We start from the raw sequence: 56,977 nt of genomic DNA, 5'->3' as shown, positions 1-56,977 counted from the left end.
GCAAGCACTTTCGAAGATCTGCGTCAAGCACTTTCCTACTATTTTCTAGTTTCTCCTTAATTTCTAAAGATAAACCATGACTAGTGTTTAAGTGTCTGATTTTTTTCTTCTTAGGATTGCCTATCTTTCGAAGATCTCCATCTGCTAGTAGTACATATTCACTATCGATTATCCCTACTATGATGAAAAATCTATCCTTATCTCTACCTGCCTTTGAGTTAACAATTTGTCCTAGGGTTATTTCACCCATCATTCATTCACCTCTATTTTAGTAGTGTGAGTATTTCAGGACCATTTTCTAATATTGCAACTGTATTTTCGTAGTGTGCAGATAGTTTGCCGTCGGTTGTGACTACTGTCCAACCATCAGAAAGTTGGTCCGCCGTATATACTCCTAGGTTAACCATTGGCTCAATGGCTAAGACCATCCCCTTAGCAAGTTTCGGCCCTCTACCTGCCTTACCATAGTTCGGAACTGAAGGTTCCTCGTGAAGTGATTTCCCTATTCCATGTCCTACATAATCTCTCACTACAGAGTATCCGAAGGACTCAGCGTAGGTTTGCACTGCACTTGAAATATCCCCAATTCTGTTCCCTACAGCTGCATGTTTAATGCCTTGAAAGAAACTTTCAGTAGTAACATCAATTAGACTCTGAGCTTCCTTTGATACTTTACCTACTGGAAATGTTCTAGCTGCATCGCCATGAAAACCTTTAAAGTATGCGCCACAGTCAACACTGATTATGTCACCTTCCTGCAATACTCTTTTTGATGATGGTATTCCATGAACAATCTCTTCATTTACCGATGCACATATTGATCCAGGGAAGCCGCCATATCCCTTAAAGGATGGACGTGCACCTGATCTTAGGATATATTCTTCTGCAATCTTATCTAGCTCTAAAGTTGTAATTCCTGGTTTAACCGCTTCTTCGAGTTTTAGTAAAGTTTCTGCTACAATTGTTCCTGCCTTACGCATTATATCAATTTCATTACTTGACTTTAGATAAATCATTAGTTACCGCTCCCTAGGGCCTTGTTGATGTCTTCAAATACCTTATCGATATTTTGTTCACCTGCAATGCTTCTAAGTAGTCCTTTGTTTTCATAGTATTCAATTAAAGGTTTAGTTTGAGTACCATAAACCTCTAATCTGCTTGAAACTGTTTCTATGTTATCATCTGCTCTTTGAATTACTTCAGCTGAGCAGTAATTACATATACCATCCTTTGCAGGTGGGTTAAATACTGTGTGGAAACTAGCTCCACATGATGGACAAACTCTTCTTCCTGTTAGTCTATCTACAAGCGCCTTATCAGCAACTTCTATATTAATAACATGATCAAGTGAAGTGTTCATTTCACCAAGTACCTTAGTTAAAGCTTCCGCTTGCCCTACAGTTCTTGGGAAACCATCTAGCATGAATCCCTTAGTACAGTCATCAGCTTTTAATCTATCTTCTACTATTTCAACAGTTAGTTCATCGGGAACTAGCTGACCTTTATCTATATAAGACTTAGCCTTAACACCAAGTGGTGTTTCTTCTTTAATGTTCTTTCTGAATATATCACCTGTTGAAATGTGTGGAATTCCATACTTTTCAACTATGAACTTTGCTTGCGTTCCTTTTCCTGATCCTGGAGGTCCAAGCAATACTATTCTCATTTAACCATCTCCATTAAATCTATTTTAAGAATCCGCCATAGTTCTTCATTACTAGCTGAGCTTTTACTTGCTTTCTAAGCTCCAGTGCAACATTTACAACAATTAGCATTGTTGTTCCACCTAACTGAAAGTTCTGCAGATTTGATGACATCTGTGCTAGTACTATCGGGATAATCGCAACAATAGATGCAAATACACCACCGATTAAAGTCATCCTATTTAATACATTCGTTAAAAAGTTTTCAGTTGGAAGTCCTGGTCTAATACCTGGAATAAATCCACCGCTCTTTTGTAGGTTTTCAGCCATCTCGTCAGGCTTAAACGTGATTGACGTATAGAACCATGTAAAGAATATAATAAATAGAACGTATACAATTGGGTAAATTGGCTTGCTAATACTTAGCCAACCTGATTCAAATAACACACGCCATTGATTAGTTGGTTCTAAGAATAACTGTGTTACAAGTAGTGGCGCTTGCATAAGTGACATTGCAAATATTATTGCAATAACCCCTGTTGAGTTAACGTTTATTGGAATGTGTGTGTTTTGACCTCCGAAAGTCTTCGCACCAACTTTCCTCTGAGCGTATTGAACCGGGATTCTTCTCTCACCAAGATCCATTATAACTATTCCTACTATAATAAGTACAGCGAAAATAATTAACAGTGCTACTTGTATTATGTTCATTGATCCACCTTTTACAAGTACAATTAACTGATACCCAAGATTAGGAATCTGTGCTATTATACCCGTAAATATTATTAATGATGTACCATTACCAAGTCCATACTCAGTGATCTTCTCACCTAGCCACATTACAAATAATGTACCTGTTGTAAGCGTAATCATGATAGTTGCAAGATTTAAGACAGAACCGTCTACTAAAACTCCATTAACATTTAAGTATACTGCCATACTAAATGATTGTAGTAAAGCAAATACAATTGTTAAGTATCTTGTCATAGTAGCAATTTTCTTTCTTCCTTCTTGCCCCTCTTTTTGAATTTGCTCAAGTCTTGGAATCGCAACTGTAAGCAAGCTCATTATAATGGATGAGGTAATGTATGGACTTATACCCATAGCAAAAATACTAAAGTTTTTAAATCCACCACCTGAAATAATATCTAGAAAGCCGAACAATAAACCGCCACTTACCATTTGATCTAAGGCTTCTCTGTTGATATCAGGAACAGGAATAAATATACCTGCCCTGAATACCATTAAAAGTGCCAAAGTAACAAAGAGTTTCTTCCTTAAATCAGGAATACTCATTGCATTGCGTAAGGTTTTAAACAATTTATATCACCTCTACTTTGCCTCCGGCTGCTTCGATCTTCTTAACTGCTGATTCTGTAAACTTAGCTGCCTTAACAGTAAGCTTCTTAGTTAGCTCTCCGTTTCCAAGAACTTTAACACCGTCAAGTTGGCTCTTAAGGATTTTAGCTTCCTTTAGAAGTTCTGGTGTAACTTCTGTTCCGTCTTCAAATCTGTTTAGAGTTTCAACATTGATTTCTGCGTACTTAGTAGCAAATATGTTAGTAAAACCTCTCTTTGGAAGTCTTCTATGAAGTGGCATTTGCCCTCCTTCGAATCCTGGTCTTACTCCACCACCTGAACGTGAACCTTGACCTTTTTGTCCTCTTCCTGATGTCTTACCTTGACCTGTTGCAGTACCTCTACCTTTTCTCTTTGGCTCCTTTACTGAACCGGGAGCTGGTCTTAATTCATGAAGTCTCATTTATCGCACCTCCCTCTATATTAAACTTCTTCTACTTTTACCATGAAATTGATTTTATCAAGCATCCCTCTGATTTGAGGTGTTACTTCGTGCTCAACAGTTGATCCTAGTTTGTTAAGTCCTAGTGCCTTTACTGTTGCTCTTTGGTCAGGTTTCTTTCCGATTAAGCTTTTAGTTAGCGTTACTCTTACTTTAGCCACATTAATCCCTCCTAACCTAGTATTTCTTCTACAGACTTTCCTCTAAGCTTAGCAATTTGTTCAACTGTTTTAAGGCTTGAAAGTCCGTGTATTGTTGCGTTAACCATGTTTCTTGGATTGTTTGAACCAAGTGACTTAGCTCTTACATCCTTAATACCTGCTAATTCAAGTACGGCACGCACTGGTCCTCCAGCGATAACCCCTGTACCTTCTACGGCTGGCATTATAAGAACTTTACCTGCACCATATTCACCAGTAATTTGGTGTGGTACAGTTGTTCCAACTGTTTCTACTTGTACTATGTTTTTCTTAGCGTCTTCGATTGCTTTTCTAATAGCTTCTGGAACTTCAGTAGCTTTACCTAAACCAGTTCCAACGTGTCCGTTTTCGTCACCAACTACTACTAGGGCAGTGAATCTAAAGTTTCTTCCACCCTTAACAACCTTAGCAACTCTGTTTATAAATACAACCTTTTCTTTAAGGTTTAACTTGCTAGGATCGACTCTCATCTGTTTCCCTCCTTCTTTAATTAGAAGTTAAGACCTGCTTCTCTCGCTGCTTCCGCAAGTTCCTTAACTCTTCCGTGATAAATGTATCCACCTCTATCAAAAACTACTTCAGTGATACCTTTTTCGATTGCTCTCTTAGCTACAAGCTCACCAACAACCTTAGCTGCTTCTTTGTTGCTTCCAACTGTTAATGTGCTCTTTAGTTCCTTATCAACTGTTGAAGCTGCAACTATTGTAGTACCTTCAACATCATTTATAATTTGAGCATAGATATGCTTTTCACTTCTAAATACGTTTAGTCTTGGTCTTTGAGCAGTTCCGCTTACCTTGTTACGAACTCTAAGATGTCTCTTAACTCTTTGTCCGTTCTTGGATGGCTTATTAATCATGCAAAGCTCACTCCTTTCTTATTACTTCTTACCAGTCTTACCTTCTTTACGTCTAACAACTTCGTCAGAATACTTGATTCCCTTACCCTTGTATGGCTCAGGTTCTCTTACGCTTCTGATGTTAGCTGCAACGTGACCAACAAGTTCCTTGTCGATTCCGCTAACAATGATTTGTGTTGCAGCTGGAACATCTAGTGTTATTCCATCTACTTCTTCTATTTCAACTGGATGTGAATATCCAACATTAAGAACTATCTTCTTGCCTTGCTTAGTTACCTTGTAACCAACTCCAACAAGATCAAGTGTCTTCTTGTATCCTTCTGATACTCCAATTACCATATTGTTTATTAAAGCTCTAGTTAATCCGTGTAGTGATCTTACTTCTTTTTCATCGTTAGGTCTAGTTACAACTACTTCGTTGCTTTCAACCGCGATGCTTATTAGTTTGCTCATTTCCTTAGTTAAAGTTCCTTTAGAACCTTTTACTGTTACAACGTTGTTTGAATCAACAGTAACAGTTACTCCTGATGGAAGAGCAACTGGAAGTCTACCTACTCTTGACATAATCGCACCTCCTATTGATTCATATTACCAAATGTAACAAATAACTTCTCCACCAATACCTTCTGTTCTAGCCTTCTTATCAGTCATAATACCTTGAGAAGTTGAAAGTACTGCTGTTCCAAGCCCACCAAGAACCTTTGGTATATTGTCCTTTTGAGCGTATATTCTTAGTCCTGGCTTAGAAATTCTTCTAATTCCAGAAATAACTCTTTCTTTGCTTGTTCCGTACTTAAGTGTTAATTTAAGCATTGGTACTGCTCCGTCTACATAATCTTCAACCTTAACTAAGTACCCTTCTTCTACTAGGATCTCAGCTACGGCCTTCTTTATTTTTGAAGCAGGAAGTTCCACGCTTTCATGTTTTACTATATTTGCATTTCTGATACGAGTTAACATATCAGCTATTGGATCAGTCATAACCATAGTTACTGCCTCCTTTCACTTATAATGTAAATTACCAGCTTGCTTTCTTACATCCTGGGATTTCTCCCTTGTATGCAAGTTCTCTAAAGCAAATTCTGCAGATTCCGAATTTCTTTAATACAGAATGTGGTCTTCCACAAATTCTGCATCTTGTATATGCTCTGGATGAGAACTTAGGTTCTCTCTTCCACTTTTCTATCATCGCCTTACGTGCCACAATATTCCCTCCTTAATTACTGTGCAAAAGGCATTCCAAGAAGCTTAAGTAATTCTTTTGCTTCCTCGTCTGTCTTTGCAGTAGTAACGAATATTATATCCATTCCTCTAAGCTTTTCCACCTTATCGTACTCAACTTCAGGGAATATTAGTTGCTCTTTAAGTCCTAAAGAGTAATTTCCTCTACCGTCAAAAGCCTTACCTGAAACTCCTTTGAAGTCTCTAACTCTTGGTAGTGCAACACTAACTAGCTTATCCATGAATTGATACATTTTTACGCCTCTTAGTGTTGTCTTACATCCTAAAGGCATACCTTCTCTTATCTTGAAGTTAGCTACTGATTTTCTTGCTCTAGTAACTATTGCCTTTTGGCCTGTAATAAGTGTCATGTCGCTAACAGCTGAGTCAAGTAGCTTTGAGTTATCCTTAGCATCTCCACATCCCATGTTAACAACAATCTTTTCTATTTTAGGTACTTGCATAATGCTCTTGTATCCGAACTTTTCACGCATTGCAGGTACTACTTCATTATCGTACTTTTCTCTAAGTCTTGTTATCATCTAGAAATCCTCCCTTCTGCTATTATAATGTTTCATTACATTTTTTGCAGTATCTTACCTTAGAACCATCTTCTAAGAATTTCTTTGCAATTCTAGTTGCTTTGTCACACTTTTTGCAGTATAGCATAACGTTTGACGCATGAATAGGAGCTTCCTTCTTAACAATTCCGCCTTCTCTATTAGCAGCGTTTGGCTTAACATGCTTTGTTATCATGTTTACATCCTTAACGATTACTCTATTTGACTTTGGAATAACCTTTAGAACTTCACCAATCTTCTTAGCATCTTTACCTGCTATAACACATACAGTGTCTCCTCTTTTAACGTGAACCTTTGCCACTTAAGCCACCTCCTACTCTTTATAGTACTTCTGGTGCAAGTGAAAGAATCTTTGTGAATTCTTTTTCTCTAAGTTCTCTTGCAACAGGTCCGAAAATTCTTGTTCCCTTAGGGTTCTTATCATCCTTGATAATTACCGCAGCGTTCTCATCGAACTTAATATATTGACCGTCTGCTCTTCTTACACCTTGTACTGATCTTACAATAACAGCTTTTACTACGTCACCTTTTTTTACAACTCCGCCTGGTGTTGCACTCTTAACACTAGCAACTATTACGTCACCTATGTTTCCCCATTTTCTCTTTGAGCCACCTAGGACACGAATGCACATAATTTCTTTAGCACCAGAGTTGTCTGCCACTTTTAGCCTTGTTTGTTGCTGAATCATGAAAGTAACCTCCTCTCTGCTTTAATTACTTCGCTCTTTCAAGAATTTCAACAAGTCTCCATCTTTTATCTTTACTTAATGGTCTTGTTTCCATTATTTTAACTGTATCACCAAGTTTTGCTGAATTATTCTCATCATGAGACTTGAACTTTGTAGTTCTGTTCATAGTTTTGTTGTAAAGCGGATGACTTACCTTTGTTGCAACAGCTACCACGATAGTTTTATCCATCTTATCTGAAACAACCTTGCCTATCCTAACTTTTCTTAGTGCTCTTTCCACTGGCAGTACCTCCCTTCATTTATATCCTAAGCGTTAAGCTCTTTTTCTCTAAGGATGGTCTTTAGCTGAGCTATTGACTTTTTAACTTCTTTGATTCTTAATGGGTTTTCTAACTGGCCTGTAGCAAGTTGGAATCTAAGGTTAAAAAGTTCAGCTTTAAGCTCCATAACTTTTCCTTGTATCTCTAATACGCTGTTTTCACGAACTGCGCTTAACTCTTTAGCCTTCATTTACTTCACCACCCATTTCTTCGAAGTCTCTTCTTGTAACGAACTTAGTCTTTACTGGAAGCTTATGTGAAGCAAGTCTCATAGCTTCTCTAGCTGTATCTTCTGGAACTCCTGTAAGTTCGAAAAGAATTCTGCCAGGCTTAACTACTGCTACCCAATATTCTGGTGAACCTTTACCTGAACCCATACGAGTTTCAGCTGGTTTTTGAGTTACTGGCTTATCTGGGAATACCTTTATCCAAAGTTTTCCCCCTCTTCTGATGTATCTATTAATAGCAATTCTAGCAGATTCAATTTGGTTGCTTGTTATCCAACCGCATTCTAAAGCTTGGATTGCGTAATCTCCGTAAGCGATAAAGTTACCTCTAGTAGCCTTACCTGTCATTCTACCACGTTGAACCTTACGATGTTTAACTCTCTTAGGCATTAACATTTCGTTATTCCTCCTTCCTGTACGAATATCTTATTACTTTCTTGAAGATTCTTTCTTCTCTACTGGAGTAGCAAGTGTTCTTACTTTACCAAGAACTTCTCCCTTGTAGATCCAAACCTTAACACCGATCTTACCGTATGTTGTGTTAGCTTCTGCGAATCCGTAATCAATATCAGCTCTTAGAGTTTGTAGTGGAATAGTTCCCTCGTTGTATCCTTCAGTTCTAGCCATTTCAGCTCCACCAAGTCTACCTGCACAAGCAGTCTTAATTCCCTTTATACCAAACTTCATTGATCTAGCTATTGATTGCTTCATAGCCTTTCTAAATGAAACTCTCTTCTCAAGTTGAAGTGCTATGTTCTCAGCAACTAGTTGAGCATCTGTTTCAGGATTCTTAACTTCAACGATGTTGATTAGAACGTTCTTTGAAGTTAGCTTTTGGATATCCTTCTTAAGCTCTTCTACTCCTGATCCACCTCTACCGATAACGATACCTGGCTTAGCAGTAAATATGTTAACCTTCACTCTGTTAGCTGTTCTTTCAATTGTTGTTCTTGAAATACCTGCAGTGTAAAGCTTTTTCTTTATAAATTTTCTTATTTGGTTATCTTCAATTAGTTGATCTGCAAAATTTCTCTTATCAGCGTACCACTTTGCATCCCACTCTTTGATTATACCTACTCTTAGTCCGTGTGGATTAACTTTTTGTCCCATGCTTGACCCTCCTTCCGCAGATTATGCTCTTTCTTTAACTGCCATTGTAATGTGGCTAGTCTTCTTTAATATTCTAAATGCTCTACCTTGAGCATGTGGTCTGTATCTCTTAAGCGTTGGTCCTTGACCTACAAATGTTTCTGAAACATATAGCTTTGATACGTCCATTTTGTTGTTGTTTTCAGCGTTAGCTATAGCTGACTTAAGAAGCTTCTCTACAACAGGAGCAGCTGCTCTAGGTGTGTGCTTAAGTATAGCTAGTGCTTCTCCAACATTCTTTCCTCTGATTAGGTTAAGTACAACTCTAACCTTTAGAGGAGACATTCTGATATATTTAGCGTATGCTCTTGCTTCCATTTTAGCGCCCTCCTTCCACTATCTTCTCTTTGATGACTTTTCGTCGTAATCGTGTCCTCTGTATGTTCTAGTAGGTGCAAATTCACCTAGCTTGTGTCCAATCATGTCTTCTGTTACATATACAGGAACGTGCTTTCTTCCATCATAAACAGCAATTGTATGACCTGCCATTTGTGGGAATATTGTTGAACTTCTTGACCAAGTCTTTAATACCTTCTTTTCTCCTGACTTGTTCATTTCAACTATTCTGTTTAAAAGTACTTCTTGTACAAAAGGTCCTTTTTTAAGTGATCTACTCAATGTTCGTGCCTCCCTTCACAGGTTATTAAGATTAAAAGGTGATGATCGCATAAGAGCACTCCTATGCGGTCATGCTATTTCCTTATTACTTCTTCTTTCTAGCCTTAACAATAAACTTATCTGAGTATTTGCTGTTCTTTCTAGTCTTGTATCCAAGAGCTGGTTTACCCCATGGAGTAACTGGAGATGGTCTACCGATAGGTGATCTACCTTCCCCTCCACCGTGTGGGTGATCGCAAGGGTTCATTACAGATCCTCTTACTGTAGGTCTGATACCCATGTGTCTCTTCTTACCAGCCTTACCAATCTTAACAAGCTCATGTGATAAGTTACCGATTGTTCCGATTGTAGCTTTACAATCAGTTCTTACAAGTCTAACTTCACCACTTGGTAGTCTAACTTGTGAGTATGCATCTTCCTTAGCCATTAGCTGAGCAGCAGCACCTGCTGATCTTACTAGCTGACCACCCTTACCAGGGAAAAGTTCGATGTTGTGGATTGTAGTACCAACTGGGATGTTCTTGATTGGAAGTGCATTACCAACCTTGATATCAGCCTCTGGTCCTGATACGATTGTATCTCCTACATTTAATCCGTTTGGAGCAAGAATATATCTCTTCTCTCCATCAGCATAACAAACAAGAGCTATAAAAGCTGATCTGTTTGGATCGTACTCAATTTGAGTAACCTTTGCTGGAATTCCATCCTTATTTCTCTTAAAGTCAATAAGTCTGTACTTTATTTTAGCACCGCCACCTCTGTGACGAACTGTAATTCTACCGTGAGCATTTCTACCTGAATGCTTTTTTAGGGCAACTAGAAGTGACTTCTCAGGAGTCGCGTTCTTAGTTAGTTCTTCGAAAGTTAAAACAGTCATGTTTCTTCTTCCGGCAGACGTTGGTTTATAAACCTTTATACCCATTCGTATTCCCTCCTATCATTCGCTTATCTGACATATGTCAATAAAGGCGCTTTTCTTATTAATGAAGATTAAGCGTTAAATCCTTCGAAAAATTCGATTGCTTTGCTATCTGCTGTTAGCTTAACAATAGCCTTCTTGAAAGAAGCTCTTCTTCCTATGCTACGTCCTACTCTTTTAAGCTTTCCATCGTAGTTAAGTGTCTTAACGTCTTCTACTTTAACTCCGAATACTTCTTCAATTGCTCTTTTAATCATTGACTTGTTTGAGTCAACGTGAACCATAAAAGTGTACTGTCTGTCAGCCATTTGAGCCATAGACTTTTCTGTTATAACTGGCTTTATTATTACATCGTAATTAGTAAGCTTCATTATGCGTACACCTCCTCAACCTTTTCAACTGCATCCTTAGTAATGATCATGTTATCATACTTTAGAATGTCATATACGTTAATGTTGTTTACTGGAATAACGTGAGCTCCTACAATATTTCTTACTGACTTGTAGATGTTCTCATCTGATTCCTTAACGATAATTAGTGTCTTCTTAACATCGAACTTGCTAAGCATTTCAACCATAGTCTTAGTCTTAGGAGCTTCCATGCTTAGGCTGTCTAGTACGATTACTTCGCTGCTAGCTACCTTTGATGATAAAGCTGACTTAAGAGCTAGTCTCTTAACCTTCTTAGGCATTGAGAAACTGTAGTCTCTTGGCTTTGGTGCAAATACGATTCCTCCATGAGTCCATTGTGGTGCTCTGATTGAACCTTGTCTAGCTCTACCAGTTCCCTTCTGTCTCCATGGCTTAATGCCACCTCCACGAACTTCAGCTCTTGTTAGTGCTGATTGAGTTCCTTGTCTCTTGTTTGCAAGTTGCATCTTAACTACTTGATGCATAACTTCTGCATTTATTTCTACTCCGAACACTGCATCTGAAAGTTCGATTTCTCCAACTTTTTCTGCGTTTACGTTAAATAAAGTTACCTTTGACATGTGTGTTTCCTCCTTTCCCCTCAAGATTAAGCCTTAACTGTATTCTTGATCATTACTAGACCCTTCTTAGGTCCTGGAACCGCACCCTTGATTAGGATTAGGTTTTTGTCTGCATCAACTCTTACTACCTCAAGGTTTTGAGTAGTTGTCTTAACAGCTCCCATGTGTCCTGGCATCTTCTTACCCTTGAATGTTCTTCCTGGGAATGACGCAGCACCCATTGATCCTACTCCTCTGTGGTACTTAGAACCGTGAGTCATTGGTCCTCTGCTGAAGTTCCATCTCTTGATAGTTCCAGCGAACCCCTTACCCTTTGAAGTTCCTGTTACATCGATCTTGTCTCCTGCAACAAATACGTCAGCCTTAATTTCGCTTCCTACTTCAAATGAGCTTATATCTTCTAATCTAAATTCCTTTAGATATCTCTTTAATGAAACGTTTGCCTTAGCAAATTGTCCCTTAGTTGGTTGGTTTACTAGTTTCTCTCTGATCTCAGCGAATCCAACCTTGATTGCATTGTAACCATCTGTTTCTTCAGTTTTCTTTTGAACAACTACACATGGTCCTGCTTCTATAACAGTTACTGGAATTACTCTTCCGATCTCGTCGAATATTTGAGTCATCCCGATTTTTCTACCTAATATAGCTTTTTTCATGTTCGCACCTCCTCAGTTAATTAGCGGAATGCCTTGGCATTCATAACAACTTATAATTAAAGCTTTATTTCGATTTCAACTCCAGCTGGTAGATCAAGTCTCATAAGTGAATCTACAGTCTTTTGAGTTGGGTTAAGAATGTCTACAAGTCTTTTATGAGTTCTAATTTCGAATTGCTCTCTAGAATCCTTGTACTTGTGAACAGCTCTTAGTATTGTTACTACGTCCTTTTCAGTTGGTAGTGGTACTGGACCTGATACCTTAGCTCCAGTCTTCTTTGCTGTTTCAACTATTCTTTGCGCTGATGCATCTAATAGATTGTGATCAAACGCCTTTAGCTTGATTCTTATTTTTTGCTTTGCCATAAAATGTTTCCCTCCTTTTCATCGCACGTCTTATTTTTACTACGCACAACAAAAGTCATTCTGTACACTCTTCCAGGTGTGTCTATACCCTACAAGGTGATAATCACAGAACTCTTGTCGCCCGATTCATGATCAGGACATTCTCCACAAGAATTCCCCATACGGTGGCAACCTCTTGCTTCATCGCAGCCCACATAATTCACAACTCTTATATTTTACTACAAAAATGTAGATGTTTCAAGTGTTACGTGAATTTCTTTTTTTGTTTTTAGACAAAACATTTTTGTTCCGTTTTTTATTGTAGCACTATTTTTTTATTAACACAACCTAATCTTTAAAAACATTATTTTCTATTTTTATACTTTTTACAATCTACAAATAATTTATAAGTAAAAAATAATAGATGTATATTAACTTAGTTTAATAATACATCTATTATTTATAGTAGTTATTTTAAATTTTTTAATTAATGAATAGCTTTCTTACTGTACTTTTTACCAATCACTTCAACACTATCTATAGTAACTAGTGCATTATCATCTATACTATTTACTATCTCCTTAAGTTTTGCAATTTCAAGACGTGTTATTACTACATATATAACCTGAGTTGGCATTCCTTTATATCCACCACGTCCATCTATAAGGGTGACCCCTCTACCAAGCCTTGCCATTAATGCATCAGCTATATCTTCATACTTATTAGAGATTATCATCGCAGCCTTTGATTCATTTAATCCTTCTACTGTTACATCAATTACCTTGTATGCTATAAAATAAGCAATTAGAGAATACATTGCTCTATCCCATCCAAATAGTATTCCAGAACTTCCCAATATGAAAATATTAAAAAACATTACAATTTCACCAACCGAGAAACCTGTTCGCTTGTCCATAATAATTCCTATTATTTCAGTTCCGTCAAGTGATCCACCATTTCTGATTATCATACCAACTCCTACACCTAGAATTATTCCTCCAAATATAGCAGCTAAAAGTACATCATCAGTTACAGCAGATTCTACTTTTATTACTGCAAGTACTATTGAAAATGTAGCAATTGAAAATAAACTTGATATGGCAAATGTTTTACCGATGTGTTTATACCCTATTACTAGAAAAGGTATGTTTAGAATAAATGTAAATAGGCCAAGTGGAATACTTGTTATATAGCTTGCCATAATGGAAACCCCTACTACACCTCCATCAATTATATTATTAGGTATTAAAAACATTTTTAATCCTACTGATGCTAGTATAGATCCTACTATCATAAAAATTACCCTTGAAGTGATTTTTACAGCCTTGGTTCTTTTTTTATCCATTTAACCCCTCCTAAAAAACTCTTCCTATATATATTATAAACTAAAATTATAAAAAATTATAAAAAAAAGAGAAAAGATTTCTCTTTTCTCTTTCTATAAAGAAATAGAATTACTTAGGCGATTGATGATACAACACCAGCTCCTACTGTTCTTCCACCTTCTCTGATTGCGAATCTTAGACCTTCTTCCATCGCTATGTTGTTGATTAGCTCAACGTTCATATTGATGTGGTCTCCAGGCATACACATTTCTACTCCGTCTGGAAGTGCGATTGATCCTGTTACGTCTGTTGTTCTGAAGAAGAACTGTGGTCTGTATCCGTTGAAGAATGCAGTATGTCTTCCTCCTTCTTCCTTCTTAAGAACGTATACTTGACCTTCGAACTTGCTATGTGCTACTACTGATCCAGTCTTAGCTAGTACTTGACCTCTTTCGATGTCATCTCTAGTTACTCCTCTTAGTAGTGCTCCTATGTTGTCTCCAGCTTGAGCTTGGTCTAGTAACTTTCTGAACATTTCTACTCCAGTTACTACTACCTTTCTTGTTTCTTCTGATAGTCCTACGATTTCAACTTCGTCTCCTACCTTTAGAATTCCTCTTTCTACTCTTCCAGTTGCAACTGTTCCTCTACCAGTGATTGTGAATACGTCTTCTACTGGCATTAGGAATGGCATATCTGTTGCTCTTTCTGGTGTTGGGATGTACTCGTCAACCTTAGCCATTAGCTCATGGATACATGCTGCTGCATCTGCATCTGTTGGGTTTTCAAGTGCCTTTAGTGCTGATCCGATTACGATTGGAGTATCATCTCCTGGGAACTCGTATTCGTTTAGTAGCTCTCTGATTTCCATGTCAACTAGTTCGATTAGTTCTGGATCGTCTACCATGTCTGCTTTGTTTAGGAATACTACGATGTATGGTACCCCTACCTGTCTAGCTAGTAGGATATGCTCTCTTGTTTGAGGCATTGGTCCATCTGCTGCTGAACATACTAGGATAGCTCCGTCCATCTGTGCAGCTCCTGTGATCATGTTCTTTACGTAGTCAGCGTGTCCTGGGCAGTCAACGTGCGCGTAGTGTCTTGTTTCTGTTTCGTACTCTACGTGTGCAGTGTTGATTGTGATTCCTCTTTCTCTTTCTTCCGGTGCCTTATCAATTGCGCCGTAATCTTGAGCTTGAGCTCCTCCAGTTTGTGCTAGTACTGTTGTAATAGCCGCTGTAAGAGTTGTCTTACCGTGGTCAACGTGACCTATTGTTCCAATGTTTACGTGTGGCTTATTTCTTTCGAATGTTGATTTTGCCATTTTAAATTCCTCCTTAATATATAAGATATATATCTTAATAAGTTAAATATTTAAATTAATTACTTCTTGTTCCCTATAATTTCAGCTCTTACGCTTGCAGGAACTTCTTCGTAGTGATCGAACTCCATTGAGTAAGTACCTCTACCTTGTGATCTTGAACGAAGAGTTGTTGAGTAACCGAACATTTCTGAAAGTGGTACGAATGCTCTAATAACTTGAGCTCCTCCTCTTGCTTCCATTCCTTCGATTCTTCCTCTTCTTGAGTTAAGGTCTCCAATAACATCTCCCATGTATTCTTCTGGAACTGTTACTTCAACCTTCATGTATGGCTCAAGTAGAATTGGCTTAGCTTTTTCCATAGCATTCTTAAATGCCATTGATCCAGCGATCTTAAACGCCATTTCTGATGAGTCAACATCATGGTATGATCCGTCAACTACTGTTACCTTACAGTCAACAACTGGGAATCCAGCGATGATACCGTTAAGCATAGCTTCTTGGATACCTTGGTCGATTGGTCCGATGTATTCCTTAGGAATTGATCCTCCAACAACCTTATTATGGAATTCGTATCCTGTACCTGCTTCAAGTGGCTCTAGTTCAATCCAGCAATGTCCGAATTGTCCCTTACCTCCAGACTGTCTTACAAACTTTCCTTCAGCCTTAACAGCGTTCTTGATAGTTTCTTTGTAAGCAACCTGTGGAGCACCAACGTTACATTCAACTTTGAATTCTCTTTGAAGTCTATCAACGATGATTTCAAGGTGAAGCTCACCCATACCAGCGATGATAGTTTGTGCTGTTTCTTGGTTAGTCCAAGTCTTGAAAGTTGGATCTTCTTCAGCAAGCTTAGCAAGTGAAAGACCCATCTTTTCTTGAGCAGCCTTAGTCTTTGGTTCGATAGCTACTGAGATAACTGGCTCTGGGAATTCCATGCTCTCAAGTACTATTGGAGCGTTTGGATCACAAAGAGTATCTCCTGTAGTTGAATCCTTAAGACCAACAACTGCACAGATGTCTCCAGCTCTAACTTCTTCGATCTCTTCTCTGTGGTTAGCGTGCATCTTTACAAGTCTTCCGATTCTTTCTCTCTTACCCTTATTTGAGTTAAGAACATATGAACCTGAAGTAAGTACACCTGAGTATACTCTTGTGAAAGCAAGCTTTCCTACGAATGGATCTGTCATTATCTTGAATGCAAGAGCTGCAAGTGGTGTGTCATCGCTAGCCGGTCTTGAATCCTCTTCGTTAGTGTCAGGGTTGACACCTTGGATAGCAGGAATATCAAGTGGTGATGGCATGTAAGCTACAGCTGCATCAAGCATTGGCTGAACACCCTTGTTTTTGTATGATGAACCACATACAACTGGAACCATATCATTAGCTATAGTAGCTTTTCTGATTGCAGCGTGGATCTCTTGTTCAGTTAATTCTTCACCTTCTAGGTACTTCTCCATTAGAACTTCGTCAGTTTCTGCAACTGCCTCAAGAAGTGCTGTTCTGTATTCTTCTGCAAGTTCCTTCATATCTTCAGGAATTTCAGTAGTTTCGATTTCTTTACCAAGGTCATCCTTGTAAATTTCAGCATTGTTCTTGATAAGGTCAATGATACCTATGAAAGTTTCTTCCTTCCCTATTGGAAGTTGTATTGGAACTGCATTCGCTTTAAGTCTTGATTTCATCATGCCAACAACGTTGTAGAAGTCTGCACCCATGATATCCATCTTATTTACGTATGCCATTCTTGGAACACCGTACTTTTCAGCCTGTCTCCATACTGTTTCAGATTGAGGTTCAACCCCACCCTTTGCACAGAATACAGCAACAGTTCCGTCAAGTACACGTAGTGATCTTTCAACTTCAACTGTGAAGTCTACGTGTCCTGGTGTATCTATGATATTAATTACATGGCCATTCCATTGAGCTGTAGTCGCAGCTGAAGTAATTGTTATACCTCTTTCCTGCTCCTGTGCCATCCAGTCCATTGTAGCTCCTCCATCGTGTGTTTCACCGATTTTATGAGTTCTACCTGTGTAGAATAGTACACGCTCTGTAGTTGTAGTTTTACCTGCATCTATATGGGCCATAATACCTATGTTTCTTACTTTATCTAAAGGACATTGTCTTGCCACAATATTTCCTCCTCTCGGTTTATGGTTTTGTGTAGGTAGTCCCAAACCCTAAACATAATATGTTTAGGGTTAGAACTTTTATCTGGTATTTATTACCACTTATAGTGAGCAAACGCCTTATTAGCTTCTGCCATTCTATGTGTATCTTCCTTCTTCTTATATGCTGATCCTGAGTTGTTAGCTGCATCTAGGATTTCTCCTGCAACTCTCTCGCTCATTCTCTTTTCGCCTCTTTTTCTAGCAGCGTCGATCATCCATCTAAGTCCAAGTGTTTGTCTTCTCTCAGCTCTAACTTCTATCGGAACTTGGTAAGTTGCCCCACCAATTCTTCTTGCCTTAACTTCTAAAAGTGGCATTACGTTATTCATAGCCTCGTCGAAAACTTCAACTGGGTCCTTCCCAGTCTTTTCTCTGATTATTTCAAAAGCATCGTAGCAAACTTGTTGTGCTACTCCTCTTTTTCCATCCAGCATAACTTTGTTTATAAGCTTAGTAACAACTTTGCTTCCGTATATTGGATCTGCAAGTACGTCTCTTTTTGGAACATGTCCTTTTCTTGGCACTTTTCTTCCCTCCTTAACATCAATTATTTTCATCGGTACTCGGCTTTTAGCCGTAAAGCGCTCTGTAAATGCAATCTATATTAACCCTGAAGGAATTATTTCAATTTGCATTGCACATAGCACATAATTAATACTCAATCAAATTACTTTTGCTTTGGTCTCTTAGCTCCGTATTTTGATCTTTGTTGCTTTCTATCAGCAACTCCAGCGCAGTCTAGAGCACCTCTTACGATGTGGTATCTAACCCCTGGAAGGTCTTTAACTCTTCCACCTCTTATAAGAACAACGCTGTGCTCTTGTAGGTTATGTCCTTCTCCTGGAATGTAAGCTGAAACTTCAATTCCATTTGTAAGTCTTACTCTAGCAACCTTTCTTAGGGCTGAGTTAGGCTTCTTAGGAGTAGAAGTCTTAACTACTGTACAAACTCCTCTTTTTTGTGGACACTCCTTAAGAGCAGGTGAGTTTGACTTCTTTTCAAGCTTTGCTCTACCTTTTCTTACTAGCTGATTAATAGTTGGCATACGTGCACCTCCTTCCAAATTTAAGCACAAATATATAGTAAGCTACTATAAATAATAGCTACATAGCAATTACTCAATAATTGTACAAGCTGCTGCAGCACTCACATCTATATTACATAGCTGACCAAGTTTCTGCATCGTAGGTATCATTATAACCTCTACCCCCTGTTGTTTACAACAGTCAAGAATTGGGTTTAATACCTTTTCTTCTGCATTTTCAGCAAGATATACTATCTTCACCTTAGCAGATTTAACAGCTTTAATAGTTTGTTTTGCTCCAACAATTCTAGTGTTAGGCAATTTCTCCATTACTCTTATCCCCCTCTCCATAATAACAAAGACAATCTCTGTCAATTTTCGAGGTAATTAAGTTAAGTGTTGGCGGTAGTCGTTAAAACTCCACCGCCGTTTTCACACAATCTTAATTCTATCACCTAAAGTACCCAGTGTCAATAATTATAGAATTTCTTCTGCTTCCACAATTTCTTCTTCTGGCTTATCGCTTTTCACTTTAATACTTCTATATCTTGTCATACCAGAACCTGCTGGTATAAGCTTACCAATAATAACATTTTCCTTAAGACCAACAAGTGGGTCAACTTTCCCCTTAATTGCTGCATCTGTAAGTACTCTTGTAGTTTCCTGGAATGATGCTGCTGATAGGAATGAATCTGTTGCAAGTGCAGCTTTAGTAATACCAAGAAGGGCTGTTTTTCCAACTGCTGGTCTTAGTCCCTGAGCTTCAACTTTTTTGTTTTCTTCATCAAATTCAAACATATCTACTAAGCTACCGTGTAGAAGATCAGTATCACCTGGATCTTCAATCTTAATCTTTCTAAGCATTTGCTTAACGATTACTTCAAGGTGCTTATCGTTGATATCAACCCCTTGTAGACGGTAAACTTTTTGTACTTCTGAAAGAAGGTAGTTCTTAACTCCCTCAACTCCCTTAATCATAAGGATGTCGTGTGGGTTAACTGAACCTTCAGTTAATACATCTCCAGCTTCGATCATCTGACCATCAAATACCTTAATTCTTGAACCATATGGTATTAGGTATGACTTTTCTTCGCCATCTGCTGCTATAACATTAACAGTTCTCTTTCTTCTCTCTTCAATAACTTTAACAGTACCAGGAATTTCACTAATAATTGCAAGTCCCTTAGGTTTTCTAGCTTCAAATAGCTCCTCAACTCTAGGAAGACCCTGCGTGATATCAGCCCCAGCAACTCCTCCTGTATGGAAGGTTCTCATTGTAAGCTGTGTACCTGGCTCACCGATAGATTGGGCAGCAACAATACCTACTGCTTCACCTATATTAACCTTTTCAGCTGTACCCATGTTCATACCATAACACTTAGAACATACTCCGTATCTAGTATTACATGTAAATACACTTCTTATACCAACTTCTTCAATACCAGCTGCAACAATCTTGTCTGCATCCTTATCAGTAATGAATTCGCTAGCCTTTATAATTAATTCCCCAGTTTCTGGGTGTTTCATATCTTCTAATGTGTATCTTCCTACAAGTCTATCCTTTAGGCACTCAATAACTTCGTTACCTTCTTTGATTTCCTTAACGTAAATACCATTATTAGTTCCACAGTCTTCTTCTCTAACAATAACGTCCTGTGATACGTCAACAAGTCTTCTTGTTAAGTATCCTGAGTCCGCTGTTCTAAGAGCCGTATCTGCAAGACCCTTTCTAGCACCGTGTGTTGAAATAAAGTACTCAAGTACATTTAGTCCTTCACGGAAACTTGCTCTGATTGGAAGCTCGATGATCTTACCTGATGGGTTAGCCATAAGTCCTCTCATACCGCAAAGCTGTCTAATCTGGTTCTTTGAACCTCTGGCTCCAGAGTGAGCCATCATGAATATTGGATTATATTTATCAAGTCCGCCCATTAGAGCATCTGTTACTTGTTCAGTTGTCTTAGTCCAAGTATTGATTACCTTTTCATATCTTTCTTCTTCTGATATGAAACCTCTTCTGAACATCTTTGTAATGTTATCAACTGTTGAATCTGCTTCCTCTAGAAGTTTTTTCTTCTCACCTGGGATAATCATGTCAGATACAGAAACTGTAATAGCCCCTATAGTTGAATAATGGTATCCAAGTGACTTTATGTTATCTAGAGTTATAGCTGTAGCTGTAGGTCCATGTTTCTTATAAACCTTCTCTACAATATTACTTAACTGCTTCTTATCAACTAGGAAATCAATCTCAAAATCAAATTCCTTGCCTTCCTCATCTCTATTAACGAATCCAATATCCTGTGGAATTGCTTCGTTAAATAGAACCTTACCAACAGTAGTATCAACAAGCTTGCTCTTAACTTCACCATTAATTTCCTTAGTAACTCTTACCTTAATAGGTGCGTGTAATCCAAGTTCCTTAAGCTGATATGCAAGTATAGCCTCTCCTGGTGTTGCAAAGTATTTACCTTCACCAATTTCACCTGGTTTTTCAAGTGTTAGGTAGTAAGCTCCAAGTATCATATCCTGTGAAGGAACAGCAACTGGCTTACCATCTGATGGCTTAAGTATATTATGAGCTGCAAGCATTAAGAATCTAGCCTCAGCTTGAGCTTCTACAGATAGTGGTACGTGTACCGCCATCTGGTCACCGTCGAAGTCAGCGTTGTAAGCTCCACAAACAAGTGGGTGTAGCTTAATTGCACGACCTTCAACAAGTATTGGTTGGAACGCCTGAATACCTAGTCTGTGTAGAGTAGGAGCACGGTTAAGTAATACTGGATGATCCTTGATTACTTCTTCAAGAATATCCCAAACTTGACCATTAACTCTTTCTACCATTCTCTTAGCATTCTTAATGTTATGAGCAACTCCCTTTTCAGTAAGTCTCTTCATAACAAATGGCTTAAACAGCTCAAGTGCCATTTCCTTAGGAAGACCACATTGGTATATCTTAAGTTCTGGCCCAACAACGATAACTGAACGTCCTGAGTAGTCAACACGCTTACCAAGAAGGTTTTGACGGAATCTTCCCTGCTTACCCTTAAGCATGTCTGATAGAGACTTAAGTGCTCTATTTCCAGGCCCAGTTACAGGTCTTCCACGACGACCGTTATCAGTTAATGCGTCTACTGACTCTTGTAGCATTCTCTTTTCATTTCTAACGATAATGTCAGGTGCCCCAAGGTCTAGTAGTCTCTTAAGTCTGTTGTTTCTATTGATAACTCTTCTATATAGATCATTAAGGTCTGATGTAGCAAATCTTCCACCATCTAATTGAACCATAGGTCTAAGATCTGGTGGGATTACCGGTATAACATCTAGAATCATGTTAGCAGGATCATTTCCTGACTTTCTAAATGCTTCAACAACCTCAAGTCTTCTTATAGTTCTAACTCTTTTTTGACCTGTACTCTTCTCAAGCTCAACTTTTAGTTCAACTGATAATGATTCAAGTTCAATATCTTGTAGAAGCTGTTTAACAGCTTCTGCTCCCATGCCAGCTTTAAAGCTACCATAGCCGTACTTTTCAACTGCTTCTCTGTATTCCTTATCATTAAGAAGTTGGTTCTTAACAAGGCCTGATTCCATAGGATCAATTACTACATAGGCAGCAAAGTAAAGTATCTTTTCAAGAGATCTTGGTGACATATTAAGGATAAGTCCCATTCTTGATGGGATACCCTTAAAGTACCAAATGTGAGATACAGGGGCAGCAAGCTCTATGTGCCCCATTCTTTCACGTCTTACCTTTGATTTTGTGACTTCAACGCCACATCTATCACAAACGATACCTTTGTATCTTACTCTTTTATATTTACCACAGTGACATTCCCAATCCTTCATTGGTCCAAAGATTCTTTCACAGAATAGACCGTCTTTCTCTGGCTTTAATGTTCTATAGTTAATTGTTTCAGGTTTCTTAACTTCTCCCTTAGACCATTCCCTTATCTTCTCTGAGGAAGCTAAACCAATCTGGATGGAGTCAAAATTATTTAGTTCGAACAAGGGGACATCCTCCCTTCAATTTATAAATTTATACGATTTTACATATCCATATTATCTAAATCTTCTGGGTCTATTTCCATCATACCTTCTATTGATATAGCCTCGTCATCTATATCATCTTCAGCGTACGTTGGAATGCTTTCTTCTATAACTTCTACTTTTTCAGTAGGTATGTTTTCACCATTGTCTTCCATTGTTGATTGGATTTCTTCTAGATCGTCCTCAATGTCTTCTCTAATTGAGATTTCTTGATTATCGTCTGAAAGAACCTTAACATCAAGACAAAGTGATTGTAGTTCCTTAATAAGAACCTTAAATGATTCTGGAACACCTGGTTCTGGGATGTTTTCTCCCTTAACAATTGCTTCATATGTTTTAACACGTCCTACAACGTCATCTGACTTAACTGTTAGAATTTCTTGTAGTGTATGTGCTGCACCGTATGCTTCAATTGCCCAAACTTCCATCTCTCCAAATCTCTGTCCACCGAACTGAGCCTTACCACCAAGTGGCTGCTGAGTTACTAGTGAGTAAGGACCTGTTGAACGAGCATGTATCTTATCGTCAACAAGATGGGCAAGTTTTAGGATATACATGTAACCAACTGTTACTCTATTATCAAATGGTTCTCCTGTTCTACCATCAAACAGAACAAGCTTTCCATCTCTATCAAGTCCAGCCATTTCAAGACAATCTTGAATGTCAATCTCTGAAGCCCCGTCGAATACTGGAGTAGCAACATGCCATCCCATTCTACTAGCTGCAAGACCTAAGTGAACCTCAAGTACCTGACCGATGTTCATACGTGATGGAACCCCTAGTGGGTTAAGAACTATTTCAAGCGGTCTACCGTCTGGCATAAATGGCATATCTTCTGCAGGTAATACCCTTGAGATAACCCCCTTATTACCGTGACGACCAGCCATCTTATCTCCAACTGAAATCTTTCTCTTTTGAGCAATGTATACTCTTACAAGTTCATTAACTCCTGGTGGAAGTTCATCGCCCTTTTCTCTATTAAATACCTTAACATCAACTATAATTCCAGCCTCACCATGAGGTGCTCTTAGTGATGTATCTCTAACTTCTCTAGCCTTCTCACCGAAAATAGCACGTAATAGTCTTTCTTCAGCAGTAAGCTCAGTTTCTCCCTTAGGAGTAACCTTACCAACTAGAATATCTCCTGATCTAACTTCAGCACCAATTCTAATGATACCTCTATCAGTAAGATCCTTAAGAGCATCTTCTCCAATGTTTGGAATATCTCTTGTTATTTCTTCAGGCCCTAGCTTAGTATCTCTAGCCTCACACTCATATTCTTCAATATGGATTGAAGTAAATACATCATTCATAACTAGGTTTTCTGAAATTAGAATAGCGTCCTCGTAGTTATAACCTTCCCATGTCATGAATCCCATAAGAATGTTCTTACCAAGAGCTATTTCACCAAGGTCAATTGATGGACCATCCGCAATTATATCACCCTTCTTAACCTGATCGCCTTCAGTAACGATTGGTCTTTGGTTGATACAAGTACCTTGGTTAGATCTCTTAAACTTGATTAGTCTATATGAATCTATCTTACCATCCTCATCTCTTCTGATTTGGATGTTATCTCCTGTAACCTTTATTACTGTACCGTCTGCCTTAGCTAGAGGAATAACCCCTGAGTCCTTAGCTGCACGATGCTCAATACCAGTACCAACTATAGGTGCTGCTGGCTTGATTAGTGGAACTGCCTGACGCTGCATGTTAGAACCCATTAGTGCACGGTTCGCGTCGTCATTTTCAAGGAACGGTATCATTGCCGTTGCAACTGAAACTAGCTGTCTTGGTGATACGTCCATAAGGTCAACTTCATTAGGAGATACAACTAGTATATCCTTCTTAGCTCTTACAGTAACTCTCTTGTCAACGAATGTACCATCTTCATTAAGTGGCTCATTAACCTGAGCTACTACAAAGTGATCTTCTTCGTCTGCAGTAAAGTACTCAACCTTCTCTGTAACAATTCCTCTCTTCTTATCAACTACTCTATAAGGAGCTTCAATAAATCCATATTGATTAACCTTAGCGTAAGTTGCAAGTGAGTTAATAAGACCGATATTCGGCCCTTCTGGCGTCTCTATAGGACACATTCTACCATAGTGTGAGTGGTGAACGTCTCTAACTTCGAATCCAGCTCTCTCTCTTGAAAGTCCTCCAGGCCCTAGGGCTGAAAGTCTTCTCTTATGAGTTAGTTCTGAAAGCGGGTTAGTTTGGTCCATGAACTGTGATAGCTGTGAGCTACCAAAGAACTCTTTAATTGACGCAACAACTGGTCTAATATTTATTAATGCCTGTGGAGTTACAACATCAAGATCGTGAATAGTCATTCTTTCCTTAACTACTCTCTCCATTCTTGAAAGACCAATTCTAAATTGGTTTTGTAGAAGCTCTCCAACAGATCTTAGTCTTCTATTTCCAAGATGGTCAATATCATCTACATAACCAATTCCATATGATAATGTGAATTCGTAACTAATAGTAGCTAATATATCATCCTTAACAATATACTTTGGTATAAGTTCGCTTAGCTTTTCTTTGATAGCAGTCTTAACTTCTGCTTCTTCGCTAACCTCACTTAGTATTGCCTTAAGAGTTGGATAATGTACCATTTCCTTAATATTAAGGTCAGTTAAATCATAAGGTAGTCCAATCTTATGTATATCTACAAAATTGTTACCTACTGCTTTTACTCTTGTGTCTTCAACAATTAGATCAACAGCATTAATACCTGCGTTTTGAATTGCTAGCGCAGTTTCTCTGTCAATCTTTTGACCAGCTTCTATAAATATCTCACCTGTTTCTGGATGAGTTACTGTATCTGCTGATACATGATTCATAATTCTTGTTGAAAGCGCAAGTTTCTTATTAAACTTGTATCTACCAACCTTTGATAAATCATATCTCTTAGGGTCAAAGAATAAACTCTCTATTAGAGCTGTTGCACTTTCGACTGTTGGAGGCTCGCCTGGTCTTAATCTCTTGTAGATTTCAACTAGTCCTTCCTCGTGTGTCTTTGTGTTATCCTTTTCCATAGTTGCAGTAAGACTTTCAGTTTCACCAAGGAATTGAACAATCTCACTATCGCTACCTAGACCTAGTGCTCTAACAAATACTGATAGAGGAAGCTTTCTTGTTTTGTCTATTCTTACATAAACAATATCGTTTGAGTCAGTTTCGTACTCAATCCACGCACCTCTATTAGGTATAACAGTTGCTGAATGTAGTCTTTTTCCAGACTTATCAATAGACTGTGAATAGTAAACACCAGGAGATCTAACTAGCTGGCTTACTATAACTCTCTCAGCTCCGTTAATAATGAAAGTTCCTTGTTCAGTCATTAATGGGAAATCACCCATAAAGACTTCTTGATCCTTAACCTCACCTGTTTCTTTGTTGTAAAGTCTAACCTTAACCTTAAGTGGAGCTGCGTAATTAGCATCTCTTTCCTTAGACTCTTCAACTGTGTACTTAACGTTATCATAATCAAGCTTGTAATCGATAAACTCAAGAACTAGATTACCTGTATAATCTGTAATTGGGCTAACGTCATCGAATACCTCTCTTAGACCCTCATCTAGGAACCACTTGTAAGAGTCAATTTGTAGCTCGATTAGGTTTGGCATATCTATTACTTCTTTAATTTTTGAGAAACTCATTCTGGTTCTCTTGCCAACCTTAACAGGATGTACCATTAAAATCTCACCCCTTATGCAAAGTTAAATGACTAAATTCATTTAAAAACTTAATTTTTAATAAATTAGCCATCTTTTATTTTTGACAAAATTATTTTGATATATAAGTCGTATGGGGAAAATAAACACAAATTCCCCCATTATCAGCATTTTAATATACTAACATACCTAGTTTTTTATGTCAAGTAATAATCTATACTTCTTAACTAGGTAATACAAGCATAGATAACGATTTTGAATGTTATGTTTTATACTATATCACATTTTGTTTTTTTCGTATAATATAACATCCGTTTGTAAAATTGTTATCTATGCTTGTATGTTTTAGTATAGTGTATTCAATAAAATAGGTGCTGAAAATTCAGCACCTAATTATTAACTGTCAATTAATTACTTAACTTCTGCAGTTGCTCCAACTTCAGTTAGCTTAGCCTTAAGTGCTTCAGCTTCATCCTTGCTGATGCCTTCCTTAAGTGTCTTAGGAGCTCCGTCAACTATTTCCTTAGCTTCCTTTAGTCCAAGACCAGTTAGCTCTCTAACTACCTTGATAACCTTAACTTTTTCTGATCCAGCTGCTGTTAGAACTACGTCAAACTCAGTCTTCTCTTCAGCTGCTGCACCTGCTACAGCACCTCCAACTACTACTGGAGCTGATGCGCTAACACCAAACTTCTCTTCACATTCCTTAACTAGTTCATTTAGTTCTAGAACTGACATTTCTTCGATTGCTTTGATTATATCTTCTCTTGTCATAATAATTACACCTCCATAAAATTTAAACCGCAATTTGTATTACGCGTTTGTTTCTTCTTTCTTTTCTTTGATTGCATTGATTAAGTATACAAAGTTTGATACTGGAGCCTTCATGCTGCCAAGTAGCTTTGCAATAAGAACTTCCTTTGGTGGAACCTTTGAAAGTTCAACAACCTTAGCTGTGTCGAACATTTTCCCTTGAACTATACCAGCCTTAAGCTCGATAGCCTTGTTCTTCTCAGCGAATTCAGCAAGAATTCTTGCTGGAGCTGTTGGATCCTCGTTGCTGAATGCTACAGCTACTGGTCCTTCTAGGTATTCATCTAAATCAAAACCTAACTCTTTTACCGCTCTTGATGTTAGTGTGTTCTTTATAACCTTGTATTCAACACCTGCTTCTCTCATTTTCTTACGAAGCTGAGTGTCTTGCTCAACAGTTATACCACTGTATGAAGTAAGTATAGCTGCTTCTGCCTTTTCGAACTTCTCAACAAGTTCTTTAACTTTAGCTTGCTTGATAACTAAGTTTTTGTTGCTACCCATTATACACACCTCCTTGTATTTTGTTAGCCTTTCAAAATATGAAAGACCTCTCCGTAGACGTAGAGAGGTCGAAAATTTCTTATCTGAAACCTCGGCAGGTTGGTTACCCGTTACGCCTTTCGGCACCCACTGTCTACGGTAAATATTCAATTTCATTACTAGAGTATAATATCAAACCTCTTGGTATTTGTCAACATAATTCTACTAAAAAATGTAGATTAAGCTTCAAGTACCTTAGTTGGGTTGATCTTAACTCCAGGTCCCATAGTGCTTGAGATTACTACGCTCTTAACGTATTGTCCCTTAGCAGCTGATGGCTTAGCCTTGATAACAGCTTCCATAAGAGTCTTAAAGTTGTCAGTTATCTTCTCAGCACCAAATGATTTCTTACCTAATGGTACGTGAACGATAGCTGTCTTGTCAACTCTGTATTCAACCTTACCAGCTTTGATTTCTGAAATAGCCTTAGCTACATCAAATGTAACTGTTCCTGACTTAGGGTTTGGCATAAGTCCCTTAGGTCCTAGCACCTTACCAAGTCTTCCAACAACACCCATCATATCTGGAGTTGCTACAACTATATCGAATCCAAACCAGTTTTCTTTTTGGATCTTATCTAGTAGGTCCTCTGCTCCTACGAATTCAGCTCCAGCAGCTTCCGCTTCCTTAGCTTTTTCGCCCTTAGCAAATACAAGAACCTTAACTTCTTTACCAGTTCCGTGTGGTAGTACTACCGCACCTCTTACTTGTTGGTCAGCGTGTCTTGGATCTACTCCAAGTCTTACTGAAAGTTCAATAGTCTCATCAAATTTAGCCTTTGATGTTTGAAGAGCTAGTTCAACAGCTTCAGTTGTTGAATAAAGATTATGTTTGTCAATAAGCTTAGCGCTTTCTTGATAATTCTTTCCTCTTTTCATGTTCTTTCCTCCTTCGTGGTATTAACGGCAATGCCTCCCACTTAATTAAAAACGTAGTAAAACTACATCTCGCAATTATTCTGCGATTTCGATACCCATACTTCTAGCTGTTCCCTTGATCATGCTCATAGCTGTCTCAACTGAACCTGCGTTTAGGTCTGGCATCTTTAGTTCAGCAATTTCTCTAACCTTATCTATTGAAACAGTTGCAACCTTGTTTCTAAGTGAGTTGTCTGAACCACTTTCGATTCCTGCTGCCTTCTTAAGTAGTACTGCAGCTGGTGGAGTCTTAAGTATAAAGCTGAATGATCTATCTTGGTATACAGTTATAACAACTGGTATGATCATTCCTGCTTGGTTAGCTGTTCTAGCGTTGAATTCCTTACAGAATCCCATAATGTTAACACCGTGTTGTCCAAGTGCTGGTCCAACTGGTGGTGCTGGAGTAGCTTTCCCTGCTGATAGTTGTAGTTTAATCATTCCTATTACTTTTTTTGCCATGTCTTTTGCACCTCCTTAAAGTGAGCTATATTTTTTCTATCTGGTTAAAGTTTACGTCTGCTGGTGTTTCTCTTCCAAACATATTAACCAGTACTTTGACTTTTCTCTTATCAGGGTAGATTTCATCAATTTGGGCTACAACGCCTGTGAAACTTCCTGATATTATTCTTATGTTTTCACCAACTTCGTAGTCCACATTGTCGTATTGTTCAACAATACCCATTGACTCAGCTTCCGCATCAGTTAATGGAATTGGTTTTGAACCAGGACCTACGAACCCAGTTGCGCCTCTGGTATTTCTAACTACATACCATGAGTCATCTGTCATTACCATTTTAATCATAACATAACCTGGAAATTTTTTACGTTTAACAACTTTCACCTTAGTGCCGTTATCTTCAGTTACTTCCTCTTCAGGTACTTGTATGTCATAAATAAGATGTTGTAAATCTCTGTTTTCAATTGTTTTTTCCAGATCGGTCTTTACCTTATTCTCATAACCAGAATAAGTATGAACCACATACCATCTTGCTCTTTCCGCCATAACTTAAGGGACCTTACTTTATTGAGGGTCCCCCCCTCCTTTAACCAAAGTAATTTAGAATCGTATTCAGTATTGTACCAAATACAGCATCCATAAGCCATACCACTAACGTGAACAGTACTATTATGAATAATACAACTCCTGTTGACTTAAGTACGTCCTTCTTAGATGCCCAGGTAATTTTCTTAAATTCTGACTTTACTTCTTTAAGAAAAGTAAATGGGGAACTTTTTTTTGTTTTCCCGTTAACTTTCGCTTCCGCAGCCATCTTCTTCACACCCTTAATAAATCATTAAAAAAACAAATTACTTTGTTTCTTTATGAGAAGTATGTGTCTTGCAGAACTTGCAGTATTTCTTAAGTTCTATTCTATCAGGGTCATTCTTCTTGTTCTTCATTGTGTTGTAATTTCTTTGCTTACACTCTGTGCATGCAAGTGTTACCTTTACTCTCACCCTCTACACCTCCTAGCTTATGCCAACTAGAAACACCTTATCTTTACATAGTTCTAGTTCAATTTATCACAATTTATATATACTGTCAATACTATACTATTTTATACTAAAGTACTGCAGATTTCAACATGTTTTATTAGGTTTCTGTGTATAATTTTTACTTTAAAGCTTTAAAAAGGACTGGGCTAGCCAGTCCTAAATAATCTTTTATAAGAAAAATTTACAAATTTTATGTTAAAAAGTTATTTGGAATTACTTAAGCGATTGATGATACAACACCAGCTCCTACTGTTCTTCCACCTTCTCTGATTGCGAATCTTAGACCTTCTTCCATCGCTATGTTGTTGATTAGCTCAACGTTCATATTGATGTGGTCTCCAGGCATACACATTTCTACTCCGTCTGGAAGTGCGATTGATCCTGTTACGTCTGTTGTTCTGAAGAAGAACTGTGGTCTGTATCCGTTGAAGAATGCAGTATGTCTTCCTCCTTCTTCCTTCTTAAGAACGTATACTTGACCTTCGAACTTGCTATGTGCTACTACTGATCCAGTCTTAGCTAGTACTTGACCTCTTTCGATGTCATCTCTAGTTACTCCTCTTAGTAGTGCTCCTATGTTGTCTCCAGCTTGAGCTTGGTCTAGTAACTTTCTGAACATTTCTACTCCAGTTACTACTACCTTTCTTGTTTCTTCTGATAGTCCTACGATTTCAACTTCGTCTCCTACCTTTAGAATTCCTCTTTCTACTCTTCCAGTTGCAACTGTTCCTCTACCAGTGATTGTGAATACGTCTTCTACTGGCATTAGGAATGGCATATCTGTTGCTCTTTCTGGTGTTGGGATGTACTCGTCAACCTTAGCCATTAGCTCATGGATACATGCTGCTGCATCTGCATCTGTTGGGTTTTCAAGTGCCTTTAGTGCTGATCCGATTACGATTGGAGTATCATCTCCTGGGAACTCGTATTCGTTTAGTAGCTCTCTGATTTCCATGTCAACTAGTTCGATTAGTTCTGGATCGTCTACCATGTCTGCTTTGTTTAGGAATACTACGATGTATGGTACCCCTACCTGTCTAGCTAGTAGGATATGCTCTCTTGTTTGAGGCATTGGTCCATCTGCTGCTGAACATACTAGGATAGCTCCGTCCATCTGTGCAGCTCCTGTGATCATGTTCTTTACGTAGTCAGCGTGTCCTGGGCAGTCAACGTGCGCGTAGTGTCTTGTTTCTGTTTCGTACTCTACGTGTGCAGTGTTGATTGTGATTCCTCTTTCTCTTTCTTCCGGTGCCTTATCAATTGCGCCGTAATCTTGAGCTTGAGCTCCTCCAGTTTGTGCTAGTACTGTTGTAATAGCCGCTGTAAGAGTTGTCTTACCGTGGTCAACGTGACCTATTGTTCCAATGTTTACGTGTGGCTTATTTCTTTCGAATGTTGATTTTGCCATTTTAAATTCCTCCTATACTTTAAGAAGTAAAAGTTTTTACTTACTAAATATAAACTTTAAAGACTTCTCCAAATATTATCCAGTGTATGTATATTTGGAGCCCATAACCGGGATTGAACCGGTGACCTCCACCTTACCAAGGTGACGCTCTACCGACTGAGCTATATGGGCAAGTGAGGCACTAGCCCCTGCATAAAGTTTTATCTTATCGATTATTAATTTTACATGGTTTAAAATTCTCTGTCAATATGTATACCCTTTATTTTACACTAGTGGAGCTAGAAACTTTTCAAGCTTTCTTTTTACTCTTTGAAGAGCGTTGTCTATAGACTTTGAATGTCTATTAAGCTCCTGTGCAATTTCTTGATAACTCTTACCATCAAGATAGGACTTTATAACTTTTATTTCAAGAGGACTTAGAACTTCATTCATCTTATCCTCTATTTTTAACTTTTCTTCTTTACTAATAATAAGCTCCTCTGGATCTGATATATGCATTGTAGATAATACGTCCATTAATGTTCTATCTGATTCCTCATCATAAATAGGCTTATTAAGTGATACATAACTATTAAGTGGTATATGCTTTTGTCTTGTAGCCGTCTTAATAGCAGTTATAATTTGGCGCGTTATACAAAGCTCTGCAAATGCTCTAAAAGAAGCTAGCTTGTCCGCTCTAAAATCCCTAATAGCTTTATATAGTCCGATCATACCTTCTTGGTATATATCATCCTTGTCTGCGCCAATTAAAAAATATGATTTAGTTTTGGCCTTAACATGTCCCTTGTACTTGTTAATAATGTACTCCTCAGCAAATACCTCCCCATCGGCAGCTAAGGCTACTATTTCCTCATCTAACATATTTTCGTAGTCGCATACTGTATATTTATAAGTTTGCTCCACTTTAATCCCCCCTAAGTAACTGAACTATTTTTAAATCCTAAAACTTTTAAATATGAATAAAAAATAAAATAAGAATGTAATTTTTGTTAATATTTTAAGTTATTTGTAATTATATATTTAGTAAACCAGTAAAGTCAAGCACTGTCAAAGGTTTCGACGCATCTTCTCAAGTTTTTCCAATATATCTTTATCTACGCAATTTTCGAGGGAATTTTTATTTTCTACATAGCTTAATTGGGTTTTTGTAGCTATCTTTTTACTTGTTAAGCGAATTTGTTCAAGTAATTCCTTAGGAGTTATTCTAATTGCCCCAAGTGATAGGGATACACTTTGTTCTAAATTGTCGGATGTTACTACTCCTACATTATTTTTTTTAGCAAGAAGATAAACAGTTCTCTCAATATAACAATCTGCTATCTCCCCCTCCTTAGTGTATACAACTTCTACCCCTTTGTAATTGTCCACCTTCTCAATTCCACCATTTTGTTTATGTGCATCAAAAACAACAATTAATTTAATTCCACTATAGCTTGCAAGGTCGCATAGCATATCTACTAGCTTATCCCTTGCAAACTCTAAGTTATCCTTTAGCTTCTGTGTTTCTTCCCATGCATTAAGTACATTGTATCCGTCAACTAATATATAATCTAATTTAGCCATTATCCTCTTTGTCTAACTATCTCATACATTATTATTCCACCAGCTACTGATGCATTAAGTGAGTTTATTGTTCCCTTCATTGGAATCTGAACTATAATGTCACAGCTTTCTTTAATAAGCCTTCCCATTCCATGTCCTTCACTTCCAATTACAAGTCCAACAGGACCTGATAGGTTAGACTTATAGCAAACTTCGCCATCCATGTCTGTACCCATAATCCATAACCCTCTTGCCTTAAGATCTTTGATGGTTTGGTTTAGATTAGTAACCTTAGCAACTTTTATTCCCTCAGCAGCACCTGCGGATACTTTAAGTACTGTTTGAGTAACTAATGCACTTCTTCTTTTAGGTATTATAATACCGTGGGCTCCACATGCATTAGCAGTTCTAATAATTGATCCAAAGTTATGTGGGTCTTCAATCTCATCTAATATAATTACAAATGGATCTTCTCCCTTTAAGCTTGCAACTTCAAAAATATCATCTACTTCTGAATACTCAAATGGGCTAACCTTAGCTATTACTCCCTGGTGACTCTTTGTAACTGATAGGGTGTCTAGTACTTTCTTATCTACTTCCTGTACAATAATACCCTTATCCCTAGCTTTAGATATAATTACCTTGATTGAACCTTCAACATCGCCCTTTGAAATAACTATCTTATCTATATTTCTACCAGACTTAAGTGCCTCAAGTACTGGATTTCTTCCTTCTATTAATGATTCACTTTCCTCTTTAACATCACTTACTTGGCCTTCTTTTCTATTTTGTCTATTATCTCTTCTATCTGGCCTAAATTCTTTTTTTGAATCTGCTTTACTTTCTTTTCTTTGATTAGATTCATTATTTTTATTGTCCTTTGACTCTCTATTACCCTTTGAGTTTTTATATACCATATACTCCTCCTAATTAACCTTTCTTAGAATCCTTAAGTTTTTTCGGTCAATTTTCTCTTTTTTTCATCGGCAATATATTAATTAGTTAAAAAGTAAAATAGATGTCGAAGATCACATGTATTAAATTGTCGCACATTTTAACAAAAATCTTAATACACGTAATATCTCCTGCAAAAACATATATATATTACTCTATTTATCTCTTAGACTATTTTTAAATAACTATTGCTTTTCGTAGGTTGTAAAATAAAATTCTAAACCATTATGGTTTTTCATATCTGATTCATACTTTAATTTAAATTGGTTTTCACTATCTACATTAGGAAAATACTTATCTGCATCATATTCCTTTTGAATTTTTGTAATGAATAATTCACTACAGTATGGTAGGAACTGCTTATAAATCTTCTCTCCACCTATAACAAAAACCTTATCACTATCAACACCCTTTACTTCCTCAAGTGCCTCTTCTATAGATCTACATATTGTAAATCTATCATCAATAAAGTTTGGATCACGACTTAGTACAATGTTCTTTCTATTAACTAGTGGGTTCTTACCTGGAAGTGATTCAAATGTTTCTCTTCCCATTATTACAACATTCCCTAGTGTTTTTTCTTTAAAGAACTTCATATCTTCTGGAATAAATTGAAGTAATTCTCTACCTTTACCAATTCCCCAATTTAAATCAACAGCAACTATTGCTTTCATACATATTCCTCCCCTAAACTGCTACAGGTATTTTTTTAATTTGCTCACCTGCAACATAATTCTCTAACTTAAAGTCTTCCACAGTAAAATCATAAAAATTCTTAATATCCTTATTAATTATAAGCTTTGGCGCATCAAATGATGGTCTGCTTATAAGATCTCTTACAAGTGGAACATGTCTATCATATATATGGGCATCTGCTATAACATGGACAAGTTCACCAACCTCAAGACTGCTTACCTGTGCTAACATATGTACAAGTATTGCATACTGTGCTACGTTCCAGTTATTAGCAACCAGTACATCCTGTGATCTTTGGTTAAGTACAGCATTTAGCTTATTTCCTGTAACATTAAAAGTCATGCTATATGCACATGGATAAAGATTCATTTCATGTAAGTCCTCATGGTTATACATGTTAACCATAATTCTTCTACTATAAGGATTGTTCTTAAGGTCATATATAACCCTATCTATTTGGTCAAACTCTCCTTCTTTGTACTTATGTTTTTTAGCTATTTGGTAGCCATATGCTTTACCAATAGAGCCTTCACTATCTGCCCAGCTATCCCAAATTGAACTATTAAGGTCATTAACATTGTTAGATTTCTTTTGCCATATCCAAAGAATCTCATCAATTGCAGCCTTAAGATTAGTCGGTCTAAGTGTTAGTATAGGAAACTCCTTAGATAAATCATATCTATTAACTACACAAAACTTCTTAATTGTATGTGCATATGTTCCGTCTTCCCACTTAGCTCTTACACATTCACCCTCAGAGCTTGTGCCATTTTCAAGGATGTCTAAACACATTTCCTTAAATATCATATCCGTATAACTCACTTTAAAGTCCTCCTTAGATAAATAATTAATTAAAATCTATATTAGCCCCTTTTAGTATAATACCCATAATCTCCTGTAGCCTCTCACGTCTACCAAGTAAATATAGATAACCTAGTAATGCTTCTAGAGCTGTTGCTCTTTTGTAGTCTATTACACTGGCGCTTTTAGGTACATGACCTGTTCTAGTATTACGTCCACGCTTAACAATATACTGCTCATCCTCAGTTAGAATCTCCATAATATCCTCTAAAAACTGTGACTGTGCCTTAGCATTTGCTAGCTTAATAGATGTTTTATGTAGATTATTACCTCTTTTGTCCTTGCTTAAAGATATAATATATCTTCTTATATACATTTCATAAATAGAGTCGCCCATATAGGCTAAGGTAATTGGGTTCATTTGCCTAACATCTGATTCTCTAATTATTAAATTATCTTCTTTAAAAATATCTAAATCCATACTTCCCCCTTAAGGTTATACTAATACAATAATACTACAAATAGTCACTTTTACAAATGTGCAAATTTATTCTTTTTAATAGTATACCCTATTTGAAACTTCTAAAAACAAAAGCTGCAACCTAAGGTGCAGCTTTCATATTATATTCTTGATATTTTAACTCCCTGGGCAGTATCTTCTACTACTACCCCAAGTTCCTTAAGCTCATCACGAATCTCGTCTGCTCTCTTAAAGTCCTTGTTTTTACGAGCAAGTTGCCTTTCTTCAACAAGTGAAGTTATCTCCTTAGGGAACTTCTCCTCAGATACTTTTTGAAGTATTCCAAGTATTCCTCCAAGTTCTCTAATAACCTCAAGTGCAAATACTGCAATGCCCCTTGAAGATGATTCACTAACCTTAGTGTTAACATCACGAACTAGATCGTATATATGACTAATCCCATCTGCTGTATTAAAATCATCATCCATAGACTCAATAAACTTATTCTTGTATGAAGCAATATCATCCTTAAGTGATACTTCCTCCTCTGATAAATCCCTATCTTCTCCGTTTCTTGAAACGTGTTCTAGGTTTCTAACTGAGTTGTAAAGCCTCTCTAGACCTGACTTAGACGCTTCTAAAAGATCTACACTAAAGTTAATTGGACTTCTGTAATGTCCTGATAACATAAATAGTCTTAACACCTCTGCATCATATCTTTCAAGTATCTCTCTAGCAGTAAAGAAGTTATTAAGTGATTTTGACATCTTTTGGTTATTGATGTTAAGGTATGCTGAATGCATCCAGTACTTAGCAAAATCCTTACCGTGTCTTGCTTCACTTTGAGCTATTTCATTTTCATGGTGAGGGAATGAAAGATCCGCTCCTCCCCCATGAATGTCTATAGTCTCACCTAGAAGTTCACATGCCATTACTGAACATTCAATATGCCATCCTGGTCTTCCACATCCCCATGGACTATTCCATCCTGGTTCTCCTGGTTTTTGTGCCTTCCATAAAACAAAGTCCATAGAATCTTCCTTACGTGAGTCTACTTCTATTCTAGCTCCTGCTTCTAAATCTTCTAGGCTTTGCTTAGATAGCTTACCGTATGAATCAAACTTCTTGCTTCTAAAGTAAACATCTCCATCCTTAGCATAAGCATATCCCTTAGATTCAAGATCCTTAATAAACTTAATTATCTTGCCTACGTATTCTGTAGCCTTAGGATTGTGAGTTGCTCTTTTGATTCCTAGCGCATCTGCATCTGTATAGTATTCATCAATATATCTCTTTGCAACTTCATCAACAGTTATGCCTTCTTCATTAGCCTTGTTAATTAACTTATCATCTATATCTGTAAAGTTTTGAACAAAATCTACCTGAAATCCTCTGTACTCGAAGTATTTTCTAATAGTATCGAAAACTATAAATGTTCTTCCGTTACCTATATGAAAAAAATTATAAACAGTAGGTCCGCAGACATACATCTTAACACGACCCTCTGTAACTGGTACAAAATCTTCTTTTCGTCTTGTCATCGTGTTGTAAAGCTTTATTCCCATATCTAACTCCTCCTAAGCATTACTAATGACCTGTATATCATTATATTCAACTAAATTATAGTAAGTTCATTATATTATAGTTCTACTTTTTTGTATAATGTCTTACCCTTAGCTTTAAATGAAGCAACAACTTCTCCCATAAGGTCTTCTACCTTAATATCACGTGCTTCAGCATCTTCTCTTAGCTTAAACTCAACAATACCGTCATTAATTTTCTTACCTACTGTTATCCTAAATGGAATTCCAACTAGGTCTGCATCGTTAAATTTAACACCTGCTCTTTCGTTTCTATCATCAATAGCAGCGTCAATTCCCATGCTAAGTAGTTCATTATATATCTTATTAGCCTCTTCAACCTGCTTCTCATCCTTCATTACAGCTGGTATAACAACAGCTTCAAATGGAGCAAGTTCTAGTGGCCATATAATTCCATTTTCATCACTATGCTGCTCAATTACTGCGGCCATAGTTCTGTTAACTCCTATACCATAGCATCCCATGATAATAGGCTCTTCTTTCCCATTTTCGTTAATAAAATTAGCATTAAGTGCCTCTGAGTACTTAGTACCAAGCTTAAATATATGTCCAACCTCAATACCACGCTTAATAGTAACAGGAGCCCCACACTTAGGACACTTATCACCTTCTGCAATATTTCTAAAGTCTCCAACTATACCGTCAAAGTCTCTCTTAAACATAGTGTTAACTATATGGTAATCAGTTTCATTAGCTCCTATTGCAAATACTTCACCATCAGCTATTTCATAGTCAATAAGTACTGCATCTGCCTTAATCCCCATAGGTCCTGCAAATCCTGGTGCTGCCCCTGTTGCCTCTCTAACACCCTGTTCATCAAGCATAGCAACTTCGCTAACTGAGAAGTGATTAGCAAGCTTAACCTCGTTAAGTTCTCTATCTCCTCTAATAACAACTGCTACTACCTTATCTTCTACCTTGTATAGTAGAGTCTTAGCAAGCTCTGATGGCTTCTTGTATAGGTATTTAGCAAGCTCATCAATTGTCTTAATTCCTGGAGTATAAACCTTCTCAACTTCTCTAACGCTTACATCAGCAATTTCTCCTGTTGGAAGTGTTTGAGCCTTCTCCATGTTAGCTCCATATGAACATTCTGTACAGAATACTATTTCATCTTCACCTATTTCTGACTTAACCATAAACTCAACTGAACCATTTCCACCCATAGCTCCTGAGTCTGCTTCAACTGGCGCGTAGTCTAGGTTACATCTTGAGAATACGCTACAGTATGCCTTATGCATCTTGTCAAATGATTTATCAAGTCCTTCCCATGATGAATCAAAGCTATATGCATCCTTCATTACAAACTCACGTGATCTCATAACACCGAATCTTGGTCTTCTCTCATCTCTATACTTTGTTTGGATTTGGTATAGGTTAAGAGGTAGAGCCTTATATGATCTTATTGAACTTCTAACTATGTCAGTAAATACTTCCTCATGTGTAGGTCCAAGACAGAATTCTCTTTCTCCCCTATCATAAAGCTTAAACATTTCTGGTCCAAATACTCCCCATCTTCCAGACTCTTTAAGTAGTTCTGATGGAATAATAGCTGAACAGTGTATTTCCTGTGCGCCTTCCTTATTCATTTCTTCTCTTATAATAGTTTCAAGCTTACCAAGAGCTTTAAGTCCTAATGGTAGGTAGTTATATACTCCTGATGCTTGTTTTCTCATAAGTCCTGCTCTTAGCATTAACTTATGGCTTAGTATCTCTGCTTCTGCTGGCACTTCCCTAAGTGTTGGCATGAAAAAATTTGAAAATCTCATTGTTATTCTCCTTCCACAATCATATATAAACAGTTAATAAAATCTATAAAAAAAGCCTTCCCCCTATAGTTAGGGCGAAGGCTGTGTTCGCGGTACCACCTAAAAATTGTACTTTATTCTAATAACGGATGTTCCGAAAAGGCTTCTTCACCTTCAGCTCAGAAGTAGGTTCAAAATCATTGGTATCTTTCAGCCTTGAATACCTCTCTGTAGGGCGATTTCTACTAGTCTTCGTCATAGCACTTATAATATTAAATTCAATGGTTATTATATAATTTTAAAAAATATATGTCAATAATAAGCCTAGTTATCCTTAGTTAAAATACATACACAATGTGCACTTATTCCCTCTTCACTACCTGTAAATCCAAGCTTCTCCTCAGTAGTTGCCTTAACATTTATATTATTAACAGATGTATTTAAAACCCTTGCTATATTTTCTCTCATTACTTCTATAAATGGAGAGAGTTTTGGTTTTTGAGCAATTATAGTTGCATCTATATTTCCTATAGTATACCCCCTTTGTTTTAATAGTTCACTTACTCTCTCAAGTAGTAATAAGCTATCAATATCCTTAAATGAATCCTCATTGTCTGGAAAATGGTATCCTATATCTCTAAGTGCAAGTGCCCCAATAATAGCATCCATTACTGCATGGGTTAAAACATCCGCATCTGAATGTCCAAGTAGCCCTAAATGATGGTCTATTTTAACTCCTCCGATAATAAGATCTCTTCCTTCAACTAATCTATGTACATCATATCCATGTCCAATTCTAATCATATATCCTCCCTAGTGCCTTAATAATTCCTTCACCTATAAATATATCTTCTCTAGTAGTGATTTTTATATTAAAGTAGTCTCCTTCAACTATAGAAACAGAGTATCCATACTTCTCTACTATCATACTATCATCTGTCGCTTCAAACCCTTCTTCCCTTGCTTTTTCGTGACATTTTAAAATAATATCTCTTTTAAAGCTTTGGGGGGTTTGTATACTATATAAACAGGTCCTATCTACAGTTTCAGTGAATATATTATTCTCTCCCTTTTTAATAGTATCCTTAACCTTAACCCCAGTTGTTGAAGCTCCAAACTGGTACGCCTTATTAATAGACTCCTTAATTATATCTTTATTTATAAATGGCCTTGCACCGTCATGAATTACAACAATTGATGGATCTCCTATTTTCTTAAGCCCATTATAAACAGATTCCTGGCGGGTATCTCCTCCTACTGTAATGCTTTTAACCTTATCTATATTATACTTAGTAACAACATTTTCTTTAATATACTCTACCTCATTTTTTGAGGCAACTATAACTATATTATCTATATCTTCACATTTATTAAAAGCCTCAAGTGTATAAGCTAAGATTTCCTTATTGTTAATCTTTATAAATTGTTTATTATATCCATAATTCATTCTACTTCCCATACCAGCTGCAAGTATTACTGCATTAACCATATATCCTCCATACTTAAAAAGCTATGCAGTTATGCATAGCTTATAAAGTCTATTTTATTTTACCAAATATCATTCTTCCAGCTGCTGTTTGAAGTACACTGGTTACTGCAACGTCAACATCTTCGCCAACGTGCTTCTTACCACCTTCAACAACAATCATTGTTCCATCATCAAGGTAAGCAACTCCTTGTCCATTCTCTTTACCATCCTTAACGATACTTAAGTGCATGCTTTCGCCAGGAATTACCACTGGCTTTATAGCATTAGATAGTTCGTTTATATTAAGTACTGGAACACCTTGAAACTCTGCTACCTTATTAAGGTTAAAGTCGTTGGTAATAACCTTACCTGCTTCAACCTCTGCAAGCTTAAGAAGCTTCATATCAACCTCAGGAACTCCTGGAAAATCCTTCTCTGAAATTTCAATGTTAATAGGTAGTTCCTTTTGCATTTGGTTAAGAAGGTCAAGTCCCCTTCTTCCCCTTGTTCTCTTTAGAGAATCTGAAGAATCTGCTATATGACGAAGTTCTTCTAAAACAAATGTTGGAACTATAATAGTTCCCTCTACAAATCCTGTTTTAAGAATATCAAATATTCTACCGTCTATAATAACACTTGTATCAAGTACCTTAGGTGTTGCACCAATAGGATGCTGCTTTGTATCCTTTGGCTTTTTTTCCTTCTGAAACTTCTTAAATATATTAGCTGATTTAGCTATTTCACCTTTTTTCTTAATTGCAATCTTAATTCCTAAGATTCCACAAACTATATTCACCATAACTGAAACTATGGTTCCTATAATAGAAAGAATAGGATTTGATTTAAAGAAGTCAGTGAAAGCTGACACTATAAGGTTTGCAAGAACAAGCCCAATTATAAGTCCTATTAATCCAAGTATTATATCCCCTGTTGGAAGCTTTTGTATCGCTCCTTCAAGTGATGTTATTAGTTTTACAAATAAATTAATAATACTTGTTGATAGTAAATAAAATATGATTCCGAAAAACACTGATATTACTGTAATAAATATAATAGAATTAGTTGTATTCCCTTTAATACTAATAAGATTGTTTATTAAGTCTAAATCCTTAAGCCCATATGCTGCAAGTATACCAATTAGTATACCTCCTAATGTAATTAAGGTCCTAAAAAATCTATTTAGCATTTATACACCTCCTTTTAAGACCCGCTTTAGTATAATCTTGTACTAAATTTAACTTTAATATACATCACTAAAGTTAAAATTGCAATTTCATTTATATGAAATTATATTACAAATTGATAAATATTATTAGTTTATTATTAATTTTCCTCCTGATGCTAAGATTTCACGTACATTTTCTATCTCAAGTCCTAGTACAAGAGAAACCTCCTCTGAAACCATATCTAGAATATCATTAAAAAACTTTTCTTCAGACTTTGATATATTCTTTTTATTTTTAAGCCCTATCATATCATTTAAAACTATACAAAGATCTATAAAATCTCCTTGCTTAATAGTCTTAGTATATAATTTATACCTATCTAGCCATTTTCCCTTTATTTCTCTTGGTCTTGAGCTAAATATTTTTATAGCATCTCGACATTCTTCATACCCAACACATTTTCTTATTCCCTTAGCTTCCTTATTATTAATTGGTACCATTGTTACAATGTCATTTAAAAGTTTAATAACATAGTATCTATTTACATTTCCATATACTTCTTTCTCTTCTATATTAACAACAACCCCTGCCCCAAAGTTTGGATAAAATACCTTATCTCCTATATATAACATAGTATCACTCCCTAATAACATAAAAATAGACATAATTCTACTAAAGCAATTCTATTATGCTATTATTATATAAATTTCAACCAAAATTGTTTACATAATAATATAATTTTGGCGAGTGATTTTGTTTGACATTTACTTCGAACAAATTCTATAATATTAATTAATTGGAAGTTTTGGAATTAATTTTCCTTAGATATATAACTAATAAAAGGGGTGGAATAATTAATGGATATGTCTTTACTTGCTTTTCAACAAATAGTAAATGATACCCAAATAAGAAACAAGAGTATTATAGATGTAATGACTAAGCTTACAGAGTCGTCATCTAGAATAAATAGAGCTGTTGCTAAATCGGTAACAGTATGTGGATGTATAGAACTTACTGCACAAAAGCAGTCTATACCATTTGAAACATCCCTTGAGGATGCTGGTAAGATAATGAAAAGTCATGTTGATGGAGATGTATGCGATCATTGTCTTGAAGTTCTTCAAGATGAGATTGGTAACCACTTATTTTATATAGCCTCACTATGTAATGCACTTGATATAGACCTTAACGATGCTCTTCAAAAGGAACTTGATAAGGTTAATACACTAGGAAGATACAATATGTTATAAATTAATTCCCACTCAATATTTACAAATAAAATTTCATACAAAAATGGCTAGGTTATACCTAGCCATTTTATTTTATATATTTCTATCTAAAATAACCTGTTCTTGAATCTTACGAAGACCATCTCTTATAGCACGAGCTCTAGCTTCTCCTATACCCTCAACATCATCAAGCTGTTCTATACTAGCCCTCATAATCTTCTTCAGATGTACAAACTCTGAAATAAGATTCTCAATAACACTTTGAGGCATCCTTGGTATTCTATTAAGAAGTCTATATCCTCTTGATGAAATCATAGTTTCAACCATAGTATCAGGTGAGTATCCAAGTACCTTACATATAGTATTAACTTCAACAATATCTTCAGCTGAAAGAGACTTAATATTCTTAATAACATCCTCAAACTCCTTAGAGTCTTCAATATAATCCTTAATAAGAAGTTCTCCCTCTTCCTCAATATTACCTATTAAATCATCAAGCTGCATAGAAACAAGTCTTCCCTCATCTCCAAGTTCACAAATAAATCTTTCTATTTCATATACAATTCTCATAACAAGCTCATATCTTTGTACTGCATTAGTAACATCATATACAGTTACTAAGTCCTCAATTTCAAGAGCTGATAAATTAGCTATAGCCTCATCAAGAACAACCTTGTATCTTTCAAGTGTTTGTACTGCCTGATTGGCTTTGTTAAGAACCGTATTCGTATCCTTTAATATATACTTTAAGCTTCCCTTATAAACAGTAATAAGATTTCTTCTTTGAGATATTGCAATAACAATAGCTCCCGTTTGTCTACTAACCCTTTCAGCTGTCCTATGTCTTGTTCCTGTTTCCCTAGTAGTAATACTAGCATCAGGTAAAAGCTGTGCATTAGCGTAAAGTATTCTTTTTCTGTCTGAGCTAATAATAATAGCTCCATCCATTTTAGCTAATTCATAAAGATATGCAGGTGAGTATTCACTATTAATATAGAATCCTCCATCTGTTATTTTCATCATATCCTCTTCATCACTAATAACAATAAGCCCTCCTGTTTTTGCCTTAAGGACATTCTCAAGACCATCCCTTAAAGATGTACCAGGGGCCATTATACATAGAAGATCTAAAAGGTTTTGTTCTCTATAATCCTTCAATTCTTCTCCCCCTAAACTGTAATATAGTTATAGACAATTTAAATATTTAATTACATTTCAAAATATAACATAATATATTCCTATTACTTTATCGTTAACCTTATTATTAACTGTATAGAATAATATTATTTATTAGTCCTTAAAAATCATACATATAATATGAATATTTTTCAATAGTTTTTTATAAAGCTATGTATAAACAAGGAGTAGCAGACTTCTTGCCTGCTACATCTATACATTATTATTAATATTTATTATTATTATATTTTAAAAAATCCCAAATTATACATTAATTAAATACGTCATTAATAACATCCATTAAGGTTCTACACTCCTTTACCTTAAGAGATTTAAACTCTAACTTCCTTACAATAGCACCCTTAGCTATATATGCTCTTTTAAATCCCATTCTATCAACTTCACGAAGTCTTGCCTCAATAGATGGAACCTTTTTAAGTTCACCTGTTAATCCTACATCTGATATGAAAACAGTGCTAGAATCTATTGGTTTTTCCTTAAATGAGGATGCTATGCTCATAATAGTACAAAGGTTAATAGCTGTTTCTCGTATTCTAAGTCCACCTGTTGTTTTAAGTACAGCATTTTTATTAGCCATATTCATATACCCACGCTGTTCAAGAATTGATATTAAAGTATTAAGCTGATCTCTACCTATAGTTTCACATATTCTTGATGGATATGGCATAAATGAAGTAGAAACAAGTGACTCTATTTCAAGAATTATTGGCCTTGAACCTTCACGTACAACTGTAAGTGCAGTTCCAATAGGCTCATTTCCTTCTTCACGTCTAGTCATAAAATACTCTGATGGATTATCTATAGATATCATTCCCTCTTCTGTCATTGAGAAAAATCCCATTTCACCTGTACTTCCAAATCTATTTTTAGTAGCAACAAGACTACGAAGTTCCTCATCACTATCCCCTTCAATAACAAGTACAGTATCAACTAAATGTTCAAGTGATCTAAGTCCTGCTATCTCTTCATTCTTATTCATCTGTCCAACTAAAAATACTGCCCTAGGCCTTACCTTATTTTTAGCAAGCTTTAGTAGTTCACTTGCACACTCCATTGTTTGAGTTGGGGAACCGGCTCTAGAAGGTAAAAACTCTTCTAATGTAAATGTTTGAATACTATCTACTATAATAAGGTCAGGGTCAACTGAAGCTACTGCACCTAATACATCATTCATACTAGTTGTTGATACTACGTAAATATTTTCACTAATAGACTTTAGTATTCTACTTGCCCTGTTTTTAATTTGGCTATCACTTTCTTCTCCTGATGCATAGAGTATTTTCTTTCCCTGTGATGCTAAATCACTTGCTACTTGTAAAAGTAGTGTTGACTTACCTGCACCAGGCTTTGCTGTAATTATAGTAATAGAGTCACGAACAATACCTGATCCCATTACCCTATTAAACTCGCTAATACCAGTTACTATTCTATCGCTATTACAAGAAGCTACCTCATTAAGCTTTTTAATTGCAACAACTTTTTCAACACGTTTAGTTTGATTCATTATAGCAGACTTAGGCTGCTGACTTACCTCTTCAAATGTATTCCACTGATCGCACCCTGGGCATTTCCCCATCCACTTAGGCGTTTCATAGCTACACTCTTTACAAATAAAACTTATTTTGGACTTTGCCATATAATCCCGCCCTTTTTAAATATTTAACTTATAAACACTATATCCTAAATTAGGGATTAGTTAAAGTAAAATGGTAGAACCATTTGGTCCTACCATTTTAGAAAGTATAACTATATAATTTAAGTTAATCTATATGATCTTCATTAGCATTATCATTATTAGATTGCTTATCTTCAAGTTCAATATTCTCATCAGGTGATGATGGGGTATATTCTCCCTTAGAGATAAATACAACATTGTCATCCTTATAGTCCATAATTATGCTATCACCCTTTTTAACTTTGCCCTTTAGCATCTCCTCTGAAAGTTTATCTTCAACTGTTTTAGTAATTGCTCGTCTAAGAGGTCTTGCCCCATATGACTTATCATAACCAACCTTAGCTAGGTGAGATATAATATCCTGTGTATAATCAAGATTAATTTCGTTAGATGATAACCTTTTGCATACAGCGTCAAGCATAAGACTAACTATCTTCTCAATATCTTTTTCAGTTAGCTTATGGAATATAACTATATCGTCAATTCTATTAAGGAATTCTGGCCTAAAGTGACGTTTAAGGTCTTCTAGTATTCTTTCCTTCATTTTTTCGTGTTCAGCGATTTCACGTGACTCATCACCTGTATCAAATCCCATAGACATCTTATCTATTGTGTGGGCTCCTAAATTAGATGTTAAAATAACTATTGTGTTTTTAAAGTCTATTGTTTTGCCTTGCCCACTTGTTACCCTACCATCTTCAAGTATTTGAAGAAGTACATTAAATACATCTGGATGTGCTTTTTCAATTTCGTCAAATAGAATAACTGAATATGGATTACGACGAACAGCCTCTGTAAGCTGACCACCCTCTTCATATCCAACATATCCTGGAGGAGAACCAATTAATCTTGATACTGCATGTTTCTCCATATACTCTGACATATCTATTCTAATCATATCACTTTCACTACCAAACATAGCCTCTGCAAGTGCTTTTGAAAGCTCTGTTTTACCAACTCCAGTAGGTCCAAGGAATATAAATGAACCAATAGGACGCTTAGGATCCTTAAGACCAACTCTTGCACGTCTAACTGCCCTTGCTAGTGCATCTACTGCTTCTTCTTGACCAACTACCCTCTCATGTAGAATTTCTTCAAGCTTAAGTAGTCTTTGAGATTCATCATCTGATAATCTATTTACAGGTATTCCTGACCACCTTGAAACTACAAATGCAATATCTTCTTCAGTTACTGTTAAGTTATCTGAAAGCTTCTCGTCACTCCAATTACTCTTAGCCTTTGAAAGCTTATCAAGGATCTCATTTTCTTTTGTTTTAAGCTCTGCAGCCTTCTCAAAGTTCTCAGTTCCAACAGCTTCTTCTTTCTCTTTTCGAATAGCCTCAAGCTCATCTTCAATCCCCTTAACATCCTCTGGTGCAGTAAGGTTCTTAATTCTAACCCTAGCTGAGGCTTCATCCATAAGGTCTATAGCCTTATCTGGAAGGAATCTATCAGAAATATACCTAGATGAAAGTTCAACAGCAGCCTTAAGAGCCTCATCTGAAATATGAAGCCTATGGTGTGCTTCATATTTATCACGTAGTCCTCTTAGTATCTCAAGAGCCTCTTCCTTACTAGGTTCTCCTACAAGTACTGGTTGGAATCTTCTTTCAAGTGCCGGATCCTTTTCGATATACTTTCTATATTCTTCAATAGTAGTTGCACCTATAAGCTGAATTTCTCCCCTTGATAGTGCTGGCTTTAATATATTAGATGCATCCATAGCACCCTCTGATGCCCCTGCACCTACAATTGTATGAACCTCATCAACAAATAATATTAAATCACCTGCATCCTTAACTTCATTCATAACGGACTTAAGTCTTTCTTCAAACTCTCCCCTATACTTAGCACCTGCAAGCATAGCTGTTATGTCAAGGGTGTAAACCTTCTTGTCCTTTAGGATTTCTGGAACCTTCCCCTCTGTTATTCTTTGTGCAAGCCCCTCTGCTATAGCTGTTTTACCAACTCCTGGCTCTCCAATAAGGCAAGGGTTGTTCTTACTTCTTCTACTTAAAATCTCAACAACCCTTTCAGTTTCACTATCACGTCCTATAATAGGGTCAAGCTTTCCTTCCTTAGCAAGCTTAGTTAAGTTACGAGCAAACTTCTCAAGTTCCTTTGGATTACTTGACTGTTTGTTATCCCCCTTAACATTAGCACTCTTACTACTTCCAAATGATGCAATTAATTTCTCCTTAAGTGCATTCATATCAACAGATAACCTTTTTAGAACATTATAAGCTAAGCATTCACCGTCTTCTAAAATAGCAAGTAATATATGTTCTGGAGCTACAAAATTATGGGATAAGGCTCTAGCTATAGCCCTTGAAACCTCAATTATCCTCTTATTGCGGGGAGTTAATGGTAAGTTCTTCGGTTCAAACCCCATTATTCCCTTGCCTTCAATCGTAATAATTATATTTTTAAGTTCTGGTATAGTAACTCCAAAACTTCCCAAAATATCAGATGCATTAGCACCCTCTTCCATCATACCAATTAAAAGATGTTCAGTTCCAACATAGCTATGACCAAGCTGCTTAGCTGCCTCTGCTGATGCTAAAACTACCTTCTGACTTCTCTCAGTAAATCCACCAAACAAATCGCTTTCCTCCAATCAAGTCTAGGCTATTTGCCTTAATATTATTTTTATTATTGCCAAAATAGGGAGTAAAATATAACACCTAAAAATAAATTTCTACTTCTTAGCAAGTATGTATTCACTTCCATCTGAGGATACATGGTCATATCCTATTTTATTATTATCAAGTATCCCTAGTATACTTTGTTTTGTAATGTCATTTGCCGTGTATATAGCTAAGTAATCTCCCTTTGAAAGAATACCTGTGGCTTCAAGAATCTCGTCTTTACAGTTAATATTATCATTGACTCTTAATGTATACCTTGACATTTAGACCACCTCGATAGTAGTTTTTACATATTTTAAAAAAACATTCGTATTATTACTAATATATTAATTTTCTTAATAAAAAACTTTTTATTAATTTTTTTCAACTTCTCTATTTCCCTATATTTTTTTACCATTTTAGGTATATAATTAATAGGTATAGGAGGGATGATAATGAAAAAGGTACTATCATCAACAATGGAATGGATAATATGTATAATTGTAGCTGTTGCATTAACATTTATCCTAAAGACTTTTTTATTTGATATTATTAAGGTATCTGGTGATTCAATGTACCCAACTCTACACAACAAAGACATGCTTGGAGTTGAAAAGATAAGTCTCATTAAAAAAGATTTTAAACATGGAGATATAATTATATTTGACCCAGGTAGTAAGGGACATGGAATATACATTAAAAGAGTTATAGGACTTCCTGGTGATACAGTTGAAATTAAAGGTGGCGGCGTATATGTTAATGGCGAGCATCTTAATGAAACTTATTTAGACCCTAACACCTTTACTGAAAACGATATGAAACTTACCCTTGAAAAGGGCTATGTATTTGTACTTGGAGATAATAGAGCTGTAAGTGAAGATAGTAGAAACATTGGACCTATTCCTATAGAGAATATAAAAGGTCATGCTGTTGTACGCCTCTTCCCATTTAACAGTATTGGATTTGTAAAATAAAAAAGGTTGATGGATATCCATCAACCTTTTTTTAGTTAAATTCTTGTCTTTCACCTGTAACCATGTATACAAGTCTTTCACAAATATTAGTAGTGTGATCAGCAATTCTCTCAAGGAAACGTCCTACAAATAATAGCTTAGTTCCCTGTTTAATATTATCTCTGTGTTCTCCTATTAGGATAAATAATTCCTCAACAATATTTTCGTAAATCTCATCTACTTCCTCATCCATTAGGGCTACCTTTTCAGCAAGAGTTATATCTTCCTTAACAAAGGCATCAAGACTTAACCTTACCATGTCTTGACACATACCAGCCATTTTAGGAATATCTATAAGTGGCTTAATAAGTGACTCCTCACCAATTTCAAGTGTGATCTTTGAAATATTAACAGCATGGTCTCCCATTCTCTCAAGATCTGTTATAAGCTTAAGTGCTGTTGCTACAATTCTAAGGTCCTTAGCAAGTGGTGATTGAAGTGCTAAAAGCGTCATACACTCCTGCTCTATTTCAATTTCTAAAAGATCTATCTTATCATCTTCTTCATAAACCCTTTTAGCAAGTTCTACATCTCCATTTTTAAGTGCTGTAACAGACATGTTAATAACACTTTCAACCATAGAACCCATTGTTAACACCTTATGTTTTACGTCAAGAATTCTTTGTGAATAATGCTCTCTACTCATTACTTTCCCCCCTTCTTCTAACCGAAACGACCAGTTATATAATCCTCTGTTCTTTTGTCACGTGGGTTAGAGAAAATGTTTTTTGTTATATCGTACTCTATAACCTCACCATTTAGGAAAAATGCAGTATAATCTGATATTCTAGCTGCCTGGTGCATAGAGTGGGTTACCATAATTATAGTATATTCATCTTTCAAATCAAGTAAAAGTTCTTCTATCTTATGGGTTGATATAGGGTCAAGTGCTGATGTTGGCTCATCCATAAGGATAACGTCTGGCTGCATAGCTATTGCTCTTGCAATGCAAAGTCTTTGTTGCTGACCACCTGATAGCTCTAGGGCTGACTTATGAATTTTATTCTTAACCTCATCATATAAAGCTACTGATTTAAGTGTACTTTCAACAACATCATCTAGAAGTTCCTTGTCTTTGATTCCATTTTTACGAAGACCATATACTATATTCTCATATATTGATTTAGGAAATGGATTTGGTCTTTGGAAAACCATTCCAATATTACGTCTAAGTTCAACAGAGTCTATACTACTTGAATATATATTTTCGCCTTCAACAAGTATTTCTCCTTCTACTTTTATACCATCTATAAAATCATTCATTCTATTAAGACTTCTAAGGAATGTTGATTTACCACATCCTGAGGGTCCTATAAATGCTGTAATCTGCTTATCATATATGTCCATACTTATATTTTTAAGTGCCTTATTGTCACCATAATAAAAGTCCATATTGCTTATTTTAATCTTTGTATCCATCTCATTCACCCTCTTCATTAGTCCTTCATTTTGATTTGATACTTGTTTCTAAGTATAATAGCTATTGAATTTACTAAAAGTAGTATAGCAAGTAATACTAAAATTCCTGCTGCTGCTAAATGTTCAAACTCAACCTTTGGCATTGCTGACCAGTTAAAGATCTGAATCGGTAATGCTGTAAATGAATCAAGTGGATTCGTAGGTGCAAATGATATATATCCAACTGCTCCTACAACTATTAGTGGTGCAGCTTCACCAAGTACCCTTGAAATACCAAGTATTGTACCTGTTAAAATTCCTGGAATTGAGTAAGGAAGTATAACTCCAGTAACTGTTTGCCACTTAGTAGTACCTAGTGCATATGAAGCCTGCTTAAGTGATGATGGTACTGTTCTTAAAGCTTCTTGAGATGCAAGTATTATAATAGGAAGCACTAATAGCGCCATTGTAAATGATGCTGCAAGTATACTTCTTCCCATACCAAGTCCACGAACAAAAATCGTAAGACCTAGTATACCGTATATAATTGAAGGTACTCCAGCAAGGTTTGCTATATTTAACTTAATAAACTCAGTAAGTTTTCCTTCCTTAGCGTATTCCTCAAGATAAATAGCAGTTCCAACTCCAACTGGGAATGCTATTAAAGCTGTTAAAACAATAATCCATAAACTTCCTAATAGTGCTGGGAAAATACCTGCTCTACTTGGAAGAATTGATGGGTAATTCGTAATAAACTTACCTGTTAGGTAAGGTACACCCTTTATTAAAAGATCTATAAGAAGAATAGCTAGCATTATAATTCCGAACATAGTACAGGCAAATATAACACCGTGGAATATTGAGTTTTTCATTCTACGTCTTTTGATTCTTTGTGCGCTTTTATCACCCATTATAGTGCCCTCCTATATTTCTTAACTACCTTCTTAGATATTATGTTAAGTATTAGTGTAATTATAAATAGTAGTGTTCCTACTGCATATAACGTTTTATGTGAAATTGATCCGTATGGAACATCTCCCATACTTACCTGTGCTATAAATCCTGTCATTGTTTGTATACTTTCAAGTGGATTAAGTGTAAGCTTTGGGGTTGATCCCGCTGCCATGGCAACAATCATTGTTTCTCCTATTGCTCTTGATATAGCAAGAATAAATGAAGCTGCAACACTTGAAATTGATGCAGGTAAAACAATCTTAGTTGCTACCTCAAACTTAGTTGAACCAAGACCATATGCTCCTTGACGTAGTGAATCTGGTACTGCCATCATAGCATCTTCACTTAGTGAGCAAACCATTGGAATAGTCATTATTCCTACTGCTATACCTGCACTTAAAGCATTAAATACGCTTATATCAGGGAATATTGTCTTAAGAATTGGTGTAATCGTTGTAACTGCAAAGTATCCATATACTATTGATGGAATACCAGCTAAAATTTCAAGAATAGGCTTAATTATCTTACGTACCCTATTTGGTGCATACTCACTTAAGTAAATAGCAGCACCAAGTCCTATTGGTATTGAGATTAAAGCCGCAAAAACAACAATTAATAATGTACCAGCAACAAGTGGTAATACCCCAAAGTGTGCATCAGCAAATAATGGAGTCCACTGGGTACCAGTTAAAAATTCAACTATTGAAACCTCTTTAAAGAAACTAAAAGTTTCTCCTATTAGAGATAATATAATTCCAATTGTTATAAGTATTGATATAATTCCAAGTCCCATTAAAGTAGCTTTAACAAATTTCTCTCTTTGCTTCGTCTTTGCCTTGCTTGGGAATACAATCTTTCTCATTTCAATCCTCCCTTAACTAGTATGATAATTACTTTTTACCTGCTAGCTCATTAACCTTATTTAGTGCATTTTCGTATTTAACGTCTTCTAGTGGATAATATCCAACCTGAGTAATAAATTCCTTAACCTTTGTAAAGTAATATGTTAAGAATGTGTGTACTTCCGGTCTTTTTAGTGATTCTTCGTTAACATAAATATATAAAGGTCTTGAAAGTGGTGAATACTTATTTGAACTAATCGTTTCAGCATTTAGTTCAATCCCGTTAACCTTAAGTGCCTTTAGCTTTGAGCTATTCTCTTCATAGAATGCTGCTCCAAAATATCCTAATGCATACTTATCATTTGCAACTCCTTGAATTAAAACGTTATCGTCTTCACTTGCTGTAAAATCAGTTCTTATTGACTTACTTTCTCCATTTATTGCCTCTGTAAAATAATCAAATGTTCCTGAATCTGTTCCAGGTCCATAAAGCTTAATTTCTTCCTTTGGCCACTCAGGTCTTATATCACTCCATTTTTTGATTTTAGAACCTGGTTCCCAAATTCTCTTAAGTTCCTCTGTTGATATATCTGAAATCCAATCATTTTGTGGGTTAACAACAATGGCAATTCCATCATATGCAACCTCAAACTCATGCATTTTTATTCCATGTTCACTAGCTTTATCAGCTTCTTCTTTCTTAACTGCTCTTGAAGCATCATTAATGTCAATTTCTCCAGCGTAGAACTTCTTAAAACCTCCACCGGTACCTGATGTACCAATAGATACTCTAACCTCTCTATGTTCCTCATTAAAATACTCAGCTACAACCTGACTAATAGGTGCAACCGTACTTGAACCGTCTATCTTTATTTGTTGATGTTCCTTACCTGTACAGCCTACTGCTGTAACTCCAATTAAAGTCACAAGACCTGCTAATACAAGTCCCTTTAGTTTTTTCATTAGGGATTTCTCCTTTCAACCTTACATTAAATAGTTACAATTTGATTATAATTTTACTATACCTCATATTCTATCCTCTTAAGTTAATTCAATGTTAAATCCATTTAACATTACTATAAAATAACAATTAAATATAAAAAATCTCATAACTATGTAACTATAGTGTTCCTAAAATCCCTATAAAATATTTAAAAGGGCTACTAAATCTTATTTATCTCTCTTGCTTTAAATAGCCCTTCATACTTTAAGATTGAAATTATTTTTGTGTTAATTTATGAATCTCTTCTTTAGCATTTTCATATTTTGAGTCCTCTAAAGGAAAATACCCAACCTGTGATACTAAATCTTTAACATTATTCATAAAAAAGTTTAGGTACTCAATAACTTCTGGCCTTTTTACTGATTCACTTGATACGTAAATGTATAAAGGTCTTGAAAGGGGACTATACTGCTTGTTTGCAATTGTATCTGATTTAAGTGCTACACCGTTAATAGTTAATGCCTTAAGCTTATCTATATTTTCTTCATAATAGGCAGCTCCGAAATAACCTAGTGCATACTTATCATTTGAAACACCTTGAACTAAAACATTATCATCTTCACTTGCTGTAAAATCAGTTCTAATCCTCTTAGCCTTACCGTTTATAGCCTCAGTAAAATATTCAAATGTTCCTGAGTCTGTACCTGGTCCATAAAGTCTAATCTCTTCCTGTGGCCACCCTTTTCTTATATCGCTCCACATTTTAATCTTTGAACCTTCATCCCATATCAGTTTAAGTTCTTCGCTTGTTATATCAGTTGCCCATGTATTTTCTTTATTAACTACAACAGCAATACCATCATATGCTACCTCAATACCAGTTACGTGAATGTTTTTTTCACTTGCTTTTTTAAGTTCTTCTTCCTTAATTTTTCTTGAAGCATTATTTATATCTGTTTCACCTGCAGTAAATTTTTTAAAGCCTCCTCCTGTACCTGAAACCCCAATTGAAACCTTAACATCCTTAAATTCCTTATTAAATTCCTCTGTCACTGCCTGTGCTATTGGGGCTACTGTACTAGACCCATCAAGTCTAACTTGTCCCTGAATATTACTAGTAGTCTCCTGATTTTCTGAGCATCCTACAAAGCTTAATGCTAGTGCTCCAATAACTGTAGAAATAATTAACCCTTTAATCTTCCCCATTTAATTTTCCTCCTAAAGAAAAAATAATTTATGAGTTAATTATAAGATTTAAAAATACTCGTAACTATCACTTAAAAGTTAAATAAAGTTTAAGTGATTTTACATTTTTTGTGCATTAAATTAACATTATTAACTTAATAGTTTCACAATATTCATTTTTTAGGAATAGATTGAATATATATATGTATGGACTATAAGGAGGTGATTAATATGCTAAGTACAAGTGCAATCATAGGCTTAGTTTGTATTGGTGCAATGATCATAGTATCATTCGTAACTATTAAGTCAAATAGTAAGAAGTCCTCCGACTCTAAAAAACTACCAGAATCAAAAGAAGAAAAGAACGAGTAAAAAATATAAAGCTTGTAGATTACATCTACAAGCTTTATATTTTTAGATCATTTATACATTCTAATTATAACTTAAGGGTATATAATCCCCCCTATTATAGTTCATATTCTAGTATAGGTGGCTTTGAACTTTCAGTAGATGAGAAGTGTACAATCGTTCCCTCATCACCATGTGGATATATAGTAATTCCATTGTTAACTATTTCATTACTTAACCATTTGTTAAATATACTAGTTATATCTATTTCTATATATTTTCCTATACTTAATTTATCAACTATAAACTCAATATCCGTAGAAGAATACTTTGGCAAACTTACATAACAGGTATCTGCAATATATACATATTCCTTGTTTATACCTATATTAAATTTAATATTCTCAATGGTTTCATCTGGCTGCTTTTTACGAACAAATATCTTCAGTATAGCCTTTTTAACTACTGATGCCTTAATACAGTCTGTATTAAACTTCATTATTGTCTTAGCTAACTTAACATCATCATCCCTTTTTAATCTTCCAATTAATAAAAGTGAAGATAGATGATACTTCTTATATGGTAAATTGCTTATAACAAAGGTATCTTTCATATATTTTGACTTTAAACATGTCATACATACACCCTCCTGCTATTTCTTCCTAGTATTAATATATTCTAATAATTTAAAATTATTGTATATATAAACTATAGAATTTATCTATGATATTCTATGTATCTAAAAAATTTTTAGTATAATATCATCATTTGATATAATTAAATTATTAAGTATATAATTTTTCTCTGCATAATATATACTTAAATTGTTACTATAAGAATAATAATATTTTTATGGAGGAATTATGAGAAAGCTTGATCCTAAATTTTATTTACAGGATACACATACTGTTGCTAAAGGTCTACTTGGTAAAAATCTAGTACACTTTGTTAATGGACATTATCGAATAGGAAAAATAGTTGAAACTGAAAGTTATATCGGATCTATTGATAAGGCATGCCATGGATACAACTATAAGAAAACTCCTAGAACAGAAACTATTTTTAATGCAGGTGGGGTTTCCTATATATACTTAATATATGGAATGTATAATTGTACAAATGTAGTTTGTGAAGTAGAAGGTGAACCCTGTGCCGTTCTTATTCGTGCACTTGAGCCTATTCATGGAATAGAGTATATGTGCATTGATAGATATAAAAAATCTCTTAATGAAATTACAAAAAAGCAATATATAAACCTTGCTAATGGACCTGGTAAACTTTCTATTGCTATGGCACTTACTAAAAAACATAATAATATTAGCTTTAACTCCGATGATTTATTTATATGTGAAAATGAAAATATATCTGATGATAATATTATAAAATCAAAACGTATTAACATAGATTATTCTGAAGAAGCACGTGATTTTCTATGGAGATACTATATAAAAGACAATAAATATATATCTAAAAAATAGCCTACTTTAATTAAGTAGGCTATTTCTTTATATCTTTGTAATATAATATATCGAATGTCTCTCCAGTATCTAGAGTTGCTACATAAAGCACTCCATCATCCTTGTTATGGTAGTTAATAGAGGAAACCTCATATCGTTTAATCTCCCTATATTCCCTATCTATAACCTCATCTCTAGTATTATCAGTTACTAAAACAATATTATTACCATTAAAATAAAGATTTTCAATTAAAGGGACCTGTCCCTTTGTATATGTAACCACCCTAATTTTAGAGATCTTCTTCTTATTAATTTTAGTCATAAATTCGTCAAGTCTATGTTTATTGTGTATTATACTATTAACAATAACAACATCTCCGTTATTTATAGCTGTTTCCTCTGTATATTCAAATGGAATATTCTTAGTATCAGCAACTACAACCTTCTCTGTAAGCATATTCTTCATCTCTATGTTATGACTATACTGAACCTTGCCTATTAATAATATACTAAACATACCTATACATATTAATGTTAATACTCTTCTTTTCATAATCATATTAATAGATAAACTATCTACTTACCTCCTTATATACTTATATATTTATATGATTAACATAAAGCATAGAAATGATACAACTGCAAATAAAAAAGGCATAGAAAATTCTATGCCTTTAATTGCTTAAAAGGGTCAAAAAAT

69 protein-coding genes, 1 tRNA gene and 1 other annotated feature (1 of these 71 cut by a window edge) are annotated in these 56,977 nt (G+C 35.8%); of the genes, 4 read left to right on the top strand and 66 right to left on the bottom strand.

The genetic code is table 11. The annotated features are described in order from the left end of the window. The 54 genes from RR539_RS02180 to RR539_RS01915 all read right to left on the bottom strand — a co-directional run. Positions 1–253: the 5' portion of a KOW domain-containing RNA-binding protein gene (locus RR539_RS02180; protein WP_332473389.1), read on the bottom strand. It extends 20 nt beyond the left edge of the window; only the first 253 of its 273 coding nucleotides appear in the window; it begins with the start codon at positions 251–253; its stop codon lies beyond the left edge, outside the window. 10 nt (positions 254–263) lie between these two features. After that, the gene (gene map, locus RR539_RS02175) at positions 264–1,016 is read right to left on the bottom strand and encodes a type I methionyl aminopeptidase (RefSeq protein WP_332473388.1); all 753 of its coding nucleotides are present in this window, start codon (positions 1,014–1,016) and stop codon (positions 264–266) included. After that, positions 1,016–1,666 carry an adenylate kinase gene (locus RR539_RS02170; protein WP_332473387.1) on the bottom strand — a complete coding sequence of 217 codons (651 nt, stop codon included), beginning with the start codon at positions 1,664–1,666 and terminating at the stop codon, positions 1,016–1,018. Before RR539_RS02170 ends, map begins: the two co-directional genes overlap by 1 nt. 19 nt (positions 1,667–1,685) lie before the next feature. Beyond that, positions 1,686–2,963, bottom strand: coding sequence for a preprotein translocase subunit SecY (gene secY / locus RR539_RS02165; protein ID WP_332473386.1), 1,278 nt, complete (start codon positions 2,961–2,963; stop codon positions 1,686–1,688). A gap of 1 nt (position 2,964) precedes the next feature. Beyond that, the gene (gene rplO / locus RR539_RS02160) at positions 2,965–3,405 is read right to left on the bottom strand and encodes a 50S ribosomal protein L15 (protein WP_332473385.1); all 441 of its coding nucleotides are present in this window, start codon (positions 3,403–3,405) and stop codon (positions 2,965–2,967) included. A 20-nt stretch (positions 3,406–3,425) separates the two neighbouring features. Further along, positions 3,426–3,605, bottom strand: a complete 180-nt coding sequence (rpmD, locus tag RR539_RS02155; protein WP_332473384.1) for a 50S ribosomal protein L30 — start codon at positions 3,603–3,605, stop codon at positions 3,426–3,428. Between the two features lie 11 nt (positions 3,606–3,616). After that, entirely contained in the window at positions 3,617–4,114 is a 498-nt protein-coding gene (rpsE, locus tag RR539_RS02150) for a 30S ribosomal protein S5 (protein ID WP_332473383.1), read from the bottom strand. A gap of 20 nt (positions 4,115–4,134) precedes the next feature. Then, a complete protein-coding gene (gene rplR / locus RR539_RS02145) occupies positions 4,135–4,503 on the bottom strand; it encodes a 50S ribosomal protein L18 (protein WP_332473382.1) in 369 nt (122 codons plus the stop codon). 21 nt (positions 4,504–4,524) lie between these two features. Continuing rightward, on the bottom strand, positions 4,525–5,067 hold the full coding sequence (gene rplF, locus RR539_RS02140) for a 50S ribosomal protein L6 (protein ID WP_332483370.1): 543 nt from the start codon (positions 5,065–5,067) through the stop codon (positions 4,525–4,527). 24 nt (positions 5,068–5,091) lie between these two features. Next, complete coding sequence (gene rpsH / locus RR539_RS02135) at positions 5,092–5,490, bottom strand: 30S ribosomal protein S8 (protein WP_332483369.1); 399 nt, start codon at positions 5,488–5,490, stop codon at positions 5,092–5,094. A gap of 31 nt (positions 5,491–5,521) precedes the next feature. After that, positions 5,522–5,707, bottom strand: coding sequence for a type Z 30S ribosomal protein S14 (locus tag RR539_RS02130; RefSeq protein ID WP_332474494.1), 186 nt, complete (start codon positions 5,705–5,707; stop codon positions 5,522–5,524). Positions 5,708–5,723: 16 nt separating this feature from the next. Then, positions 5,724–6,266: a 50S ribosomal protein L5 gene (gene rplE / locus RR539_RS02125; RefSeq protein ID WP_442878381.1), complete on the bottom strand. Its 543-nt coding sequence runs from the start codon at positions 6,264–6,266 to the stop codon at positions 5,724–5,726. Between the two features lie 22 nt (positions 6,267–6,288). Then, positions 6,289–6,606 (bottom strand): 50S ribosomal protein L24, encoded by a 318-nt coding sequence (gene rplX, locus RR539_RS02120; RefSeq protein ID WP_332474493.1) that lies wholly within the window; start codon positions 6,604–6,606, stop codon positions 6,289–6,291. Positions 6,607–6,625: 19 nt separating this feature from the next. After that, entirely contained in the window at positions 6,626–6,994 is a 369-nt protein-coding gene (rplN, locus tag RR539_RS02115) for a 50S ribosomal protein L14 (protein WP_332474492.1), read from the bottom strand. Positions 6,995–7,019: 25 nt separating this feature from the next. After that, positions 7,020–7,274 (bottom strand): 30S ribosomal protein S17, encoded by a 255-nt coding sequence (gene rpsQ / locus RR539_RS02110; RefSeq protein WP_332474491.1) that lies wholly within the window; start codon positions 7,272–7,274, stop codon positions 7,020–7,022. A gap of 26 nt (positions 7,275–7,300) precedes the next feature. After that, complete coding sequence (gene rpmC / locus RR539_RS02105; RefSeq protein ID WP_332474490.1) at positions 7,301–7,504, bottom strand: 50S ribosomal protein L29; 204 nt, start codon at positions 7,502–7,504, stop codon at positions 7,301–7,303. Then, complete coding sequence (rplP, locus tag RR539_RS02100) at positions 7,494–7,937, bottom strand: 50S ribosomal protein L16 (RefSeq protein ID WP_332474489.1); 444 nt, start codon at positions 7,935–7,937, stop codon at positions 7,494–7,496. Before rplP ends, rpmC begins: the two co-directional genes overlap by 11 nt. Positions 7,938–7,970: 33 nt before the next feature. Beyond that, positions 7,971–8,651: a 30S ribosomal protein S3 gene (gene rpsC / locus RR539_RS02095; protein WP_332474488.1), complete on the bottom strand. Its 681-nt coding sequence runs from the start codon at positions 8,649–8,651 to the stop codon at positions 7,971–7,973. A gap of 21 nt (positions 8,652–8,672) precedes the next feature. Next, a complete protein-coding gene (gene rplV / locus RR539_RS02090; RefSeq protein WP_332474487.1) occupies positions 8,673–9,008 on the bottom strand; it encodes a 50S ribosomal protein L22 in 336 nt (111 codons plus the stop codon). Between the two features lie 18 nt (positions 9,009–9,026). After that, on the bottom strand, positions 9,027–9,308 hold the full coding sequence (rpsS, locus tag RR539_RS02085; RefSeq protein WP_332474486.1) for a 30S ribosomal protein S19: 282 nt from the start codon (positions 9,306–9,308) through the stop codon (positions 9,027–9,029). Between the two features lie 85 nt (positions 9,309–9,393). Beyond that, positions 9,394–10,230 carry a 50S ribosomal protein L2 gene (gene rplB / locus RR539_RS02080; protein WP_332483368.1) on the bottom strand — a complete coding sequence of 279 codons (837 nt, stop codon included), beginning with the start codon at positions 10,228–10,230 and terminating at the stop codon, positions 9,394–9,396. 68 nt (positions 10,231–10,298) lie between these two features. Next, the gene (rplW, locus tag RR539_RS02075) at positions 10,299–10,598 is read right to left on the bottom strand and encodes a 50S ribosomal protein L23 (protein ID WP_332474484.1); all 300 of its coding nucleotides are present in this window, start codon (positions 10,596–10,598) and stop codon (positions 10,299–10,301) included. Then, a complete protein-coding gene (gene rplD / locus RR539_RS02070) occupies positions 10,598–11,218 on the bottom strand; it encodes a 50S ribosomal protein L4 (protein ID WP_332474483.1) in 621 nt (206 codons plus the stop codon). Before rplD ends, rplW begins: the two co-directional genes overlap by 1 nt. A 26-nt stretch (positions 11,219–11,244) precedes the next feature. Then, the gene (rplC, locus tag RR539_RS02065) at positions 11,245–11,874 is read right to left on the bottom strand and encodes a 50S ribosomal protein L3 (RefSeq protein ID WP_332474482.1); all 630 of its coding nucleotides are present in this window, start codon (positions 11,872–11,874) and stop codon (positions 11,245–11,247) included. Positions 11,875–11,930: 56 nt separating this feature from the next. Next, positions 11,931–12,239: a 30S ribosomal protein S10 gene (gene rpsJ / locus RR539_RS02060; protein ID WP_048571610.1), complete on the bottom strand. Its 309-nt coding sequence runs from the start codon at positions 12,237–12,239 to the stop codon at positions 11,931–11,933. Positions 12,240–12,705: 466 nt separating this feature from the next. Continuing rightward, positions 12,706–13,563, bottom strand: coding sequence for a YitT family protein (locus RR539_RS02055; RefSeq protein WP_332474481.1), 858 nt, complete (start codon positions 13,561–13,563; stop codon positions 12,706–12,708). A gap of 113 nt (positions 13,564–13,676) precedes the next feature. After that, entirely contained in the window at positions 13,677–14,867 is a 1,191-nt protein-coding gene (gene tuf / locus RR539_RS02050; RefSeq protein WP_332483361.1) for an elongation factor Tu, read from the bottom strand. A 59-nt stretch (positions 14,868–14,926) separates the two neighbouring features. Continuing rightward, the gene (gene fusA / locus RR539_RS02045; RefSeq protein ID WP_332483367.1) at positions 14,927–16,999 is read right to left on the bottom strand and encodes an elongation factor G; all 2,073 of its coding nucleotides are present in this window, start codon (positions 16,997–16,999) and stop codon (positions 14,927–14,929) included. Between the two features lie 92 nt (positions 17,000–17,091). After that, a complete protein-coding gene (gene rpsG / locus RR539_RS02040; protein ID WP_332483366.1) occupies positions 17,092–17,562 on the bottom strand; it encodes a 30S ribosomal protein S7 in 471 nt (156 codons plus the stop codon). A gap of 143 nt (positions 17,563–17,705) precedes the next feature. Continuing rightward, positions 17,706–18,083 (bottom strand): 30S ribosomal protein S12, encoded by a 378-nt coding sequence (rpsL, locus tag RR539_RS02035; RefSeq protein ID WP_332483365.1) that lies wholly within the window; start codon positions 18,081–18,083, stop codon positions 17,706–17,708. Positions 18,084–18,152: 69 nt separating this feature from the next. Further along, entirely contained in the window at positions 18,153–18,392 is a 240-nt protein-coding gene (locus tag RR539_RS02030; protein WP_332483364.1) for a ribosomal L7Ae/L30e/S12e/Gadd45 family protein, read from the bottom strand. 147 nt (positions 18,393–18,539) lie between these two features. After that, a complete protein-coding gene (gene rpoC / locus RR539_RS02025; RefSeq protein ID WP_332483363.1) occupies positions 18,540–22,073 on the bottom strand; it encodes a DNA-directed RNA polymerase subunit beta' in 3,534 nt (1,177 codons plus the stop codon). 38 nt (positions 22,074–22,111) lie between these two features. Continuing rightward, positions 22,112–25,813: a DNA-directed RNA polymerase subunit beta gene (rpoB, locus tag RR539_RS02020; protein WP_332483362.1), complete on the bottom strand. Its 3,702-nt coding sequence runs from the start codon at positions 25,811–25,813 to the stop codon at positions 22,112–22,114. Between the two features lie 390 nt (positions 25,814–26,203). Continuing rightward, entirely contained in the window at positions 26,204–26,566 is a 363-nt protein-coding gene (gene rplL / locus RR539_RS02015; protein ID WP_332474675.1) for a 50S ribosomal protein L7/L12, read from the bottom strand. A 39-nt stretch (positions 26,567–26,605) separates the two neighbouring features. After that, positions 26,606–27,109 carry a 50S ribosomal protein L10 gene (gene rplJ, locus RR539_RS02010; RefSeq protein ID WP_332474676.1) on the bottom strand — a complete coding sequence of 168 codons (504 nt, stop codon included), beginning with the start codon at positions 27,107–27,109 and terminating at the stop codon, positions 26,606–26,608. 29 nt (positions 27,110–27,138) lie between these two features. Further along, positions 27,139–27,266 (bottom strand) — a sequence feature (ribosomal protein L10 leader region). A gap of 61 nt (positions 27,267–27,327) precedes the next feature. Then, entirely contained in the window at positions 27,328–28,026 is a 699-nt protein-coding gene (gene rplA, locus RR539_RS02005; RefSeq protein ID WP_332474677.1) for a 50S ribosomal protein L1, read from the bottom strand. A gap of 75 nt (positions 28,027–28,101) precedes the next feature. Continuing rightward, entirely contained in the window at positions 28,102–28,527 is a 426-nt protein-coding gene (gene rplK / locus RR539_RS02000; protein ID WP_332474678.1) for a 50S ribosomal protein L11, read from the bottom strand. Between the two features lie 25 nt (positions 28,528–28,552). Beyond that, a complete protein-coding gene (gene nusG, locus RR539_RS01995) occupies positions 28,553–29,071 on the bottom strand; it encodes a transcription termination/antitermination protein NusG (protein ID WP_332474679.1) in 519 nt (172 codons plus the stop codon). A gap of 40 nt (positions 29,072–29,111) precedes the next feature. Next, the gene (gene secE / locus RR539_RS01990) at positions 29,112–29,339 is read right to left on the bottom strand and encodes a preprotein translocase subunit SecE (RefSeq protein WP_332474680.1); all 228 of its coding nucleotides are present in this window, start codon (positions 29,337–29,339) and stop codon (positions 29,112–29,114) included. 37 nt (positions 29,340–29,376) lie between these two features. Next, positions 29,377–29,526, bottom strand: coding sequence for a 50S ribosomal protein L33 (gene rpmG / locus RR539_RS01985; protein ID WP_332474681.1), 150 nt, complete (start codon positions 29,524–29,526; stop codon positions 29,377–29,379). A gap of 256 nt (positions 29,527–29,782) precedes the next feature. Further along, positions 29,783–30,973, bottom strand: a complete 1,191-nt coding sequence (gene tuf, locus RR539_RS01980; protein ID WP_332483361.1) for an elongation factor Tu — start codon at positions 30,971–30,973, stop codon at positions 29,783–29,785. A gap of 95 nt (positions 30,974–31,068) precedes the next feature. Next, positions 31,069–31,144, bottom strand: a tRNA-Thr gene (locus RR539_RS01975). A gap of 93 nt (positions 31,145–31,237) precedes the next feature. Beyond that, the gene (gene sigH, locus RR539_RS01970; RefSeq protein ID WP_332473824.1) at positions 31,238–31,876 is read right to left on the bottom strand and encodes an RNA polymerase sporulation sigma factor SigH; all 639 of its coding nucleotides are present in this window, start codon (positions 31,874–31,876) and stop codon (positions 31,238–31,240) included. Between the two features lie 144 nt (positions 31,877–32,020). Next, complete coding sequence (locus RR539_RS01965) at positions 32,021–32,536, bottom strand: NYN domain-containing protein (protein WP_332473825.1); 516 nt, start codon at positions 32,534–32,536, stop codon at positions 32,021–32,023. Then, complete coding sequence (gene rlmB / locus RR539_RS01960) at positions 32,536–33,432, bottom strand: 23S rRNA (guanosine(2251)-2'-O)-methyltransferase RlmB (RefSeq protein WP_332473826.1); 897 nt, start codon at positions 33,430–33,432, stop codon at positions 32,536–32,538. Before rlmB ends, RR539_RS01965 begins: the two co-directional genes overlap by 1 nt. Positions 33,433–33,654: 222 nt before the next feature. Beyond that, positions 33,655–34,143, bottom strand: a complete 489-nt coding sequence (locus RR539_RS01955; RefSeq protein WP_332483360.1) for a dihydrofolate reductase — start codon at positions 34,141–34,143, stop codon at positions 33,655–33,657. Between the two features lie 13 nt (positions 34,144–34,156). Next, positions 34,157–34,987 carry a thymidylate synthase gene (thyA, locus tag RR539_RS01950; protein WP_332473828.1) on the bottom strand — a complete coding sequence of 277 codons (831 nt, stop codon included), beginning with the start codon at positions 34,985–34,987 and terminating at the stop codon, positions 34,157–34,159. A 25-nt stretch (positions 34,988–35,012) separates the two neighbouring features. Then, the gene (locus RR539_RS01945; RefSeq protein WP_332473829.1) at positions 35,013–35,447 is read right to left on the bottom strand and encodes a Mini-ribonuclease 3; all 435 of its coding nucleotides are present in this window, start codon (positions 35,445–35,447) and stop codon (positions 35,013–35,015) included. Positions 35,448–35,587: 140 nt separating this feature from the next. Continuing rightward, the gene (gene cysS / locus RR539_RS01940; protein WP_332473850.1) at positions 35,588–36,985 is read right to left on the bottom strand and encodes a cysteine--tRNA ligase; all 1,398 of its coding nucleotides are present in this window, start codon (positions 36,983–36,985) and stop codon (positions 35,588–35,590) included. A gap of 80 nt (positions 36,986–37,065) precedes the next feature. Further along, the gene (locus tag RR539_RS01935) at positions 37,066–38,796 is read right to left on the bottom strand and encodes a proline--tRNA ligase (RefSeq protein WP_332483359.1); all 1,731 of its coding nucleotides are present in this window, start codon (positions 38,794–38,796) and stop codon (positions 37,066–37,068) included. Positions 38,797–39,099: 303 nt separating this feature from the next. Next, positions 39,100–39,576 (bottom strand): 2-C-methyl-D-erythritol 2,4-cyclodiphosphate synthase, encoded by a 477-nt coding sequence (gene ispF, locus RR539_RS01930; protein WP_332473851.1) that lies wholly within the window; start codon positions 39,574–39,576, stop codon positions 39,100–39,102. Next, entirely contained in the window at positions 39,572–40,264 is a 693-nt protein-coding gene (gene ispD / locus RR539_RS01925) for a 2-C-methyl-D-erythritol 4-phosphate cytidylyltransferase (RefSeq protein WP_332473831.1), read from the bottom strand. The genes ispF and ispD overlap by 5 nt, the downstream gene beginning before the upstream one ends. 49 nt (positions 40,265–40,313) lie before the next feature. Then, a complete protein-coding gene (locus RR539_RS01920) occupies positions 40,314–41,429 on the bottom strand; it encodes a PIN/TRAM domain-containing protein (protein WP_332473832.1) in 1,116 nt (371 codons plus the stop codon). Between the two features lie 126 nt (positions 41,430–41,555). After that, positions 41,556–42,041 (bottom strand): CarD family transcriptional regulator, encoded by a 486-nt coding sequence (locus RR539_RS01915; RefSeq protein WP_332473833.1) that lies wholly within the window; start codon positions 42,039–42,041, stop codon positions 41,556–41,558. A 225-nt stretch (positions 42,042–42,266) separates the two neighbouring features. Between RR539_RS01915 and RR539_RS01910 the strand changes: the two genes are divergently transcribed. After that, entirely contained in the window at positions 42,267–42,659 is a 393-nt protein-coding gene (locus tag RR539_RS01910) for a DUF1573 domain-containing protein (RefSeq protein ID WP_332473834.1), read from the top strand. A gap of 72 nt (positions 42,660–42,731) precedes the next feature. Here the strand turns inward: RR539_RS01910 and disA are convergent, their stop codons facing one another. The 4 genes from disA to RR539_RS01890 form a co-directional block, all read right to left on the bottom strand. Next, positions 42,732–43,796, bottom strand: coding sequence for a DNA integrity scanning diadenylate cyclase DisA (disA, locus tag RR539_RS01905; RefSeq protein WP_332473835.1), 1,065 nt, complete (start codon positions 43,794–43,796; stop codon positions 42,732–42,734). A 289-nt stretch (positions 43,797–44,085) separates the two neighbouring features. After that, entirely contained in the window at positions 44,086–45,471 is a 1,386-nt protein-coding gene (gene radA / locus RR539_RS01900) for a DNA repair protein RadA (RefSeq protein WP_332473836.1), read from the bottom strand. Between the two features lie 124 nt (positions 45,472–45,595). Continuing rightward, positions 45,596–48,112: an ATP-dependent Clp protease ATP-binding subunit gene (locus RR539_RS01895; RefSeq protein WP_332473837.1), complete on the bottom strand. Its 2,517-nt coding sequence runs from the start codon at positions 48,110–48,112 to the stop codon at positions 45,596–45,598. A 96-nt stretch (positions 48,113–48,208) separates the two neighbouring features. After that, positions 48,209–48,421, bottom strand: coding sequence for a hypothetical protein (locus tag RR539_RS01890; RefSeq protein ID WP_332473838.1), 213 nt, complete (start codon positions 48,419–48,421; stop codon positions 48,209–48,211). Between the two features lie 171 nt (positions 48,422–48,592). Between RR539_RS01890 and lepB the strand changes: the two genes are divergently transcribed. After that, positions 48,593–49,111: a signal peptidase I gene (gene lepB, locus RR539_RS01885; protein ID WP_332473839.1), complete on the top strand. Its 519-nt coding sequence runs from the start codon at positions 48,593–48,595 to the stop codon at positions 49,109–49,111. Between the two features lie 31 nt (positions 49,112–49,142). Here the strand turns inward: lepB and phoU are convergent, their stop codons facing one another. From phoU to RR539_RS01855, 6 genes are all read right to left on the bottom strand, one after another. Then, positions 49,143–49,796 carry a phosphate signaling complex protein PhoU gene (gene phoU / locus RR539_RS01880; RefSeq protein WP_332473840.1) on the bottom strand — a complete coding sequence of 218 codons (654 nt, stop codon included), beginning with the start codon at positions 49,794–49,796 and terminating at the stop codon, positions 49,143–49,145. Between the two features lie 17 nt (positions 49,797–49,813). Continuing rightward, a complete protein-coding gene (pstB, locus tag RR539_RS01875) occupies positions 49,814–50,569 on the bottom strand; it encodes a phosphate ABC transporter ATP-binding protein PstB (RefSeq protein ID WP_332473841.1) in 756 nt (251 codons plus the stop codon). Between the two features lie 17 nt (positions 50,570–50,586). Then, a complete protein-coding gene (gene pstA, locus RR539_RS01870) occupies positions 50,587–51,459 on the bottom strand; it encodes a phosphate ABC transporter permease PstA (RefSeq protein ID WP_332473842.1) in 873 nt (290 codons plus the stop codon). Further along, a complete protein-coding gene (gene pstC, locus RR539_RS01865) occupies positions 51,459–52,364 on the bottom strand; it encodes a phosphate ABC transporter permease subunit PstC (RefSeq protein ID WP_332473843.1) in 906 nt (301 codons plus the stop codon). Before pstC ends, pstA begins: the two co-directional genes overlap by 1 nt. A 28-nt stretch (positions 52,365–52,392) precedes the next feature. Next, on the bottom strand, positions 52,393–53,307 hold the full coding sequence (locus RR539_RS01860) for a PstS family phosphate ABC transporter substrate-binding protein (protein ID WP_332473844.1): 915 nt from the start codon (positions 53,305–53,307) through the stop codon (positions 52,393–52,395). Between the two features lie 256 nt (positions 53,308–53,563). Next, positions 53,564–54,493: a PstS family phosphate ABC transporter substrate-binding protein gene (locus RR539_RS01855; protein WP_332473845.1), complete on the bottom strand. Its 930-nt coding sequence runs from the start codon at positions 54,491–54,493 to the stop codon at positions 53,564–53,566. A gap of 210 nt (positions 54,494–54,703) precedes the next feature. On the opposite strand from RR539_RS01855, the gene RR539_RS01850 reads away from it, so the two are divergent. Next, the gene (locus tag RR539_RS01850) at positions 54,704–54,844 is read left to right on the top strand and encodes a hypothetical protein (protein WP_332473846.1); all 141 of its coding nucleotides are present in this window, start codon (positions 54,704–54,706) and stop codon (positions 54,842–54,844) included. A 94-nt stretch (positions 54,845–54,938) separates the two neighbouring features. Here the strand turns inward: RR539_RS01850 and RR539_RS01845 are convergent, their stop codons facing one another. Further along, positions 54,939–55,457 carry a DNRLRE domain-containing protein gene (locus RR539_RS01845; RefSeq protein ID WP_332473847.1) on the bottom strand — a complete coding sequence of 173 codons (519 nt, stop codon included), beginning with the start codon at positions 55,455–55,457 and terminating at the stop codon, positions 54,939–54,941. Positions 55,458–55,683: 226 nt separating this feature from the next. Between RR539_RS01845 and RR539_RS01840 the strand changes: the two genes are divergently transcribed. Continuing rightward, positions 55,684–56,298, top strand: coding sequence for a DNA-3-methyladenine glycosylase (locus tag RR539_RS01840; protein WP_332473848.1), 615 nt, complete (start codon positions 55,684–55,686; stop codon positions 56,296–56,298). A 19-nt stretch (positions 56,299–56,317) separates the two neighbouring features. Here the strand turns inward: RR539_RS01840 and RR539_RS01835 are convergent, their stop codons facing one another. Beyond that, entirely contained in the window at positions 56,318–56,836 is a 519-nt protein-coding gene (locus RR539_RS01835; protein WP_332500176.1) for a DUF4362 domain-containing protein, read from the bottom strand. Positions 56,837–56,977: the final 141 nt, after the last annotated feature.

The organism is Clostridium sp. (assembly GCF_036639235.1).
Taxonomy (GTDB): Bacteria; Bacillota; Clostridia; order Clostridiales; family Caloramatoraceae; genus Clostridium_AB.
Note: the sequence above shows the minus strand (reverse complement) of the source record. Positions and strands in the feature narration are given on the sequence as shown.

Excerpts from the sequence above, each read along its gene's own strand:
- map (WP_332473388.1), bottom strand. The coding sequence starts at position 1,016 with ATGATTTATCTAAAGTCAAGTAATGAAATTGATATAATGCGTAAGGCA.
- RR539_RS02170 (WP_332473387.1), bottom strand. The coding sequence starts at position 1,666 with ATGAGAATAGTATTGCTTGGACCTCCAGGATCAGGAAAAGGAACGCAA.
- rplO (WP_332473385.1), bottom strand. The coding sequence starts at position 3,405 with ATGAGACTTCATGAATTAAGACCAGCTCCCGGTTCAGTAAAGGAGCCA.
- rpsE (WP_332473383.1), bottom strand. The coding sequence starts at position 4,114 with ATGAGAGTCGATCCTAGCAAGTTAAACCTTAAAGAAAAGGTTGTATTT.
- rplR (WP_332473382.1), bottom strand. The coding sequence starts at position 4,503 with ATGATTAATAAGCCATCCAAGAACGGACAAAGAGTTAAGAGACATCTT.
- rplF (WP_332483370.1), bottom strand. The coding sequence starts at position 5,067 with ATGTCAAGAGTAGGTAGACTTCCAGTTGCTCTTCCATCAGGAGTAACT.
- rpsH (WP_332483369.1), bottom strand. The coding sequence starts at position 5,490 with ATGGTTATGACTGATCCAATAGCTGATATGTTAACTCGTATCAGAAAT.
- rplE (WP_442878381.1), bottom strand. The coding sequence starts at position 6,266 with ATGATAACAAGACTTAGAGAAAAGTACGATAATGAAGTAGTACCTGCA.
- rplN (WP_332474492.1), bottom strand. The coding sequence starts at position 6,994 with ATGATTCAGCAACAAACAAGGCTAAAAGTGGCAGACAACTCTGGTGCT.
- rpmC (WP_332474490.1), bottom strand. The coding sequence starts at position 7,504 with ATGAAGGCTAAAGAGTTAAGCGCAGTTCGTGAAAACAGCGTATTAGAG.
- rplP (WP_332474489.1), bottom strand. The coding sequence starts at position 7,937 with ATGTTAATGCCTAAGAGAGTTAAACATCGTAAGGTTCAACGTGGTAGA.
- rpsC (WP_332474488.1), bottom strand. The coding sequence starts at position 8,651 with ATGGGACAAAAAGTTAATCCACACGGACTAAGAGTAGGTATAATCAAA.
- rplV (WP_332474487.1), bottom strand. The coding sequence starts at position 9,008 with ATGGAAGCAAGAGCATACGCTAAATATATCAGAATGTCTCCTCTAAAG.
- rplB (WP_332483368.1), bottom strand. The coding sequence starts at position 10,230 with ATGGGTATAAAGGTTTATAAACCAACGTCTGCCGGAAGAAGAAACATG.
- rplW (WP_332474484.1), bottom strand. The coding sequence starts at position 10,598 with ATGAAGCTTACTAATTACGATGTAATAATAAAGCCAGTTATAACAGAA.
- rplD (WP_332474483.1), bottom strand. The coding sequence starts at position 11,218 with ATGTCAAAGGTAACTTTATTTAACGTAAACGCAGAAAAAGTTGGAGAA.
- rplC (WP_332474482.1), bottom strand. The coding sequence starts at position 11,874 with ATGAAAAAAGCTATATTAGGTAGAAAAATCGGGATGACTCAAATATTC.
- rpsJ (WP_048571610.1), bottom strand. The coding sequence starts at position 12,239 with ATGGCAAAGCAAAAAATAAGAATCAAGCTAAAGGCGTTTGATCACAAT.
- RR539_RS02055 (WP_332474481.1), bottom strand. The coding sequence starts at position 13,563 with ATGGATAAAAAAAGAACCAAGGCTGTAAAAATCACTTCAAGGGTAATT.
- tuf (WP_332483361.1), bottom strand. The coding sequence starts at position 14,867 with ATGGCAAAATCAACATTCGAAAGAAATAAGCCACACGTAAACATTGGA.
- rpsL (WP_332483365.1), bottom strand. The coding sequence starts at position 18,083 with ATGCCAACTATTAATCAGCTAGTAAGAAAAGGTAGAGCAAAGCTTGAA.
- RR539_RS02030 (WP_332483364.1), bottom strand. The coding sequence starts at position 18,392 with ATGGAGAAATTGCCTAACACTAGAATTGTTGGAGCAAAACAAACTATT.
- rpoB (WP_332483362.1), bottom strand. The coding sequence starts at position 25,813 with ATGGTACATCCTGTTAAGGTTGGCAAGAGAACCAGAATGAGTTTCTCA.
- rplL (WP_332474675.1), bottom strand. The coding sequence starts at position 26,566 with ATGACAAGAGAAGATATAATCAAAGCAATCGAAGAAATGTCAGTTCTA.
- rplJ (WP_332474676.1), bottom strand. The coding sequence starts at position 27,109 with ATGGGTAGCAACAAAAACTTAGTTATCAAGCAAGCTAAAGTTAAAGAA.
- rplA (WP_332474677.1), bottom strand. The coding sequence starts at position 28,026 with ATGAAAAGAGGAAAGAATTATCAAGAAAGCGCTAAGCTTATTGACAAA.
- rplK (WP_332474678.1), bottom strand. The coding sequence starts at position 28,527 with ATGGCAAAAAAAGTAATAGGAATGATTAAACTACAACTATCAGCAGGG.
- nusG (WP_332474679.1), bottom strand. The coding sequence starts at position 29,071 with ATGGCGGAAAGAGCAAGATGGTATGTGGTTCATACTTATTCTGGTTAT.
- secE (WP_332474680.1), bottom strand. The coding sequence starts at position 29,339 with ATGGCTGCGGAAGCGAAAGTTAACGGGAAAACAAAAAAAAGTTCCCCA.
- tuf (WP_332483361.1), bottom strand. The coding sequence starts at position 30,973 with ATGGCAAAATCAACATTCGAAAGAAATAAGCCACACGTAAACATTGGA.
- RR539_RS01965 (WP_332473825.1), bottom strand. The coding sequence starts at position 32,536 with ATGGCTAAATTAGATTATATATTAGTTGACGGATACAATGTACTTAAT.
- rlmB (WP_332473826.1), bottom strand. The coding sequence starts at position 33,432 with ATGGTATATAAAAACTCAAAGGGTAATAGAGAGTCAAAGGACAATAAA.
- RR539_RS01955 (WP_332483360.1), bottom strand. The coding sequence starts at position 34,143 with ATGAAAGCAATAGTTGCTGTTGATTTAAATTGGGGAATTGGTAAAGGT.
- RR539_RS01945 (WP_332473829.1), bottom strand. The coding sequence starts at position 35,447 with ATGGATTTAGATATTTTTAAAGAAGATAATTTAATAATTAGAGAATCA.
- RR539_RS01935 (WP_332483359.1), bottom strand. The coding sequence starts at position 38,796 with ATGAGATTTTCAAATTTTTTCATGCCAACACTTAGGGAAGTGCCAGCA.
- ispD (WP_332473831.1), bottom strand. The coding sequence starts at position 40,264 with ATGGTTAATGCAGTAATACTTGCAGCTGGTATGGGAAGTAGAATGAAT.
- RR539_RS01920 (WP_332473832.1), bottom strand. The coding sequence starts at position 41,429 with ATGCTAAATAGATTTTTTAGGACCTTAATTACATTAGGAGGTATACTA.
- RR539_RS01915 (WP_332473833.1), bottom strand. The coding sequence starts at position 42,041 with ATGTTATATATAGGAGATAAGGTATTTTATCCAAACTTTGGGGCAGGG.
- RR539_RS01910 (WP_332473834.1), top strand. The coding sequence starts at position 42,267 with ATGGATATGTCTTTACTTGCTTTTCAACAAATAGTAAATGATACCCAA.
- radA (WP_332473836.1), bottom strand. The coding sequence starts at position 45,471 with ATGGCAAAGTCCAAAATAAGTTTTATTTGTAAAGAGTGTAGCTATGAA.
- RR539_RS01890 (WP_332473838.1), bottom strand. The coding sequence starts at position 48,421 with ATGTCAAGGTATACATTAAGAGTCAATGATAATATTAACTGTAAAGAC.
- lepB (WP_332473839.1), top strand. The coding sequence starts at position 48,593 with ATGAAAAAGGTACTATCATCAACAATGGAATGGATAATATGTATAATT.
- phoU (WP_332473840.1), bottom strand. The coding sequence starts at position 49,796 with ATGAGTAGAGAGCATTATTCACAAAGAATTCTTGACGTAAAACATAAG.
- pstB (WP_332473841.1), bottom strand. The coding sequence starts at position 50,569 with ATGGATACAAAGATTAAAATAAGCAATATGGACTTTTATTATGGTGAC.
- pstA (WP_332473842.1), bottom strand. The coding sequence starts at position 51,459 with ATGGGTGATAAAAGCGCACAAAGAATCAAAAGACGTAGAATGAAAAAC.
- pstC (WP_332473843.1), bottom strand. The coding sequence starts at position 52,364 with ATGAGAAAGATTGTATTCCCAAGCAAGGCAAAGACGAAGCAAAGAGAG.
- RR539_RS01860 (WP_332473844.1), bottom strand. The coding sequence starts at position 53,307 with ATGAAAAAACTAAAGGGACTTGTATTAGCAGGTCTTGTGACTTTAATT.
- RR539_RS01855 (WP_332473845.1), bottom strand. The coding sequence starts at position 54,493 with ATGGGGAAGATTAAAGGGTTAATTATTTCTACAGTTATTGGAGCACTA.
- RR539_RS01850 (WP_332473846.1), top strand. The coding sequence starts at position 54,704 with ATGCTAAGTACAAGTGCAATCATAGGCTTAGTTTGTATTGGTGCAATG.
- RR539_RS01845 (WP_332473847.1), bottom strand. The coding sequence starts at position 55,457 with ATGACATGTTTAAAGTCAAAATATATGAAAGATACCTTTGTTATAAGC.
- RR539_RS01840 (WP_332473848.1), top strand. The coding sequence starts at position 55,684 with ATGAGAAAGCTTGATCCTAAATTTTATTTACAGGATACACATACTGTT.
- RR539_RS01835 (WP_332500176.1), bottom strand. The coding sequence starts at position 56,836 with ATGATTATGAAAAGAAGAGTATTAACATTAATATGTATAGGTATGTTT.